The organism is Streptomyces sp. NPDC048258 (assembly GCF_043201995.1).
In the GTDB taxonomy this organism is placed as follows: Bacteria; Actinomycetota; Actinomycetes; order Streptomycetales; family Streptomycetaceae; genus Streptomyces.
This window is the reverse complement of the sequence record NZ_JBICZH010000023.1, coordinates 1-54,602: the sequence shown is the minus strand read 5'-3', so window position 1 is coordinate 54,602 and position 54,602 is coordinate 1. Positions and strand designations below refer to the sequence as shown.

Sequence of the window (54,602 nt, the reverse complement as noted above, 5' to 3'; positions counted from 1 at the left end):
CCTCGCCGAAGAGCTCCTCCGCCGCGTCGAGTACCTCGATCGGCGCCCAGACCACGTCGTCCAAGACGAGCTCTCCGTCCGGACCCGGTCGCCACTCGCCCAGACGGTTCCCGTCGGGGCCGTCACAGAGCGGCGCGTCCCAGTCAATCGCCGCGATCTCGGCCCACGTCGCGTACGAGTGGCTGTGGTTCAGTTCGTCACACTCTTTCGGCACCTCGTCGCAGGCATCCTCCGGCCACCCCCGCTGGTCGAACATTGGCCGCTCCACCCCGAGGCTCCCGCCGTAGCCGAACAGGCACTCGCGGGCGTCCCGCGCCTTCCAGAGGTCGAAGTCGAGCAGATCGACCTCCATCTCCCACACCCCGCCAGCCGTACGTGTCTCGATCAATCCGTCGATGTACGTCCCCATGGACGCCGATGCTAGGCCGCCCCGGCACACGGCCGCCTTCCCAGCGCTGCACCCCGTGGGCCACCCCTACGGGGTGAAGGAAGAACCCCTCTGCGCTCTTGCCGGACGGCGGGGCCGGGGTCTGCGTCAGCCCGCGCCGGTATGTCTTGCGTGGGTGAGGGCCGGTGCGCAGGCGCTCTGGGTGCAGTACCGCCGGGCCGCGCCAGGCAGATATTCGTTCTCGGCCGGTGAGACGCGGTCAGCGCTCGGGCGGTGGCCGCTCCGGTGCCCAAGGGGCGCCGGCCGGGGGAGCGGGGCGGCGCCGTGGGTGTCGCCGCCCCTCCTCGCGACGGCTGCTTACGGGGCGGACGCGCGTCAGGCCTCGACCGCCGGCGGGCCCGTCAGCCCTCGACCGCCGGCGGTCCCGTCAGCCCTCGACCGGCAGGGGGACGTGGCCTGCCGCCTTCTGCACCGCGGTCTCCAGATCGCCGCGGTCCAGACCGATCGTCTCCGCGTGGTCGGTCAAGGCGAGGTCCAGCTGCTCCCCGGCCTCACGCCAGTCTTCCCACGCGTCCCGCCAGGCCACGTGCTGCTCGTCCGTCCACTTCTGGGGCGCGTCGCCGAGTTCCTCCTGAAGGCGCTTCACCTCGGCGTGCGCTTCGTCGGCCGCTTCCTGCAGACCGATCAGCTCGTCCAGGTCGTCGGACAGTTCGATTGCCATTCCGGGATCTTAAGCGGCAAGACCCGCACGGCTCGCAGCGCCGCCCTTGCAGCCTCCTGGAACAGGCTGCCCTGGCAAGGCTGGGATCGCACGTTACGGAGATCCAAGGAGATCGGCCCGCTCATCAGGCCCAGGCGACGGCGTCCTCGACGGGCACGCGGGGCAGCCGAGGGAACCACGGGTCGGCACCGGGGTGACCGATGTTGACCACCAGATGCGAATGCCAGCTGGTACCGGCGAAGAACTCCTTGTCCACGCCGGCCTCGTCGAAGCCCGCCATAGGACCGGCTGCAAGCCCCGCCGCGCGCACTGCGAGCAGGAAGACCCCGGTCTGCAGTGCCGAGTTGTAGGCAGCGATGCTCTCGCGCTTCTCGACCTGGCCGGCGAACGCCGCTCGCAGCATGTCGCCGCGGGCCGGGAAGACTGTCGGCATCTGCTCGTGGAAGTCGACGTCGTACGCCAGGACCGCCACGGCCGGCGCACTGAGTGTCTTGGCCCTGTTTCCCTCGTCGAGGTGCCGGACCAGTCGCTCCTTTCCCTCGCTGGTGCGCACGAAGAGCACGCGCAGAGGCTGGCCGTTGGCGGCGCTCGGGGACCAGCGGGCGAGTTCCCAGGTCATGGCGAGCTCGTCGTCGGTAACGGCCCTTGCGGCGAAGGTGTTCGCGGTGCGGGCCTCTGTGAACAGCAGCTTTCGCCCGGCGTCGTCAAGGACATCGAGGGCCTGCGGTTCGCGGTCGGTCATGGTCATGGTCACGGTTTCTCTCCTGCTTCGGTGTGCGGATGGTGGGGTACCGGGGCGGGCTCTCCGCCCGGTACCACTCGGCGGGACAGGGCTGCCGGGCGGGGCGCGCATGCCGGGGCTGTCACCCAGGCCTGCGGGCCCCTGGCCGACGCTCATGTGCGGTGCGCTGCTCGCTTGCTCCGCGCCGCGCCCAGCCGGGCGTAGAAATCGATGAGTTCGGGGTTGTCGACCGCCGCGGGGTTGAGGATCTGCTCGGCAGGGACACCTTGGAGCAGGCGCTTGACCGGAACTTCGAGCTTCTTGCCGGTCTTCGTGTGCGGGAGGGCCGGTACGGCGAGGATCTCGTCGGGGACGTGGCGGGGTGAGGCGCCGGCGCGGATCGCGTCGCGGATCTTCTTGCGCAGGGCGTCGTCGAGGGTTACGCCGGGTGCGGGGACGACGAACAGGGGCATCCAGTAGCCGCCGTCCGGCTCTTCCGCTCCGATGACGAGGGCCTCGGTGATTTCGGAGAGGCGTTCGACGACGTCGTGGATGTCGGCGCTGCCGAGGCGTACGCCGTTGCGGTTGAGGGTGGCGTCGGAGCGGCCGTGGACGATCACGGAGCCGTGGGAGGTGAGGGTGATCCAGTCACCGTGCCGCCACACACCGGGGTAGGCGCCGAAGTAGGCGTCCTGGTAGCGGCTGCCGTCGGGGTCGTTCCAGAAGTACAGCGGCATGGACGGCATGGGCCGGGTGACGACCAGTTCGCCGACCTGGTCGAGGACCGGGGTGCCCGTCGCGTCGTAGGCGGCCAGCGCCACGCCCAGGTTGGGGGCGGAGAGCTCCCCCGCCCAGACGGGGGTCGTGGGGGCGCTGCCGGCGAAGGCGGAGACGATGTCCGTGCCGCCGCTGGTGGAGGCCAGTTGGACGCCGGCGCCCACGTGGTCGCGGACCCAGGGGTAGGCGGAGGCGGGCAGAGCGGAGCCGGTGGAGCCGATGACGCGGATGGCCGACAGGTCGTGCACGGAGGGTTCGATGCCCAGTTCGGTCATGGCCAGCAAGTACTGGGGGCTGGTGCCGAAGACGGTGACCTCGTGGCGGGCCGCCAGCTCCCACAGGACGTCCGGTCGCGCGAGCGGCGCCGGGCTGCCGTCGTAGGTACAGGTGGTAGCACCGGTCAGCAGGGTGGAGACGACCAGGTTCCACATCATCCAGTGGGTGGTGGTGTACCACAGCGGGCGGTCCCCGAGGCCCAGATCGGTGTGCAGGCCGAGAATCTTGAAGTGTTCGAGCAGGACGCCGCCGTGGCCGTGGACGATGCCCTTGGGCAGGCCGGTGGTGCCGGAGGAGAACACGACCCACAGGGGGTGGTCGAACGGTACCGGGGTGAAGGTGAGGTACTCGGTGCGGGTGGCCGCGTCCTGCCAGGGAACCGTCAGCCTCGCGTGCCGGGCCTCGGGCCAGGCAAGGCCCAGGTGGTCCACGAGGATCGTGGCCTTCAGCGTCGGCAGCGCGTCGGCCAGTTCGAGCGAAGCGGCACGGCGGTCGTGCGTGGTGCCGTTGAAGAGGTAGCCGTCCGCGGTGATGAGAACGGTGGGTCGGATCTGGGCGAAGCGGTCGGCGGCGGCCTGGGGTGCGTAGTCCTGGCCGCACACCGACCACACCGCGCCCAGGCTGGCGGTGGCGAGGAAGGCGATGACCGCGTGCGGGGTGTTGGGCAGGTAGCCCACCACCCGGTCGTCCCGTCCGACGCCCAGATCGCGCAGGGTGGCCGCGACGGAGGCGACCCGGGCTCGCAGCTGCGAGCCCGTGATCTCGTAGCCGGATCCCGTCTCGTCCAACGCGGTGATCGCGGGAACGTCCGGCCGCAGATTGCGCAGCGCGTGGTGGGCGTAGTTCAGGGTGGCGCCGGGAAACCAGCGGGCGCCCGGCATGGTCTCCTCGGCCAGTACCCGCTCGTACGGCGTCGCCGCGTCGACGGCGAAGTACTCCCACACCGCAGCCCAGAAACCTTCCAGGTCGGTGACCGACCAGCGGTACAGGGACGGGTAGTCCGTGGGGTCCTGGATGCCTTCGGCCCCCTGATGCCGGGCCGCCCATCGGGCGAAGTCCGCGATGCGGCTGCCGGCGGCCGCTTCCGGGTCGGGAGTGAAGAAGGGGTCCGGATACGGCATGGGGCGCGGGGTGCTCATCGTGTGGTGCTCCTCGGCAGGGGTGCGGGCCGGCCTTCGGCGGGGCGGCGGGCCGTGTGCAGCAGCGGTGCCCAGGCGGCGGTGCCGGTGAAGTCGTCGGTGCCGGTGTTGACCGTGTCCAACACGACGCGATCGGGACGCAGCAGGACGGCATCCGCCCGGCCGCGTGCCAGCCAGGCGGCGAGGCCGCCGTCGTCGCCCAGGTCGTCCACGCGGATCGTGCGTGCGCCGAGTGCCGTGGCCACGGCCGTCACCTGCGGGGTGGGCGGCACGGCGGTCAGGACGGCGAAGGAATCCCCGAGGACGTCATCCAGGCGCACTCGCCCGCCGTCGACGGTCACCCAGGGTTGCGGGCACAAGGTGCCGGCAAGCACGCGGCCGACCAGCCGGGGGCGGCGCCGTACCAGTGGACCGGCGGCCAGGGCGGGGCTGAGATCGCGGCCCACCGCCGCGGTCACTCCGGGGATGCGGCAGGCCGCGCCCACAACGGCCCGGCGGATCGCCGCAGCGCGGTCCTGGCCGCCGGTCATTGCCCAGCCGACGGCGACCGCAATGCGGATCATGTGGCGGACGTGCGGCTTGCGCTCACGCTCGTAGATGTCCAACAGCCTGTCGTCCGCGCCCTGTTGGAGTACGAGGGCCAGTTTCCAGGTGAGGTTGCGGGCGTCCCGCAGCCCCGCGCACAGACCCTGCCCGACGAAAGGCGGGGTGAGGTGCGCCGCGTCGCCCAGCAGGAAGACACGGCCCCGACGCCACCGGTCGGCCAGGCGGGCCCGGAAGGTGTACTGCGCCTGCCGGATCACCTCGAAGTCGTCGCCGGACGAGCCGTCGGCCGGCAGGTCCACCCAGGGGGCGACCAGCTCGCGCAGGCGATCCAGCCCTTCCGGGCCGTCCAGGGGCTCGTGGCCGGGCAGCCGGAACTCCCAGCGGTAGCGGTCCTCGCCGACGCGCATGAAGGTGGCCGGCCGGGTGGGGCAGCAGATCTGCTCCGCGCCTTCCCAGGTGCGCACCTGGCGGCTGGTGCGCACGTCGATGACTCTCCAGCTCTCCTCGAAGTGCAGGTCCTCCCATACGGCGCCGATGGTGTCGCGGGTGAGGCTGCCCGCGCCGTCGCAACCGAGGACGGCATCGGCCAGTACGTGCTCCTCCTCGTCGCTGCCGTCGCGGCGGAAGGCGACCCGGACCGGCCCCGTCGAACCGTCCGGTCCGTCGGTGTCCTGTGTGACGGACACGACCCCCACGCCGCCCCGCAGCTCGCACTCGGGGCGGCGCGCCAGAGCCTCGCGGAGCAGGCGTTCCAGCTCGGGCTGGTCGAACATGCTGGTCTGCGGATAGCCGTGGTGTCCGTGCGGGGAGCGCGGGAACTCGGCGATCACGCGGCGCCGGGCATCCAAGAGCCGCAGCCCGTGCGCCGGGCGCGCGAGGGCGGCGAACTCCTCGTGGACGCCGACACTCTGCAGGATCCGACGGACCTCGTCGTCCACGACGACGGCACGCGGCAGGGGGTACACGTCCCCGTGGCGTTCCAGGACGAGGCTGCGCACTCCGTGGCGGGCGAGCAGGAGGGCGGTCGTGACCCCCACGGGTCCCGCCCCGATGATCACCACCGGTATCCGGGATGCGGCGCTCACATCGCGTCCGTTACAGGGGTCCGCTGCACGCCGAGGTCGATGCGCCCGTCCGGCGTGGCGATCGTGGCGGTGATGAGGTCGCCCTCGCGCAGGTAATGGGGGTTCTTGGCCTGGCTGTTGAAGAACGCCTTCCATTTCAGTGCGGGCGGAAGCAGCGCCCCGATCTTCTCAACGGGCTTGGGCGGGGCCTTCAGGGCGGTGCCGCCGGGGGTACCGGTCAGCAGCAGGTCGCCCGGGTCGAGGGTCTGGAAGCGGGCGAGCAGGGTGAGCGCCTGTGCGGGCCGAACGATCATGTCGGCGAGCGTGCGGTCCTGGCGCGGTTCGCCGTTGACCGAAAGCCGCAGCCGCAGGTTGAGCAGATGGACGAAGTCCTCGGGCTCCAGCAGGGCCAGGTAGGGCCCCGTCGGTGTGAAGGTCGGGTAGGACTTGCTCTCGTAGAACTGGGTCTTGGTCAGTTGGACGTCGCGGGCGCTGACGTCGTTGGTCAGGACGAGTCCGGCGACGTACCGCGGCAGGTCCTGCTCCTCGACGACGGTGCCCACGGGCAGGGTCGCGCCCATGACGAGGCCGAGTTCCACCTCGTAGTCGAGGAACTTCACGTGCTCGGGGCGGACGATCGAGTCATGGGGGCCGCTGACCGAGCCGGACGCCTTGCGGAAGAAGGTGGGCGGGATGTCGCCGGTGAAGCCCGAATCCTTGGCGTGGCTGCGGTAGTTGACCATCTGGGCGACCACCCGGCACGGGGTGGTGACCGGAGGCAGCACCACCAGGTCGGCGACGGGTGTGCCGCTCTCGGCGGAGGCGGCGGCCTCGCGGACCGCGTCGCGGTCGGAGAGCAGTTCCGCAGTGGAGACCGCCTTGGTCTCGATGGGGACGGCGCGCTCGTCCCGGAGGACCCACCAGCCGTCGGTGGTGCGCAGAACGTTGGTGCTCATGAGCTCATCGCTTTCATCAGGCCCAGCAGGCGTGCGGGGTCGAGTTCGTTGTCGCCGCGCAGGGCCGTCATGACCTCGCGGAGCTTGGCGGGGGAGGGGCTCGTGCCCAGGAAGTCGCGTGTGACCGGCGGGCCCCATTGGGCCAGGCCGCTCGCCGACATCGGCGCCCAGCCGGGCTCGATGTCGCAGGAGAACAGGTCGCCGTCGGCGAAGTGCTCCAGCATGAAGCGGTCGGGGTCGCGCCAGTAGTCGAAGAGCTGGCTGCCCTGGATGTGCCGGCCGATGCCCCAGCTGCGCTGGTAGCCGCGCTCGGCGAGGTACTCGCCACCGCAGGCGATCGCGTCGAGGTCGGTGACCTGGTAGGCGGAGTGGACGTAGCCGGTTCCGGGCCCCAGGTGCAGGGCCAGCGTGTGGTGGTCCACGGCCAGGCCGCCCTGGTCACAGCGGATGAAGGCCATGGTCGGCCCGCGCTCGCGCTGCCCGTCCAGGAACAGGAAGTCGCTGACGATCATTCCGAGGGTGTCCAGGTACCAGTCCAGGGTGCGGGCGAACCCGCTTGTCTCCAGCACCACGTGGCCCAGCCGCTGGATTCGGGACGGTTCACGGGGCGGTCGCTGGGTGGCGTTCGTACGACGGTGCCCGGTGCCGAAGTTGAGCAGCAGGGGCTGCTGCTCGGGCAGCGCGGGCAGCTGTTCGGCACAGTGGACGACCCGGACCGGCAGGCCCGAGGGATCGAGCAGGGCGACTGCCTGCCCACCGCCCGGTACGTCGATGTCCCGGACGGTACCGCCGGTGGCGCGGGCCAGCCGGTCGAGGTCACTCCGCTCGGTCGCCCAAGAACCGCTACGAGCGGCGCCGAGCCGAGACCCGCCAAGCGCTCGTCCGTGCGGCCCGGCAGATCCTCGCGGAAACCGGGGACACCAGCGCCAGCATCCAGGCGATCGCCGAGCGCGCCGACGTGGGCTTCGGCTCCTTCTACAACCACTTCGAGTCGAAGACGGAGCTGTTCGACGCCGCGGTGACGGATGCCCTGGAGGAGTTCGGGCAGGTCATCGACGAGCGCGTACGAGGGATCGACGACCCGGCCGAGCTCGTCGCGGCGGGCTTCCGGCTGACCGCCCGGATGGCCGACTCCCACCCGGAACTCCTGCGGATCCTGCGCGATCGCGGTCTGGCCCACATCCACTCCGACCGCGGCCTCGCCCCACGAGCGCTGCGCGACCTGGAGATCGGCATCGCCTCGGGCCGCTTCACCTGCCCCAACGCGACGACCGCCCTGTCCGCCCTGGGCGGCACCCTGATGTCCCTCGTCGCGCTGCGGCTGGCCCGCCCCGATCTCGACGGCGACGAGGCCGCCTCGGACCTGGCCGGGATGGTCCTGCGCATGCTCGGCGTCCCCCCGGATGACGCCTACGAGGTCACCCGGCGTCCGCTGCCCGACCTCACCTGACCCCGGGTACGCCGTGGGCGCCGGTGGCGGGGACCACCGGCGCCCACCCACCCCTGCCCGAGGTGGCTCAGGAACGACTCTTTCAGTAGCCGTCAGGGGACCAGGATGAGACGGATCGGGTCGCCGATCTTGTTCTCCAGCCGGTTGACCGCATCGGCGGCATCCGCCAGCGGGATGTGGTCGGTGTTGGACGGCGCCAGGTCGAGGCGGCCGCCCGCGGCCAGCCGCACCAGCTCGGTGACGGACTCCGGGGTGCCGCCGTAGTGCCCGCGCACCTGCTTGCCCAGGTAGTTGAACGTCAGGCCCTCGGTGATGGTGAGCGGCTTCGGAGTGATGCCCACCAGGATCAGGGCGCCACCCGGACCGAGCACGGACGCGGCCTGCTCGCGGACGGCAGGCACGCCGGCGCAGTCGAAGGCGAAGTCCAGGCCCCGTCCGCCGGCGGCCTCCCGGACCTGGTCGGCGAATCCAGGGGCACTCGGGTCGAGGGCGAGGTCCGCGCCGAAGGCCAGGGCGCGCTCCCGGGCGCTGGGCAGCGGGTCGATGGCGATGACCGGAGCGGCGCCGACCAGGCGGGCGAGGCGCACGTTGTGCGCGCCCACACCACCCGCGCCCCAGACGCCGACTGCCTGGGCGGGGCGCACTCCGGCAGTGGCCACGACGGCGGCGTAAGGGGTGGAGACCGCATCGGGGATGATCGCGGCCTGGTCGAAGGGGAGGCTGTCGGGGATGGGAACGACGGTCTCCTCGGGGGTGACCATGTACTGGGCCCAGCCGCCGTCGTAGTCGATGCCGGCGGTACGGACCTGGGTGCACGGGAGGCGGCGTGCGCATGCGGAGCACTGGTTGCAGCTCTTGCCGGCTTCCAAGGTGACGCGGGTGCCGACGGTCAGACCGCGCTTGAGATCGGGGCCCAGGGTGTGGATCACACCGGAGACTTCGTGGCCGACGGTGACCGCGTCGGAGCGGAGGAACAGAGGGGGGAGGGATCCGTCGATCAGGTGGACGTCCGAGAGGCACACGCCCGCGGCCTTGACCTCGACGAGGACCTCGCCCGGGCCGGGTACGGGGATGGCGCGAGTTGCTGCACCGGCCGCGGCCGGGCTGCCTGAGGTGCACGGGGCGGACACGGACACGTCCGTGGTCTCGTGGGCGAACACGGGAGCCCGAGCGCATTCCGCGTGCCCGGTGGGCGACTGGTAGGAACGCGGGCGTGAGCTGGGCCCGTGCCTCTGTGACGGAGCACAGGATCAGACGAACGCCGCCTTCCCGTCCGCCGGACGTCCATCGGGGGGATCAAGTTCGGGGGCCGTTCCAGGTCGAACCATGGAGAGCAGGCTCGGGCCGCAGGTATCGGTCCCAGATCTGGGCCTTGCGATACGGGCCGGCCCCGTCGCTGTCGTACTGCGGTGCATCGAAGGTGACCCAGAACGCCAGCTCACCGACACGTGCATGAGGGCTCTCCACGAGCTCGGGCGCTCCCATGTCGTCGATCGTGCCCAGGAACTCGTTCCGCCAGGGCCCGTCCCAGTCCGGATCACGGACCACAGTGACCCGACTGCCCGCAGTCAGCGCGGGGGCCGGCCAGTCCTGACACAGAGGGCGACTCATGATCTGTTCGACGGCCCGTCGGTCACCCGTGTTCGTCGGGTCAGAGGAGGAGGAAGCAAGCATGTGCCCAGCCTCCCCGCAGTTGATCGCCAAAGCCACAGGTTAAGAGACCTGGTAGGTGATCAGCCCGCCGGGGATCGTGAGGGTGCCGCCTTTCGGGTCGAGTCCGGGTGGTCACCGGCATGGAGGTAGGTCACCTCACATACGCGCACCAGCTCGTCCGCCTTCTTTTCCACCACCACACCAGGTATGAGCAGCTCTTCACCGGTCAAGACTTCCCGCATGGCGGCCCCGTCAGTGGGCGAACAGCGGCGACACGGCGGCCTCCGAGCTGCTGTTCCAGTACGTCACGCGGGCCTTGTCGTCCACGTACACGCCGCCCTTGGGCATCTGCAGGAGCACACCCTCGCCCGTGTTGTTGTCGGGGCTCTGACCGTGCGGCGCGAGCGCCATGTTCTTCACGAGGGTGCTGACGTCCTTGTTGCTCTGGCGCAGGAGCAGACCCGCGTACGCCTCCTTGCCGGGGGCGAGGGTCACCTCCGTCTGCGGCTTGGAGTTCTCGAAGACCCCCACGAGCCGGCCGTGGCCGTCTTCCAGCCGGAGTACCGGATAGGTCCGCAGCTTGCACGGCTCGGTGCTGGTGTTGGTGACGGTCAGCAGGAGCTTCGAGTCGTCCTTCGTGGGTGGCACGGCCCACTCCACCTTGACGTCGGTGTAGTCGTCGGGGCAGTTGCCGTCGATGCCCGTGGGGTCGCCCTCGGCCTCGCCCGGACGGCCCGGCGCGGAAGAGGACGCGGAGGGCTTGGCGGAGGTCGAGGGGACGGCCGGCGCGGACGCGGAGACGGAAGGGGAGGTGGAGGATTTCGGCGGCGGGGTGGCGCCGGCCTTGTCGTCGCTCGGCTCGCAGGCCGTGGCGGCCAGGAGCGCGGCGGCGGCGAGGCCAAGGGCGCCGAGCGTCCGGGCGTGGGTGGTCTTGCGGGAAGTGCGCATCACGAGCCCCCGTGGCTGCTGACGTGCTGGGATTGGTCTGGACAGGATGCCCGCTCTGGCTTCGGATTCACGCCCCCGCAAGGACCGTTACAGCTCTCGTATGCGGCGGTGACGGTTCCGTCGTACGCGCGCGCTCCGGTCGGCGGCGTACGGCGCTTGCGGCCTTCCGCGTAGGTGTGGGCCCATGCCGTCGGCGAAGTCGTTGGTCCCGGGAGCCGTAACGAACAGAACACCGAGCGACATGCAGCTCAGCGTGATGAATTGCGGGCCGACGTATGCGCCTCAGCCGTGGCCCCGCACCGCCGCGACGCACTGGTCGCAGAGGTCTGCCAGGTCGAGTCGTCCGTCGTGTCCGGCCCAGAGTTCGGTCGCCGCTCGACGCAGGCGAAGACCGTCGCGACGATCGCCTTGGCCTGCGGGTCGGGGACCGGGCCGGGGCCGGTGCCCAGCCGTGCCCCCGGCCGATCTGGTCACAGGGGTAGGGCCTGGCGGTCAGGCGACCGGCGTGTTCGGCACCGAGTCCGTGCCGCGCAGCTCGGTCCAGGCGGCACGCAGGACGGCGATCTCGTGGTCGATGTCGTAGTCGGTGTCGTTCAGGTGCATGAGCAGCTTGCGCCGGCCATTGGTCAGGTGGGCGTATGCGATGACACGGGGTAGGAGGCTGCTGTCGGACGCTCGCAGCGGCTGGGACCTGATGTCCTGGATCTCCTCCCAGGCCACCCACCGCGTGTGGAGGATTCCTCGGATCCGGATGCCGGTGCTGTCCACCAGAGTGCCGGATCGAGGCACGCGGACGACGAAGACCACCAGGACCAGCGGCAGTACCACGCTCACTCCGAACTTCATCCAGGAGGGGGCGATCTCCTCGGTCCATACAAGGAACAACAGCAGGGCCGTCTTGGCGACGAGGAAGACCATGAGCCCGTTCTTCCTGCCCCTGCTCACCCGGTACTCGCGCGGCAGATCCTCTGCCCCCAAGACCACACGGCTCCCCCCGACCGGGGGCGGGTCTGACGAGACCGATGGCTCTGGGAACCAGGCGTCGTCCTCCACATCGCTGCGGAGCGCGGCGACCGCGGACGCCACCATCGTGGCCAGCAGGAGCAGCGCGAGGGGCCCCCAGATCGCCGGGATCGCCCACAAGGGCCAGTCGTTGTTCGCCTGCGCCCACAGCGTCAGGAGCGCGGTGAGGCCCAGGGCGACGCCGTGCCACCGCACCATGGCCGCTGCGCGCGTGTGCCGTCGGTCGTGGCGGACGATGAGGGCCCACAGTGATCCGACGAGGACGGTCAGGCCGAACGAGATGCAGGCGAGCGCGCCGCCGAGCCGGTCCGCGGGCCACCCCACCGGGCCGAACGTCGTCTGCTGTCGCCGCCCATCGGCGTCCCGCACCTCGACGATCTGCCCGCGCAAGACCACGCCGACGACCGAATCGCCCGGTTCCATCGTGGACACCACCGGATGGGCGCTGCGGAACGTCACTTCCCAGGGCTTGCCGCTCGGCAGCAGCAACACGGCCTCCGGGTCCTTCCCCCGCTCGCCCTGGTGCGTGTCGGCCTGGCGGACGGTGAATGCCTGATCCCACACACATGCCGACGTCGTCACCGGCGCGGAGGCACAGACCGGAGAGGCTCGGAACTCCCGCTCCCGCTCCAGCGCTCCGCGGACCTCCAAGGCCGAGGCCACCCCCACCAGCAGCGCCACGAGAGCGACCGCCAACCAGCCCACGACCCGTACCGTCTTCTCCACCGGCCCCCCGCCTTCCCCTCATTTTTCCGCGGGCCCCTATCCCGCCCGCCCATTGGAGCACGTACGCCGTTCACTGCACGCGGGGGGTCTGGCGCTTTGTCACGACACCTACTGACGGGCAGAGTTGCTGGACATGCATGCGTGGCGGCGGTGGAGGCATCGGAACGTGAGCGAGCGGCTTCTCGTTCTGTGGGGACGACCACGGCCTCGGGGGACATTGCGCATCGGGCAGCGGACCTGCACAGGGCCAGCCTCACCGGAACCCGCTGACGGTGATGGACCAGGAGCGGCGGGGCAGCGTCCCCGTAGTGGTCGGAGACTTCAGGTGTCACAACGCCCGGCAGTTCTATACCTAGTCGGTGTCCGTGACCGCCAGTACCGCGATCCGGCGGCGGCCGGGGGAGAGGGCGACGATCCCGTAGTCGTAGATCTCGTTGTGGAACCACTCCGTGTCGCACTCGAAACGGAACCAGGTGCTCTGCTCCGCGTGGCGTTCCACCTCCTGGGCGGTCGCGTCGAGCGGGGTCCCGCTGAGCCCGGCCAGCGACCACCACGCCGCCCGTCGGCCGTACGCCCCGTGTGCCCCGGGGCCGTACACGCCGCCCTCCGACGCGGTGCTGAAGAGCATCCGCCAGACCTCCGCGAGGCTCTGGCGCGAGATCTCGAACCGGCCTTCGGCGCCGAGCCCTTCGAGGCACGGCATGGGCAGGGTGGGCACGAGGGCGGGCACCAGCGCGGGGTCCACCGGTTCCTCCGGTGCGAAGACCCAGGCCCCGCAGGAGCCGAAGTCCCCGGCGGTCGGCGCCGCGACGATCGCCTCGTGCACCTCGGCGGTCGCCCGGTCCGGCAGCAGCGAGGGCGTCTGCGGCCGAGGCGTCGCAGGCTCCAGCCGGTCCTCACCGGTGCGCCCCGTCCACACCCCCCCCCGGCGCCGCTGCCGTCGGCCTTCCGGGTGGGGAAGGGGGCGCAGGTCTCGAACGGGCGCAGGTCGTCCGGGAGCCACGTCAGGGGGCTCCAGCCGAACAGCCCGGTGGGGCGCAGGGCCGATACGTCGGCGCCCCGCAGCAGCAACTCGTGGAACAGGCAAGCCCGCAGTTCGTCGAGTCCGTCCCGCCGCCCGTGCGCGTACAGCAACCCGGTGAGGTCGGCCGGCCGCTGTCCCTCGGCGAGGAGCGAGGCGATGAGGCGCTCGTTCATCCGGTGGTTCACGGAGGTGCCGTGCTGTTCCATGAGCCGGACCAGCTGCTCCAGGCTCGATCGCCCGGGCGTCAGGGCAAGCATCCGGATCACCCGGGAGAGACCGTCCGCGTAGGCTCGCGCCTGCTCGGAGGCAGCGTGGAACCCCTCCCACAGTCGTTCCCCGAGCTTCCCCACGTCCCCCAGGTCGCCCTCCCGCAGCCGCGTCGCGGCCTGTTCCCCCATGTGCCATACGAGCTCACGCGCATCACCACTCACGACTCGCAACCCTAAGGCCAATCCCCAACGCCCCGACTCGGCAGGGCCACAGCGCGTGAGACCTCTTCGCCGTGACCCCAGGGTGAAGGAATAGTCGGCGGTCACCGTCGAGAGCGACGTCGAGTTCACCACGGGGGCACTCGTGGTGAACTCCTGGGAAGACGGCCCACTGAAGGGTCTGTCCGCCTACGGGCCTCGCCGCCCTTTGCCTTGGGCTGGTTAAGGGCAGATCAACTGAACCTTAAGCCTGCCTGTGGTCTCCTCGGCCGCGCGTCGATCAAGACCGTTGGTGTGAGCGCCGCACACACGTCGACCCCCAGGGCATTGGGGTTGTGACCTGCTTCTTCGAACGTGCTCCATGAGCCTCGAGCCGCCGTGGCATGCCACGCAGCGCCCAAAACCCTCCTCAAGGATGGATTTGTAAGGCGGTGACAAGACTGCACTCGCTCGTGATGTCGGCCCGTATGAAGGACAGGGGGGACAGTGTCCATCGGATCGAGGAGTGTCAATGTCTCGGAAGCGGACCATGAGTTCCAAGAAGAAGATCGTGCTCTCTGTCGTCGCGGGAGCACTGGTGACCGGAGGGTTCGTCGCCACGATGGCGACCGGCAATGCCGCCGTCCCCGACGTGGTGTGTCCGGGGTCGACGGTGACGTTGTCGGGTGAGGCGGGTGCGCCGGCGGCGAGCAGTGGGACGTTCCCGGTGGGGACGAAGTTGAAGGTGACGAATCTGGACAACGGTCAGGCGACGACGGTGACGGTGAATGGTCCGTCGGGCAGTTGTGTCCTGCTGAACAACGCGGCCTTCGACAAGGTGCGGGAGCCGGGCAAGAACCTGATCCGGCGGGCGCGCATCGAGCGGGTGGCTGGCGGCGGTGGCGCCCCGGCCGGTGCGGCCGGTGCGGCGGGTGGGCAGGTGCCGCCGGCCACGGGGGAGGTGGTGTGTCCGGGGTCGACGGTGACGTTGTCGGGTGAGGCGGGTGCGCCGGCGGCGAGCAGTGGGACGTTTCCGGTGGGGACGAAGTTGAAGGTGACGAATCTGGACAACGGTCAGGCGACGACGGTGACGGTGAACGGTCCGTCGGGCAGTTGTGTCCTGCTGAACAACGCGGCCTTCGACAAGGTGCGGGAGCCGGGCAAGAATCTGATCCGGCGGGCGCGCATCGAACGCGTGCGCTGAGTTACCAGGGCCGATTCGGGGCCACCGAAGCTACGGCGTGCACAGGCAGTGAACGCCGTGCTTCCGCCGGCCGCCACCACCCGCCCGCCGGGCGCGAGCCAGAGACCGAGACTCCGAGAGCGTTCCGGCGGCGGGTCAAGTGGCTCGTGGCGGGCTCCGTACTCGCGATCGTTGCGATGAGCGTGCGGTCTCCAAGGTTTTCCGGTGGGCCTGGGGAGTGTCGGTGGCGCGTGCATAGTGCTGGGCATGACGCCCCCGCTCCCCACGCACATGCACCTGATGATCACGTTTCTGATGGTGCCGCTCGGGACGTTTCGCCGGGGTCATGCTCGGCCTCGTGTTGTCCGGCCGGCGACTGGCCCTCGTCCTCGCCGGGTCCGGCGGCCTCGGCGTGGGAATCCGGGCACTGCTCTCCCGCCACCAGATGGTCGACTTCTTCCAGGCGCGGCTCCGGCCTGCCCGGGAGCAGCAGCAGGCTGTCGCCGCGGTTTTCAACTGCCCACTCCGCCGGCCCGGCCGACCACGGCGGCCCGCCCCTACCCGGCCAAGCAGGGCGCCGGACAGCCACGCGGTGGGGGCGGCCTCGCGGCCGCCCCCACCGGTCGATCCACCAATCGGCCCCGCCCGTGTCGCTGCTGTTCCACGGGCGCCCATAGCATCGGGAACATCACACCGGGAGCACGTGGTGCCGCCTGCGCCACGGACCCGCTCCGCGAAAGGGGTCCGTGGTGAGGCCTGAGGCGCCCGACAGCGGCATATGCGTGGGTACCGGGGACACCGCGCACTCCGCGCCAGGCCACGGAGCGCAGTCCCCGCCGCGTGCGGATCGCCGCCTCCCCTGTGGGCGGCAGTGCCGTAGGCGGACGCTTCCCTCCGCACTGGGCATCGTGCTGGCCGGGATCGCCTCGTTCCTCCAGGTCGACGTCGCGCATTCCTACAGTGGACAGCACACCGAATTCCGTAGAGGTGTGGAGCCGGACACGGAGGAGTGCCCCCGCACGTTGGTAGGCGTGGCACACCAGGACGACGATCTGCTCTTCATCAATCCCGAGGTCCAGAGGTTGATCCGCCATAGGTGTTCCGCCGGCACCGTGTACCTGACCGCCGGTGATGCCGGGCGCTCCTTCCTCCGGGACTCCTACGTGCGGCGTCGGGAAGAGGGCCTGCAGGCGTCCTACGCAAAAATGGCCGGTGTACCGAACCGCTGGCGCCGCAGCGATCTCACCGTGCGATCCCGCCGGCTTGTGTCCTCCGTCCTGAGCGACCGCCCTGACGTACGGCTCGTCTTCATCCGCTTGCCCGACGGGTTCCCGACGGGCACCGGGAGCACGCGGTACTCCGAACAGAGCCTGCTGAAGCTGTTTCGCGGCCAGATCACCACCATCAAGCCGGTGGACGGAACGCAGCCCTATACCAAGGAAGAGCTGACCTCTGTGATCTCGGCAGTCGTTTCCCTCCGGAAGGCGGAACGCGTCCTGACGCTGGACTACGACAGTGCCACCTTCGGGGTCGGGCCACCGAAACCTGCCGATCACAGCGATCATGAGATAGCAGGACGGTTCTTCAGGAAAGCAGCCTTCCGCACTCCGGCCCGCCCGGCCGTCGCGCCCTACGTGGGCTACGGCCTGCCGCTGCTACCGGCGAATCTGACTCCCGCACAGCAGCACGACAAGGAGGCCGTCTACGACGCGTATCTCGCGTACGGGGGATGCTTCACATTGCCCTGCCCTGCCAGATTCACCCTCAGTCACACGTTCCGCCGCTGGATCGAGAGGGAACACCGGAGGACGCATCGGCAGCCCCGCCCCGGCGAGATCATGTCGGCGATAGGCCACACCAACTCGACCGTCACGGTCGAGCGTTGCCTCGAGAGGGACGTCCGTCGGCCCGCAGATGGGCCCGTCACGACGGGCGACTGCGACGGTAGGCCGGCCCAGCGGTGGACATTCGCGTCCGGAACCATCAGGTCCGCCGTGTCCGGGGCCTGTCTCACCGCTTCCCCGAAGGTCAGGGTGTCGCCGTGCAACGGGTCGCGCGCCCAGACGTGGTGGCGTGACGCCGACGGGAGGGTCGGATCGGGCGACCGCTGTCTCCACCAGGACGACCTGGCCATGCTGAACCCTCGGCTGGCTCTGGCACCTTGCAGCCCCTATCAGCCGGAATTGCGCTGGCATTGGTAAGGACGGGCGCACGCTTCGCGCCGGTCCGGATGTCACTAAGGGCTGTCCCGTAATCCCCGGCGGGCGCACGACGCCAGCTACGGCACCTCGCTGCGTTGTCGGAACGCCCGAATACGCCCAGTATGGGGGCGCCCCTCCGCCTTGCGATGCACCGCATCTGACGCCGTGCGCTGATCCACCGGGGATTACGGGACAGCCCTTAGCCTGGATCTTTCATGGCGGGTCGTCGGATTCTCCGGCGGCCCGTTTCGGCTTGGGCTGTCGCGGTGATCACGTGTCGGGGCAGGGCAGGCGATGCCCAGCACGTCCAGCGGGCGGGTGAACCGCTCGTATGACACTTCACGGAGGCCCGCGGCGATGTTGCTGTGCCCGGCCGCACGCACGCCGAGCGTCTGGAGATGGCCCAGCCGGCCCTGTCCCGCGCCATCGCCCGGTTCGAACGACAGCTCGGGGTCACGCTGCTGGAGCGCACCAGCCGCAAGGGCACGCTCGCCGAGGCCGGGGCCGTGCTGCTGTCCGAGGGGCGCGCGATCCTCAGCGCGGTGGCCGCAGCTGAGCGGCGTACCCAGCAGGCTGCGCAAAGGCGCCCCCGCCTCGTCCTCGCCGTCAAATCCGGCACCGCCGGTGAGTTGTTGGCCGAACTGCTCGATGCCTACCGCGCGGAGCCCGGCGCAGCCACCGTCGATCTGTTGCTCTGTGAGGCGCATCAGCAACAGAAATTGCTGCAGGATGGGCAAGCCGACGTGGCTCTGCTGCACTTGCCATTCGATTCGACGGTCGGACTCGACACCGAAACCCTGTACACCGAGGGACAGGTGGCGATCCTGCCCATCTCTCACTCACTTGTCGGCCGCTCTCAGATCCGGGGCACCGACCTGCGCCGGGATCTCGCCGCCGTGCCGGTCCTGGATGCTCCGCCCGTGACAACGGTGATCGCTTGGCCGTCGCAGAGCCGACTGCGCGCAGCCGCCGACCTGATCCGCGTGGCAACACGTCTTTGACCGGCCGTGTTTGCGGCAGGTGGTGATGACCGGTGGCCTGCTGGTTGGCGGACGCCCATCCAGCTGAAGCCCCGGTGACGAAGATGCGCCCGACGGACGGTCCCGTAGCGCGTGTGGACGACGCGGTCACTGGCACAGCGTCTTCGGAGTGAATGTTCGCAGCGGCCCGGCGTGCCGAGTGTGTAGCCGAGGATGCCGACAGGTGACGATTCGTGGAATGTGCGCCGCTCCGGCGACGCGAAGGAACGCGCAGAGGGGTCCCGTGTCCACTGAGGAGAACAAGAGGCTGGTTCGCCGCTTCTACCAGGAGATCGACGCGGGCAACCTGGATGCCATGGACGAGCTCGTGGCCGAGGACTACCAGGACCACTCCCCACCGCCGTTTCCAGGATTCGCGCCCGGTCGCGAGGGACTCAAGCAGGTCTTCCGTCTCTTCTGGGAAGCCACTCCCGGAACCCACGAGATCGAAGACCAGGTGGCGGAGGGCGACAAGGTCGTGACCCGGCTGACAGCCCGGGGAGTGCACGAGAGGGACCTCCCGGGCATCCCTGCCACCGGCAAGCCGGTCACGATGACGGCAACGGTGATTCACCGCATCGAGAATGGGCGGCTCGCCGAGAAATGGTCGGACAAGGATGCCCTCGGCTTCCTTCAGCAGCTCGGCGTGATCCCGACGCTCGGAGGAGCATCGGGATAGGTCCGGAGCGGCACTGGGATCCCGAGCGGGGACCGTCAGCGAACTGGAAGGGGACCGCCCTGCTCCTTCAAGACTGGGCTCACGCGCTGTGGCCGTTGGCCCGGCGGCCGACATGCGCCAGTGGCAGCCCAAGCTGGCGTCGTCGACCAGCAGATGCGCGTCGCTGCGCCGAAGCCCGGTGACGTAGGGCTCTTTTCGGATCCCTCGCCGACCGCGCGGAGGCGCCGCGCCTGAGGTGTGACCCGGCCTGGCGCGTTTCCTCGGACCGGCGGGGAGGTCTGCTGGGCCGTCCGGCGGCCTCCACTCGGGGTCGGTGCGAGCTGAGCAGGAGGCCCGAGGCGGTGTTGCGGCCGCCGGTGGAGCCGATGCTGGCGCAGGCTGCGCAGGCTGCGCAGTCGGTGCCAGGTCCCGGTGGGCTGGGCCCTCCGGCGTTTGAGCAGAGGTTCGACGGGTTTCGGGCGCTGCTGTTCACCCCCGGCCGGGCCCGGCCGGGGGTTGTCGCAGACACGGCGTGGATGGTTGTTCCAGGACCGGTTCCCCGATTGCGAGCGAACCTCACCTCTGGGCCGACAGAAGTACGCGGATCCGGTCGGCCGACGCCGCCTGGGACGCGCGGACGGTCAGCCAGGAGCCGTCCGCACACACGATGTCCACGCGCCGCCGCATCCGTCGCGGCCTCGGAGTGTCCCGCACACCCGCGTGCGCGCAGGAGACCGCCTCCGACGCGTCCTGCCAGGCGGCCCGCACGGCCACCCTGCCGTCCGTCACGACGAGGAGACAGTCCGCCTCCTCCGCGCGCAGCGCGTCCCTCACCCAGTACGCCGTATGCACCGCAAGGACGAGTCGTCCCGCATCACTGTCCCAGCCGCCCCGCATGCCCGGCCCGGCCCACAGCCGTACCAGGAGCCGCAAGGCCTTCCGAGCCGGCTCGAACAGCGCGGAGAACGCCGCGATGGGGTCTTCGGGCAGCGTGAGGAGGAAACGGACGAGGAAGAGCGAGCCCAGGGACCCCCACCTCTTCCGACGCGAATGCGGCGGCAAGCGCCGCACGCCTGGCCGGCGCCCGTACCACGGCAGCCCCACCCCGAACTCCATGCCTCACACCCCCACCGGTAGACCTAGGGAACCCTAAAAGTTGTCCCGCATGGGGCGGGAGTTATCCCGTGAGGGCGAGGGCCCCGCTCGGGCACGAGGCCTACGACGTGCCGGGAAGCCGGACCGTGACGACGAGACCGCCGGCGGGGCGGGGGACGAGGTCGAGGGTCCCGTCGTGGGCGCGGACGATGCTGTTCACGATGGCCAGGCCGAGGCCGACGCCGGCGTGCTCGTCGGTGCGTACGCGTTCCGTTCCGCGCCGGAAGGGTTCGGTGAGGGTCGGTACCAGTTCCGGTGGGAGCCGACGGCCCGTGTTCTCGACCCGCAGCACGCTCGTGTCGCCGTGCGCCTCGGTGTGGACCGTCACGGTGCCGCCGGCGGGGAGGTTGTGGACGATGGCGTTCTGGACGAGGTTCGTCACCATCCGCAGCAGGAGTTCCGCGGAGCCGCTGGTCCGGGCCGCCCCGCCGGTGAGGTCGAGCGTGATCCGGCGCTGTTCGGTGAGGGGAAGCAGCGTTTCGGCGGCTTCCTCGGCGATGAGGGAGAGGTCGACGCTCTCGCGGGTGAAGTCTCCGCGGTCGCCGCGGCTGAGCAGCAGGAGGGCCTCGGTGAGGTCGATCGCCCGGGTATTGACAGCGCGCAGGCGTTCGATGAGTTCGCCCCGGTCCCGCGTGGGGTCCTTGCGGGCGACGTCCAGGAGCGTCCGCGAGATCGCCAGCGGGGTGCGCAGTTCGTGGGAGGCGTTCGCGGCGAACCGCTGCTGCTCGGCGACGTGGGACTCGAGTTGTTCGAGCATCGAGTCGAACGCGTCGGAGAGTTCACGGAATTCGTCCTGGCGGCCGTTCATGCGGATCCGGTGGGACAGCGAACCGTTCCCGGCCATCCGTGCCGCATCCGTGATCTGTGTGAGTGGTGCGAGCATCCGGCCGGCGAGGATCCACCCTCCCACGAGGCCGAACACCAGCAGGAATGCCAACACTGCGGCTGCCCTCGGAGCGAAAACGTGCAGGAGGTTGGAGCGGACGGGAAAAACACCATGAGTGGGGGTGCCAGTGGAACCAGGGACGATGAGCGGGCTCTCGGGGACGTAACGCAGGAGGAACACCCACACCGCCGCGAGCAGCAGGACGCTGGCAAGCATGAGGAATCCGGCGTAGCTGAGGGTGAGCTTGAGGCGGACACTCGAACCAGGGGCCCTATCCACGGTCTCCTCCCTCGTGTCCGGCCCCTGGCTGCGTTTCGATGCGGTAGCCGACGCCGGGCACCGTGGCGATGACCCATGGTTCGCCGAGCCGTTTGCGCAGTGCGGAGACGGTGATGCGCACGGCGTTGGTGAGGGGGTCGACGTTCTCGTCCCAGGCCCGTTCCAGCAGCTCTTCGGCGCTGACGACCCCGCCCTCGGCGGCGACGAGGACTTCCAGTACGGCGAACTGTTTGCGGGTGAGCGCGACGTAGCGTCCGTCGCGGAAGACCTCCCGGCGGAAGGGGTCGAGCCGCAGGCCCGCGATCTCGCGGACCGGGGGCCGGGCGTACGCGCGTCTGCGGTCGAGCGCCCTCAGCCGCAGGACGAGCTCCCGCAGCTCGAACGGTTTGGTGAGGTAGTCGTCGGCGCCGAGCCCGAACCCGGAAGCCTTGTCGTCGATCCGGTCGGCAGCGGTGAGCATGAGGATCGGGATGCCGCTGCCGGAGGCGACGATGCGCCGGGCGACCTCGTCGCCGGAAGGGCCGGGGATGTCGCGGTCGAGGACCGCGAGGTCGTAGGAGTTGACGCTGAGCAGTTCCAGGGCGGAGTCGCCGTCGCCGGCGATGTCGGCGGCGATCGCCTCCAGCCGCAGACCGTCACGGACGGCTTCGGCCAGGTAGGGCTCGTCCTCCACGATCAGTACGCGCATGTCCGAAGCCTAAGCAGCACTACATATCGCCGTCGTATGCAAAACGTGTGCACACCGGACACGAGACTCAGCCTGCCGGTGCCGGTGCCGGTGCCGGTGCCGGTGCCGGTGCCGGCACGGGGCGAGGCTGGTCCGACGGCGCTTCCGCCGTAGCGCGCCACCAGCGGCGCGACGCCAGCGCGGCCAGCACGGCGCCGGCGGCGTTGACCAGTACGTCGTCCACGGAGGACACCCGGTCCAGCCGCAGGACGTACTGTGCCGTTTCGACCAGGACCGAGCAGCCCGCCCCGAGCGCCAGGATCCGCGGCACGGACGCCAGCGCCGCGAACCGCATCGGGGCGAAGAACCCCAGCGCCGCGAAGACCAGCAGGTTGCCGACGATCCCGAGCGGTCCCATCGTGAGCAGGTCCCGCAGCGGTACCAGGCTCACCCGGCCGGGGACGATGCCGGCCCCGGCGCCCGGCATCATGGTCATCCATACGAACGGCACCGTCCCGTGGACCATGCCCACCTCGGCCAGCGACATCCGCCACGCCCATGTGACGCCGGCGGCACGCCGACGGCACGCCAGAGCCCACACCGCCAGCGCGGCCAACGGCAGCGCGACCAATGTCATGAGCACCACACCGTTGAACGTATCGAAGCAGCCGTGCCACCGCCCGGCCATGCACCTCGGAGCGGACATCATGAGCGGCCCCCGCACGACGAACAAGGCGCTCGCCATGGCGAGGACCGCCAGGCTGAGGAGCACGATCCTGCGCGTGCGGCGGGGCGGTGCTGACAGGGATGCGGTGTGGTTCATGCCCCCATTGGAGACGGAGGGCCGTTGCGGTGGCGTATGCGATTTTCGATACGCCCGCGATACACGGAATCCCCGGCATCAGGGAACTGGCGCAAGCTGGCATGGAGATGGTCCCGCCGCTGGTGATCGCGCCGGCCCAGCTACCGCGGGTGCTGGACGACTCGTCCGTGAACATCGCACTGCCGAGCATCCAGGACGAGCTCGCCGTCACGTTCGCACATCTGCCCTGGTCTGAGGATCGTTGCAGCTGGGCTGAACCGCCACCGTGATCAATATGAGCGCCTCACCACTCGCACCCGACTCCCTTCCGTGGTGCGAGAGTGAGCGTGGAGTTGCCAGAGGGGCCATCTATGACACTCAGCCACACCAGGTGTGACTTGGAGACGCTCTCATGTGGTGCCAGTCAGGTCCCTTGACACGAGTAGGGCGAGCTGGTGCAACCGCTGGTAGTACTGGGTTCCTGCAGGGTCGTTGATCTCAGGGACGAATTGATCCAGGTCCTCGATGCAGCTCTGCAGGATGCGGCTGTTCTCCGGGTCGAGAGTGCCGCCGTTGTTCAGCCACGCAACAACGCAGCCAGCGGTGTACAAGTCAAGCAACCACACGTCTGTGCCTCCGCCCTTGGCACGCCGTAGGCCGGCGGGAAAGGGCGCATAGCGGTGCTCATGCCAGAGACGGGCTGCGTTCTGCATCTGTTCAGATGATGTGCTCACCTGCACCATGTTGCCGCAGACGATGTGCCGAGCTGGTGTTCACGTCTTCAGGCGGCGGTAGCAAATGAGGTTGCAGGCGATGGCGGTGAAGGCGAGGAAGTGTTCGGCCTTGCGTTCGCAGCGGCGGTGTAGGCGGCGACAGCCGGCGAGCCAGGACATGGTGCGCTCGACGGCCCAGCGGTGCCGGCCCAGTCGGGTGGAGGATTCGATGCCTCTGCGGGCGATGCATGAACTTGTCCGCCGTTTGACACTCACGCCAAGCGCCTCAGCCGGCGTTGTACGAAGCCGTCCGGCGCCCGCGGTCTGAGTACGGCGCCCGCCCGCGAGGTGAGTATCCGGACGGCTGTGCGCGGCTCGCTGTACGCGTTGGATAGGGGCATGAACACACCTGCTCCGTCTGCAACGTCCCCGGTGCGGGTGGCTCGAGACAAGGACCGCTCCCGGTTCTGGTCGGGCCTGTCCGCCGCCTTGTTCCCGGGAGCGGTCCTGGCGGCCGTCGTGCTGCTCCTGTCCTCCGTGCGGGTGTCGGGCTGTGTGACGTACGGGGTGCAGTGCACCAGGGGGCTTCCCGGGTGGTTGTTCGTCTGGAGTGCCGGCCTCGGCGCCGTGGCGTTCGTGGTTGCCCTGGCCGCTCCGGCCCTGCGCGTGCGGCAGGCGGCGCTCGGCGTCCAGCTCCTCGCGGAATGCACGGCGCTGCTGGTGATCCTCAGCTACTACGCATGACCTGCCGCGCCTCGGCGACGGCGCCGCCGGGCAGCCGCAACGGAGGCGGCGCATCCGGCCCGGAACGGGGCGAGTGCGCCCCCCCTGTACCGGCACGGCGGCCGACGTGCCGTCACAAACCCTTGTGCGCCCCCTGCTGAGGAAAACGCCCGTGAGGGAACCCCCTCTTCTTGCCCCCTGTCATCCGGGAAGCATCACTGGATAGACATGCATATACATCTCATTCACGGCATGCGTGCGACCTATATTGCGTCGTGTGATCCAGTTACGTGGGCTTACCAAGCGGTACGGGGACAAGACCGCAGTCGACCACCTGACGTTCACCGTGCGCCCCGGCGCGGTGACCGGCTTCCTGGGCCCGAACGGCGCGGGCAAGACGACGACCATGCGCATGATGCTGGACCTGGACCGGCCGACCGGTGGCAGCGTCAGCATCGGCGGGAAGCGCTACAGCGATCTGCGCGAGCCGATGAAGCAGATCGGCGCACTGCTGGACGCGAAGGCCCTGCACCCCGCCCGCACCGCCTACCACCATCTGCTGTGGCTGGCGCGGTCCAACAGGATCCCGGACCGCAGGGTCGGAGAGATCCTGGAGACAGTCGGACTCACCGACGTGGCACATCAGCGTGCGGGTGCCTTCTCGCTCGGTATGGGTCAGCGGCTCGGCATCGCCGCCGCGCTGCTCGGTGACCCCGAGACGCTCGTGCTCGACGAGCCCGTCAACGGACTCGACCCCGACGGCATCCTCTGGATCCGCAATCTGATGAAGCAACTGGCGGCCCAGGGTCGTACGGTCTTCGTTTCCAGCCACCTCATGAGCGAGATGGCGTTGACGGCCGACCACCTGATCGTCATCGGCCGCGGTCGGCTGCTGGCCGACACGTCCACGGCGGACTTCATCGAGAACAACTCCCGTTCCGTCGTACGGCTGCGCACCACCCAGCCAGAGCGGCTGCTCGACGTCCTCGCCGGCGAGGGGATCGCGCCGGTCCTCACCGGGGACGGGGCCTTCGAGATCCAGGACGGCAACGTTGAGGCGCTCGGCGAACTCGCCGCCGCCCACCGGATCGCGCTGCTCGAGATCGGCTCGCAGCGCGCCTCGCTGGAGGAGGCGTTCATGCGGCTCACCGCGGGTTCGCTCGAGTACCAGGCCGGCGGCACCGTGGACGCCGACCTCGCCGTCTCCAGGACCCCGTCCCCGGAACAGGCGCCGGCCCTGATCCGCTCCCGCACCGGGAAGGAGTCATGACCATGGCCGCAACCACTGCCGTCCTCTGGGCGGAGTGGACGAAGATCCGGACCGTCAGTTCATCGATGTGGACGCTGACGGCCGCGTTCTTCTCGACCATCGGCCTCGGTGCGCTCCTGAGCGTCATCCTGGGCGGCGAGTTCGACACCCTCGGCGCCGCGGAGCAGGCCGCCTTCGACCCGGTGATGACCAGCTTCATCGGCATGGGCCTCGGTCAGCTCGCGATGATCACCTTCGGCGTCCTGGTGGTCACCAGCGAGTACGGCACGGGGATGATCCGCACCACGCTCGCCGCCGTGCCGCAGCGCGGCCTGCTGTACTGCGCCAAGGCCGCGGCCGCCGCCGTACCGGGCCTGGCCGTGGGCATGGCCACCAGCGTCGCGACGTTCTTTGTCGGCCAGGTGCTCCTCGGTGACCACGGCGCCTCCCTCGGCGACCCCGGCGTGCTGCGGGCGGTCACCGGAGCCGGGGTGTACCTGACGCTCATGCTGCTGTTCGCAGTCGGCGTCGCCACGATGCTGCGCAAGGCGGTGCTCTCCCTCAGCGTCCTGATGGCCTACTTCTTCATGATCGCGCCGATCTTCAACTTCGTGCCCGCGACCAGGAAGGTCGGCTACTTCTTTCCCGACCAGGCGGGCACGAGCGTCATGCAGGTGGTGCAGCAGGCGGACGGGCCGCCGTACGGCCCGTGGGCAGGGCTCGGCATCATGGCGCTGTGGGCCGCGGCCTCCCTGGCCGGCGGCTACTTCGCGCTCAAGCGCAACGACGCCTGACGACCGAAGACCGCCCGACCAGCGCCAGCGCAGGTCGGAGGGCCTTCGGTCGGCCGCGGTCTCCTCGGGGGCGGCGGCGGGCAGCGTGGCCGGGTGGGTGGTGTGAGGGGAGATGGCCGGCCCCGCCTGTGAACTCCCCGGCCCGGTAAAGCGTCATCCGCCTCCAGCGGTTCGCGACGTCGGGCTCGGTGTAGCGCACCACCCATCCACGCCGGCACCGCAAACCGATGGGCTCAGTTCGCCGGCAACAGTTGGTCCGACGGTTCTGGGGGCCGGTGCGGTCTCCGTAGGGGATGCGGTCGAGTTGGGCAGTCGTTGTCCCACCGGAAGAGGGTGTCCGCTCCGGCTCCACAGGCGTGCTCCCACTCGTCGGAGCTCCGGTCGACCCGGAGGCTGACATGCGCGCAGCCTGCCTGGAACCCCTTGTGCCCCCGCCCCGTTCTGGCAGCGGCAGGTGGCGTCGGGCGCGCGGCGGCGAGGGGACTCGCCGAGTGCGTCGTACGTGGCGCGGGAGTCACACCCCGGCTCGCAGACATTACGGGCGGGTTCGGTGGTGGCGACGAACAGCCTCGTGCGCTCAAGGCTTCCCGAGAGGTCATCGAGCCAGTCAAGGGAGGAGCGCACGGGCACCACCCTGAACTGCGTGTCCGGGAGGATCTGCGCCCACACGTAGTCTTCGGGCCTCAGACGGATACAGACCAGCTGATGGCCTGAGGGGCGATCACCTGCCTGACCTCTTCGAGATGGGCATGTACCGAGGGCCTGAACTGGAACAACTGGCCGAACAGCGCCCTGAATGGCGCGTAGTGGCTGGTGTGGTACTTGAAGTAGCCGACGAGGTTGAGCTGATCCGCGGGAGGCCTCGCCCTAACATTGGCCCATGTCCAATGTGCCGTCACGGGTCGAACTGTGCCCGCTCACCCTCGCCGACCAGGATGAGTTCTGCTCGCTCGTGAGGGCCAGCACCGAGCTCCATTTTCCGTGGATGCAGCTGCCCGCGACCGCGGAGGAGTTCCAGGTCTGGATGCGCCGCTTCAGCGACGGCACCAACCGGGGCTTTGTGATCCGCGTTCAGGAGACCGGTGCAGCTGCCGGCATGGTCAACATCAACTCGATCATCCGGGGCCGTTACCAGGGCGCCTCCCTCGGCTATGCGGCTTTCGTCCCGTCTGCGGGGCGGGGTTACATGGCCGAAGGGCTCACCGTCGCCCTGCAGCACGCCTTCGACGACCTGCGGCTCCACCGGCTGGAGGCGAACATTCAGCCGGCAAACAAGGCGTCCTTGGCCTTGGTCCAGCGCCTGGGCTTTCGTTACGAAGGTCTGTCGCCCGCCTATCTCTATATCGACGGGGCCTGGCGCGACCACGAACGTTGGGCCATCGCCGCACCATCTCCCTGGACGCCCGATCCTTCCCTTCCCGAGGTCTAGGCATTTCTTCCCGCCCCTACCTCCGCAGGCGCGGCATCACCTGCACGATCCCGGAGAGGACCGACCAGATCCGCCACCGCCAGAACCGGGCCAGCCGAGGCGGGCGGCCACCCAAGTTCTGCAAGATCGACTACCGCGGTTGGCACGAGAGCCGTAGGCCTTGCCGGCCCGGACCCATCGGGCTCGGTACGCGGTGATTCATGCGGGGTCGGTGTAGCGGATCGAGGCCAGGGGCCCGGTCACGTTCACGGGACGGCGGCACTATCGGTGGCGAGGCATCTACGGACCGCTGCTGGTCCCGTCTGGGGGGTGCCGGGATTGGCCCGAGCCAGGCGGTTCCAGGCTTGATGGGTGCGGCTCTGCGGCGTGCCGCGGGCGGGGATGCAGACCGGGACCGGGGCCGAGGGGCGGGCCGGCCAGGGGGGTGGGTGAGAGGTCGGCAGGCTCTTCACCCGGCTCCAGGAGTGTGTCGGCGGCGCCGACGATGAGGGGGTCGGGGCCGCCAACCGCCGCTTCGTCCTTCCGGTCGTAGTCGATGCGCCACAAAAGGCTGCGCATCGCCTCCAGCCGGCCGCGCCGCTTGTCGTTGCTCTTGACCACCGTCCATGGCGCGGCGCCGGTGTCGGTCGCACGGAACATCGCGACCTTCGCGCTGGTGTACGCGTCCCACAGGTCCAACGAGGCCACGTCCGTGGGCGACAGCTTCCACTGCCGCACCGGATCGACCTGGCGGATCGCGAAGCGGGTGCGCTGCTCGGCGCGGGAGACCGAGAACCAGAACTTCACCAGCAGGATCCCGTCCTCCACGAGCATCGCTTCGAAGGCCGGACACTGCCGCAGGAACAGCTCGTACTGCTCCTGGGAGCAAAAACCCATGACCTTCTCGACGCCGGCGCGGTTGTACCAGGAACGGTCGAAGAAAACGATCTCACCGGCTGCCGGCAGATGTGCGACGTACCGCTGGAAGTACCACTGTCCTGCCTCCCGCTCGGTCGGCTTGTCCAGAGCGACGATCCGTGCCCCACGGGGGTTGAGCCGCTCGGTGAACCGCTGGATCGTGCCGCCCTTGCCCGCCGCGTCCCTGCCCTCGCAGATCACCACCAGCCGGGCTCTGGTGTCCTTGGCCCAGCGTTGCAGCTTCAAAAGCTCGATCTGCAGGATCCGCTTGGTGCGTTCGTACTCCGCCCGCCTGATCTTGCGGTCGTACGGGTAATTCTCCTGCCACGTGCGGATCGGAGCGCCGGACGAGTCCAGCAGCACGGGCTGCTCCGGCCGGCGGTCATCCACACTCAGTCCCGCCAGCAGAGCCGCGGCCTCTGCCCGTGGGGCCTCCTCGCCTTTCATGCCGCGCCCCTACCCATGTCACACGCCCGGATGCCCGCGACCGCCATGGCAGGGTGTGGGGCCATGCCGCGGATTCCATGGCCCGGCGCGGTCTTCCCGGCAGGCGGCGACCGAGAGGGAGGACCCAGGGCGACGCGGGCCGCCGAGCAGGGCCGTGTCCGTCTACGCAAGGGACCGACAGACGTACGGGTCAGATCGCGGTGCCCGTTTCATCGGCCAGTGCTTGCAGCAGGCGGTCCTGGAACGCTTGGTCGTGGACCGCTCGATGCGGTTGCTGCTGCTGGCGGTGATACCAGTACCCACCGGTCGTCAGGGCCTGGGGATCGTCGCTCGTCGCCAGCCACTCCTGCGTCAGGTGGCCGAGTTCGAGATCGTCCGGCGCGTTCGGGCCTCCCATTTTCGTCGGTACCCAGCCGGGATCCACGGCGTTGCTCAGCACCCCGGGGCGCAGGCGGGCCACGGCGGCCGCGAGCGCCGTGACGAACAGCTTGCTGTCCGCGTACGAGCCGGCGTGCTCGCCCCGCCAGTCGATGCCGGCAAGAGAGGGGTGGGGGTGTCCGCCGAAATGTGAGCCGCTGCTCAGGTACACCAGGCGGCGGGGTTCGAGCAGCAGGGCCGTGAGCAGGTACGGCGCGATGATGTTGACCGGCATGACCGCTGGGCCGCTCCACACGCCGGCGTTGTGAATGACCGCGTCGAGCGGCTTCGCGTCGTTCAGCTCCTCGGCGATGCGCCGTACGGCGTCGCGGTCCGTGAAGTCGCCCACCACGATGCCTGCTCCTCGGTCCAGCAATGGGCCGAGGCTCGCCGCGCGCTCCGGGTTCCGGGCGTGCACCACCACCTCGTGTCCCGCGGACAGCAGCGAGTGCGCTGCGGCGCGTCCCAGGCCGTCGGCGGAACCCGTCACCAGAATCCTGCTGGTCGTGTGATTCACGAGGTCTCCTCATCGAGGCAGGAGGTGTCACTACGTGCGACGTGCGACGTGCGACGTGGGGCGGATGTGGCGGATGTGCAGTCCGCATCCTGGCACGAGCCGGACAGCCGCGCGTCGCACGGACCAGGGAGTCGTATCTGTTCTGCCCGAGGGGGGCAGGTCTCCAGGCGACGGACACCGGGATCTGTCAGGAACCCCTGCGGGGTCTTCCGGGCGCGGGAGGCGTGGAGGCCGGTGGGCGGGGTAGCCGGCCGATGCTCTGCCTGCTCTACATGGGTTGTCGAGGTGCGGGGACTGGTACTCGGGGTGGTAAGTGGTGCTCGGGGCACAAGGGCAGGGCGGGTACTGGAGCGGGCCTGTCCGGTGCGGGGCCGCGTCGGCGGCAGGCTCATACTCGATGATCGTTGCGAGGTACTCAGCTGGTGGCCGTTGTGCAGGTGCGCTGGAGAAGGTCGGAAGGGTTGATGGGGGATATGAGCGAAGCGGATCAGGCGGGGATGCCGGAGGTGGTGGACAGCCCCGCTCTGCGGGCTCAGCCGTCCGGCGGGCTGGCGCAGTGGATGCTGCGCCACCGGGTGCAGCCGGTGGGGCCGGCTGCAGACGAGGGGCACGCCGAGCCGCACGCGTGGTGGAAGGTGATGTGCCTGACCGGCGTCGACTACTTCTCCAGCCTCGCCTACGTCCCGGCGATCGCCGCCCTGGCCGCCGGGGCGGTCTCGCCGTTGGCGACGCTGCTGATCGTGGCGCTGACCCTGCTGGGGATGCTGCCGATGTACCGGCGGGTGGCGAAGGAGAGCCCGCACGGCGCCGGGTCGGTGGCGATGCTCGAGGACCTGCTGCCGTTCTGGTGGGGCAAGCTGTTCGTGCTGGTCCTGCTCGGCTTCGTGGCCACCTCGTGGATCATCACGATCACCCTCTCCACCGCGGACGCCTCCGTCCACGTGGTGGAGAACCCCTTCTTCCCCGCCGCCCTGCACGGCCACGAGGTCGCCCTCACGGTTGCGCTGCTGCTGGTACTCGGAGGGGTATTCCTGCTCGGGTTCAGCGAAGCTGTCAGCGTGGCCATCCCCCTGGTCGCCGTCTTCCTCGCACTCAACGCGGTCGTCATCGGCATCGGCCTCGTCCACGTCTTCACCACCCCGGGAGCCTGGTCGGCGTGGACCGACGCCCTCGCCGAGGGCGGAGGCGGCTTCGGCGACCTGATGGGCCCGGCGCTGCTGGCCTTCCCCCTGCTGGTGCTGGGCCTTTCGGGCTTCGAGACCGGCGTGAGCATGATGCCGCTCGTCGCCGCCGAGGGCGCCGACGCGGAGCAGCGGCTGCGCTCGCGGATCCGCAACACCCGAAGGCTGCTGACCACCGCCGCTCTCATCATGAGCGTGTACCTGCTGTCCGCGAGTTTCGTCACCACCCTCCTCATTCCCCACGAGGAGTTCGAACCCGGCGGCGCGGCCAACGGCCGCGCGCTGGCGTGGCTGGCCCACGAGCACGTGGGAGAGGCGTTCGGCACTGTCTACGACATCAGCACGATCCTGATCCTGTGGTTCGCCGGCGCGTCCGCCATGGCGGGACTGGTCAACATCGTCCCCCGCTACCTGCCCGACTACGGCATGGCCCCCGAATGGGGACGCGCCGTCCGCCCGGTCGTCATCGTTTACACCGCCCTGTGCATCCTGATCACGATCGCCTTCGACGCCGACGTTGACGCACAGGCCGGCGCCTACGCCACCGGCATCCTGGCCATGATGGTCTCCGGCGCCTTCGCCGTCACCGTCTCCGTCGCACGCCACCGCAAGCGCGCCACCACCGTCGGATTCGCCGCGCTCACCGCGGTCTTGCTCTACGCCCTGGTAGCGAACATCATCGACAAGCCCGACGGCATCGTCATCTCCGGGTTCTTCATCGCCGGGATCATCCTCGTATCGCTCATTTCCCGCGTCTCACGCACCACCGAACTGCGCGCCGACCGCATCGTCTTCGACAGCGACGCCCGCCGATTCATCAACGAAACCCTCGCCCACGACAACGCAATCAACATCATCGCCAACCGCCGCCAGGCCGGCGACGTCGACGAGTACAGCGCCAAAGAACGCGAACAGCGCGGCGTCAACCCGGTGCCAGGACCTGCCGATGTGCTGTTCCTCGAGATCGACGTGGTCGACCCCTCGGACTTCAGCGACACCCTCGCCGTCCACGGCGTCGAGGTGGACGGCTACCGGATCCTACGCGCCGACGCGCCGGCCGCACCGAACGCCATCGCCGCCATCCTGCTGGCCATGCGCGACGCCACCGGCGTCCAGCCTCACTGCTACTTCGCCTGGGCCGAAGGCAGTCCGCTGGTGCACATGGTCCGCTACTTCCTCCTGGGCCGCGGTGACACCGCGCCGGTCACCCGCGAGATCATCCGCAGCCACGAACCCGACCCTGCCCGCCGCCCCGGCATCCACGTCGGCGGCTGACACTGCGGCCGTAGGCAGTCACTTCCGAGGATGCTGGGAGGGGAAGACGGAGAGGGGGCGATCGGGAGGAGGACCCGGGGTGACGTTGCGGCCGCCGGTGGAGCCGGTGCCGGCGCAGGCTGTGGCGTCGGTGCCGGGCCCCGGCGGGCTGGCGTATTTGAGCAGAAGTTCGACGGCTACCGGGCGCTCCTGTTCACCCCCACCGGGCTGGCGGCCAGCTGCTGGTGCAGACCCGGCGGGGCTCGATGGTTCAGGACCGCTTCCCCGCTGCCGCCGGCGGCCGCAGCGCGCGTGGGCTCGCAACGTCCCTGCCCGCGTTCTTCATCGCCTTCGACATCCTGCAGCAGGACATGACCGAGCTGCTGAACTGCCCCTACCGCAACGTGACCGCGGTCGATCCCGGACACCCATGGACGGGCCTGCGGCTCGCATCGTCCTGGACGTGACCCTTGTTCGCCCCGAGCTCGCCGCGGAGAGCAGCGCCGACACCGCCGTCGACCAGGGAGGCGTCCACCGCCACCCGGTCCGCTTCACACGGCTGCGCTTGGACGCGGGCGTGGATGACGTCCCAGGTTCGGGGCGGGCCCGGCCGCAGCGGCGGGTTGCGTACCGCCAGGGCCGGAACAACAACGCCCGCCACCCCGACGTTCTCGCAGCCCAACGTCGGGAACGCGCCCGCAGCCCGCAGCGAGAGACACATCCGCTGGGGGGCCGCCCCGGCACCGCCCCAGCACCGCCGCAGATTGAAGCGGCCTGCGGCGGCCTGCCAGGCAGCCGGGAACCGATCCGGCGATCAGCTGACGTGGGCGGCGATGGTTCGCGCACACAGCAGGGACTCGGTATGCGTCGTGTCCACCTCCAGGTCGTAGAGCACCCCCTCGTGCACCACATCCGCCTGCGACGCGGCCATCCCCGGGATGCGATCTCCCCGTGCGACCTCACGGCCTGCGGCGACCGCACTCTCACACCTGACGCCGACCCACAGCACGGCCGATCCACCAAGAGCCTTCTGCCAGCGCTGCTGGGACGCCGCCCCGCCGAGGAAGACGTCATCGATGATGACCCTGGCGCCAGCACGGGCCATCGCCACGACGCCTTCCATCCAGGCTGTCTCCAGCGCCCGGAAGTCCGCGCCGACGCTCACCCCGCCGTCCGTGTCGAACTCGATCCCCTCGTCCGACGTCTGCATCTTCGCGGGCATCGCGTCGATGAGCGCATCGACCCCGAACGCCAGCCACGGATCCGGCAGTACGGCCTGCAGACACCGCACGATCCCGGACTTCCCCGAACTGGAACCACCGTTGAGAATGATCATCTGAGTCGTCACCGCGCCACGGTAGGGCGCTTCCCGCATGGGGCGAAACGATTTTCGGCACACGCTGCTCTGCTGCCACAACCAGGTGTACGGTCCCGGTGGACTTCGGCCTCCTCTTGGCAATCACGAACGAGCCGCCTGGCGCCTTGGACGCTGCCGAGACCCGAACCGGATCCGTGCGCGAACGCTGGTGAACCAGTCCATGGCAGACGACGAGTACCCGCGACTACGTACTGGCCGACCGCCTCGCCATGACACCTGATGACCAGCCGTGGCCCACTGCGCAGCCGTCCTGATCGCGGCTTCACGGAATGCCGGGCATGGCGGGCGGACTGCAGGCGGTCGCGAACCACATGAACTCGGCGATCCTCCAGTGCTGTGACCGGGAAGGTTCGCCGGGTCGGCGGCGGCAGTGCTCGGACGGCCTGGAGTCGGTAGTACGGAAGGAATTGAGCGGTGGCGGAACCGGTCAAAGCACTAGGCTCCCGGCATGTCTGGTCCGACGCTGGTGATCGAGTTGGCGGAGCCCGTCCCCCCGGCCGCACTGCGGGAGCTCCGCGCGCTGATGACGGGGCTCTCCTCCCACTTCGAGGAGAAGCGTCCCGGGTACTTCGACGTCAACGTGCCCGCTGAGCGACTGGGCGTCGAGGACCGGCGAGAGGAGGACTGGCGAAAGCCGTTCCCGCTTCCCCTCCTTGGCAACACCCCAGTGGATGAGGATCTCGCGGCTCTGGTGGGATTCAATCCGCAGCGCGAGGACTGGCGTCGGCCCTTCCTGGTCTACCTGATGGGCCCGGGTGTCGGTGACGAGGACATCTTCGAGGCCGAGCACGAGGACGAGCCCGAGGTGGAGGCCGTCCTCGGCTTCAGGCCGACCCATGCCGTCAACGTCAGCGCCTGCTGCAATGGTGGGATCGACCACGTGGCCACAGCGTTGCTGACCGCCGCCGTCATGGACGTCATCGGAGGTGTGGCCAAGGCCGAGCTGCTGGACGGACAGGCGTCGGCCGTCGCTGGCCTTCGGGGAGTGCTGGGGATCACGGACGACGGCTGGCCGATGGTGCTGGGCACGGCGGAGTTCCTGCGGGCCTGGGTCGGGCAGCCCGGCTTCCGGCTGGTCAAGTAGCGCAGGCGGATCCGCGGCGGGAGTGATGCTGTGACCGGGAGCGTTCGCCAGGTTGCCTGATCATGCGGCGAGAGCGGGCCGACTGTGCAGTGGTTGGCGACACTCGTCTGCACTGGACTCGAATGCCATCGTTCCTGGTCGGAAGGGCCGCTGCTGGCGGGGTTAGGCTGATCGCATGACTGTGCTCGTGTACGAAGACTTCGGTACCGGACGCCACCGCGAGGCCTCCCTGATCCGGCATGCTCTCGGCAGCATCCACGACGAGGAGCTCGTTGCCGGCCTGGCCGGGGGGATCGGCTTCATGTACTTCGTCTTCGAGTACAAGGGCCGACTGCCCATCGTCACGATTGTGGCCCAGGCCCATCCCGAGCCTTGGGTGCAGGTCGCGCTCGGCCGCCTGGGGATTCCGTACGACGCCACGCGCGCGACGAAGCCCCGCTGGGGCCGGGTCCGTGCCGCGCTCGACGAGGGGCAGCCCGCCTTCTGCGTGGTCGACCGCTCCGCTCTGCCCTGGCATGAGGCCGACCCGGACGCCGAGATGACCGGCGCCGACGCGTACACCGTTGTCATCGCCGGGTACGACGGCGACGACCTGCTGATCGAGGACGGTGCCGATACCCCCTACCGGATCGACCGCGAGGAGTTCGGTGCTGCCTGGACCGCACACCGCAAGGGCCGCCACCAGCTGATCGTGCCCACCGGGCCGGCCGAGGGGGAGCCGGACGTGGCAGGGGCGATCGCCTCCACCGTCATGCACCTCACCGGGCCGGTTCTGGGGAACAAGTTCGACGTGAACTTCGGCTTCACCGGGATGGAGAAGCTCGCCGCACAGCTGCGAGACAGCACCACCAAGGCGGGTTGGGAGCGACGGTTCGGCAGCTCGCCCGAGGCCTTCCAGGCCGGCACAGGGCGGCTGCATGCCTGCCTGGAGGAGGAGTGGACCGCGCCGGGCGCGACCCGGCCGCTGTACGCGGACTTCCTCGACCTCGTCGGGCGCCCGGAGGCCGCCGGACTCTTCAGAGAGTCCGCCCGGCACTGGTCGGAGCTGGCCGTGCTCGCCCGGGACACCGCCCCGGATGCCGGTGCCCAGGAGCGGCGAGCGCTCTTCGACGGGTGTGCGGAGCGTGTGGACCGCTGCCTGGACCTGGAGCGGCAGGCGGTGCGGGCGCTGCAGAATTAGTGCCCGCCGCGTGGTCCTACCGGGCGCCGTCCTCCCCGAACGTGCGGTGAGCGAGGTTTCTCAGCGTATGGGCAGCTGGTCGACCTGGTCGACCTGGTCGGCGAAAGGGCAGTTGTCAGAGGTGGTGGCGTTCGCGTGACACCATCCGTGCATGCGATGGATGGCGGATGGGGTCACGCCAGTGCCTCGGATGGTGCTGGTGCACGATGTTGAGACGGAGGACGGTTATGCCTTCGTGCTCGACGCACCGCTCTTCCTGATGGCTGGCGAGCGGCTCGGCATCCAGCACCAGCAGCTCGTTGTAGAGCGACAGAGCGGGGAGCGGGCTCATCCTGGCGGATCTTGGGAGACACGCTGCGGGACGGTCGGCATGCCAGGTCGTTGAGCACCTTCACCCTCAGCCCGCGTCGAATCGGAGACTGTCTGCCACAGGGGTACGCCTGTGCGGTACATCCACAGGCTGGAGTCGAGCTGTTGGCGCTCATGCACCACGTCGGGCGGGTACGTGAGTCCCAGAACGGAGACCACGCTGACGACTGCCAGACGGATTCACTTCCCCGGTTCGGCCCGTCATCCACTACTCCTACACTCCCCGGTCCTCCATTCTCGCCTGCTGCCACCGGCACCGAACGCTCCAACAGGCGGAGTAGACCAACGAAGTGCTCTCCATCAGGTCGTAGTTCCTGGCTCACAAGGTGAGCACAGGCCGGGTCGAAAAGTCCTCGCAGAGGTCCTCTCCGTCCGGGCCGTAGACGAACTCGACCATCGAGGGATTGCGGTTGGCCGTGGCCAGGGGCAGCCACGCCAGCATGTGGCCGTAGCCGCCGCACACCGACTCGCCGCCGTCGCCGCCGTGGATCGCGGTGGTGTCGCTCGTCAACTCCGTGCGGTAGGTGTCGTAGGCGATGCGCAGGCCAAAGGCGTTCAGCTGGTTCTGGGGGCCGGTGCGGTCTCCGTAGGGGATGCGGTCGAGTGGGCAGTCGTTGCCCCACCGGAAGAGGGTGTCCGCTCCGGCTCCACAGGCGTGCTCCCACTCGTCGGAGCTCGGTATCCGCAGGCCACGAGCCGCGAGAGCAGCCGGCATGTCAGCAGGAAGTTCGGTCAGGTTCTCGTCCTCCACCGCCATGAGTACAGTCGCCAGGACGACGCTCCGGCGCGGGCTGAGCACCTCTGCGAGGTGCGCCCGCAGGTCAGGACCGTAGCCGAAGCCTTGCTCCAGGCTCTCGGCGTAGTCGGCGGTCTGCTCGGGCGTCGGCTGCCAGGTGTCGAGGTCGAAGCCCAGGGACACTGGGCCTCCGGGTATCAGAGCAAATTCCTGCCCGTCCCGCTCGATCCGGACGCGGTGCAGCGGGGCACCCAGGTGATCGACGGTCTCGACGTCGGTCACACGGCCATGCACCAGGGCGGCGGCTTCATGGGCGAGGCGATGTGCAGTCGTCGACTCGAAGGACCGCCACTGGTCGAGCGTGAGATCAGCAAGGGACATGGCCGCAGTGTTGCACGCGGGTCTGACACAGCCTGGGCCCACCGAGCTTCGGACACCGGGCATCTCGACACACCGGCGCGGGACCTCACACGCCGCAAGCCGCACCCACGGTTCGGGGCGGGGCCGGCAGTGGCGGGGGAGGCCTGAGTAGGCGCCGTGCCTCAGGTCCTCCCGATGGGGATCGCGGTGACCGCGCTCCCGCTCGCGGTCGAGGACCGCGCCGGGTACCAGCGCATGAGCTTCAAGCACTGGAACGCGGGCGCGAACCCGTCGGACGGCTGCAACACCCGGCCTATCTCTATGCTTCGTGCCATGGCTGACCTGTTCTGGCAACGTACGTGGGGGACGTTGACTGTGCGTGCTGAGAGGCGCATGAGTCACAGGGACGGTGTGTACGCACGCTGGACCATGCCGACGGTCGGCGCCTGAGCCGCCTCCGCTTAGGATGTCGGCGAACGCGGCACGCTCAAGATGTCGCGGCACTTTGGAAGAAGCACCCATGGACGACGTCGTCGCCCACATTCACGCGAAGCTGTCGGCAGCATGCTCGGAGCCGGTCCCTCGTCCACGGAGCTTCGTGCGAGCACCTGGCGGCCGACGGCTGGGCCCCCCGCTCAGCGAACAGCGCGTGGCCGCCTTTGAGTCCGTGCACGGCATCCGCCTTCCCTCCGCGTATCGCACCTTCCTGCGCGAGGTCGGCAACGGCGGTATAGGTCCCGACTACGGCCTTCTGCCGCTGACGCGCTGGAAAGTGCGCGACATTCCCGACGCCCGCCAGCAACTGGGGCGGACTTTCCCGCTGGATCCGACCGGCTGTGTACCTGAGGAGTGGGCGCGTCTCCGTGCTGATCAGGCTGATCCGTACGCGGGCACCCATGCTGTCGTCCACCGGGGCTGCCTGGAGATGACATTGCTGGTCATGACCGGGCCCGCCCGAGGCCGACTCCTGGACGCCGACCTCGGAGACGTGGCCACGCCACCGACGTTCCTCCCTCAGCCGGACTTCCTCAGCTGGTACGAGCACTGGCTCGACGGTCTGCCGGAGTGCGGGCTTGCCCCCGATTTCCGCGGCCAACACCAAGGCAGCCATGAGGAGCTCATCGACCACCTGACAGGCTCGGACTCCGCCTGCGAGAGAGGTACTGCCGCCTACACCCTGGGCGGTCGTCATCCACTTTCCAGTCGTGCCCGAGACGCGCTGCTCGCGGCCCTCGCCGACGATCCCGACCGTGGAGTCCGTATGGACGCAGCGAAGACTCTGGCGGATCTGTACAGCGGGGCAGCCGAAGCACTTGCGCAGGCACTGAGAGATCCGGATCACTGGGTCAGACGACGAGCCATGGTCTATCTGCTGCAGGTCACCGACGACGAGCCTGCCTACGGCTCCGCAGCCCGCGCGCTCCTGAACGACGAGAACCTGAACGTCAGGCTGGCAGCGGCCGACCTCCTCGGCCGTGCCGGATGGGCCTCATAGAGGTCGATGCGGGGGCACGGCCGGATGGGAGGGCGATGCCCGGCGGCTGGCAACGTGACAGCCCTGGACCTCTCCGTATTCCCCGCGCGCTACCACCCTGCTACCTTCGCAGTATGAGTAGCTCGAAGAAGCAGACACAGCTTCGGCTGGAGCCCGACGTACTGGCCGCTGGGAAGGACGCGGCGGCTGCCCGGGGTCTGGACTTCAACCAGTACGTACAGCGACTGATCACCGAGGACACCACCGGCGCCCGGGCAGCCGGTATGGCAGCCGCCCAGCGGCTCCTCGACGCGCACGGCGGTTTCCTGGCGGACCTGGAGGACGAGCTCGACGCCCGGCACGTCCCCGCGACGCGCAACGGCAGGGGCGCCGCTGCGTGAGCATGTCCCTGCACGTCGACCTCACCTGGATCCTGGAAGTCGCCGAACGCGCCGGCCACCGCGATCCCGCCCCCGAAGATCTGGGCGTCCCCATCGCCGCCGTCGCCCGGCACCGGGCTGAACTCCTGGAGCAGCCCGTCTACGGCGGCCCCTACGCCCGTGCCGCCGCTCTCGTCCACACGCTGGGTCGTTGCCGCTGGCTGGAGCGCTCGAACCTCACCGTCGCCTGCGCGGCCGCGGTGATGTACCTGACCGCCAGTGGCATTCCCGTCGATCCCACACGCGACCAGCTCACCGCTCTCGCCCACGAGCTGTACGACCCCCGCGTGACGGTCAGCCGGATCGCGGAGCTTCTGCGGACCTGGGCGTAGAGACGCGCTCGCAGCGCCCCGTGGGCCGCGCCCGTTGCTGTCTCCAACGGCCGCAGCCCTACCGTCACACCCACTCCACGCCCAGCTCGGCGAGGGCGGCCCGCTGCTCATGGGCGAGTCTGGCGCGGCGGGTTTTGGCGTTGGTGGTCCACACGCCGAGCTTCACCGGCACGGGAGCGGCTTCGCCCTCCACGGGGACCTCCTCTGCGTGTCCGCGGAGGACGCGGTGGTGACCTTCGCGGGCGATGTGCTACGCGAGGGCTGCTACTCACGAGACCGCGTCGACTGGCTCGGGGTGGTTCGACTTGACCTGCGCCACGGCAACAGACATGAACCCGGCGACGGTATCGGCCTCTGCCTGGGTCAGCGTGAAGACGCTGCTGATGACGACGAGCGAACTCCCCGCGCGTACAACAGTCGCGTCAGCGCGTTGCGAGGTACCCGTGGTGCTCGTCGTCACCATCGCCTGGATGACGAGGCTCTCATCTCCGAGCCGGGGACCTTCGGCGACGGCGAAACTGGAGGTCTCGGCGGGCTCCCATGACGCGTGTGGCAGGTCCACGCTCCGGCACCGACCTACCAGGTTTCGCATGTCCTGCATCGCCTGGTGCGCGCCGTCGCCCGGGAACGAGTAGAGCGTCTCCAGGCCGGTGATGACGCCGTTCCCAACGGAGTGTCCGCCGCTGAACATGGCTGTTGCGGACGCCGACCATGCCGTCGTACTCGCGTCCACAACAGTCTGCCCGTCGAGAAGGCCCGCGCAGGACGGCGGTGTTGTTGACGCGCCCGAGGCTCCCTTCGGCTTCTCATCCTTGGGGTCCGCCACGGAGGTCCAGCCGCCCGGCAAGACTGCGGGCAGGAGGTGTGTTCGCAGCTCAGCAGCCGACAGCGGTTGCAGCTCAGCAGCCGGCATCGGTTGTTGAGGCTTTGTCGAGCCTCCGCAAGCTGTGACCGACGCGAGCATTACAAGTCCAGCCACGCACCGGATCCCGGAGTTGGTCACCTCAGCGCACCTCCCACCCCAAGTGATCAAATCGCCCGAAGCTAGCAGGGTGCCGCCGCTTCGGCAAACGTGTTGGCAGCCGGGAGGCTTCCCGGGCTGTTCACGAATGCGCCTGACCAGGGAGCGTCGAGTGCGATCGGAGAGCGGTTCCCGTGGGCAGGGCGCTTGGGCCGGAGACAGGTTCAGGAACTCGCGATCAGTCGAACTCCATGCCGAAGTACGGATCGGGTTCGCCCGTGTAGGGGTCGATGCCGGACTCCCAGCGTCGTTGTTCCTCGCGCCAGTGGACGAAGTGCGGAGCGCGCTCGCCCCAGAGGGACGCATCGCTGAGCGGGCACTTGTCGAAGCCCTCGACGAACAGGCGGCGGAGAAACTCCACCATTCCGCAGTCGTAGATCTTCCAGTGGGGTCGGCCGTGGCGTTCCCACACGATGACCGGCCAGTTGTCGGGGTCCTCATCGACGGCGACCTAGCCGAGGATGTCGGCTCCGCAGCTGACACCCCAAGCAATGACGGAATCAGGGCTGGCAGTGAGTCCGTCGGGGCCTCCTTCGGTCGCCCATATGTGCCGCATGATGGCGGTCTCGCCCGCCATGCTCCCGAATCCCGCGGCGTCTGGCGGCTGCGCAGTCGCTTCGGGAGTGAGAACACTGAACGCGTCGTCGATGCCGCCAGCTCCGTACGCGGCCATGAAGGCTCTGTAGTCGGAAGGGAATCCGACTCGCCAAGCCTGTCGCAGTTCATCCCAGTCCACCTGCTCATCCGCACCGTCATGGGCCGGCATGACGGGCAGAAGCGCGGCGAGATGTGTCTCTCCAGACGGCATGGCCCCTCCAGCACTGTGCTCGTTTGGGCGCAACATATCCGGCGTCACCGACATCAGGTCCTCAGCGGCGTGGGACGAAGCGGGTCAGCCGCAGCTTCTGGTGGTGGCCGCCTCGTGGCACCGCGCGCAGGAGTACCGGGCGCAGGCCAAGGCGGCCTCGGAACTGAACCGTTCGCCGAAGCGCTCGGCGAAGCGGCGCAGACCGCGGCGATGGCCTTCCGCCTGGTGATGGCCGTAACGGACGCGGCCCGCCGCGCCACCCGGAAGACGCCTGACGGGCTAGGAGGCGGAGCTCCGCGAGGACGCCGAGAAGACGGCTCCGGGCTGGTCGGCGGACCAGCTGCGCGGCGTGCTCGGCGAGGAAGAAGGCGGCTGCCGCCGATGTCCAGGGCCGCTCGGGCATGACGCGCGACGACCTCATGACCGGGGGCATCGCGGCGCGGCCACCGTGGTGCACGCCGACCGCGCCGCCCTGCCCCGGGGGGTGATCAGCCCCCGATGGGGCGGAAGATCCCGCCCGGAATGACCACCGGACGGTCGATCGCCTTGAAGCGGTATTCCATGCTCACGTCGTCGATCAGGAACGGCATCCGGTTCGCCGCGTCCTCGATCGCCATGAAGCTGATGTTCACCTTCTGCGGCGACGAGCTGTAGAAGGCGTCGGGCAGCGTGACCGTCACCTTCTCGTAAGAACCGTTGGTCCCGCCCTTGTTCATGCGGTCGTGCAACTCATGGGCCGTGCCGTCCTCCGCCGTGGCCTCCACGATCAGCTGGCGGAAGCCGAAGCCGCTCGCCCCGGCGTGGACCACGTCGCTGCGCACCCAGAACGACAGCACCGGAACCCGGTACGCCGGGACCGTGACCTGCTGCGAGATGCGGCTCATGCCCGTCAGGCCCTGGCCGCCCAGCTCCGCCTTGCCGGTGCCCGAGTGAGCCGGCCACGCGGAGGAGTTGTTGATGGGGTGCCCTGCGAACGGGGTCACCTTCTCGTTCCAGGACGCGTTGCCGCTCTCGAAGCCGGGGTTCGCGATCTCGGACGTGCCCGCGCTGGCGTTCGGTGCGGCTATGAGCATGCCTGTGGCCGCGACGGCCGTGGCGGCGGCGAGAATGCTCGCTCTCCGCGCTCTCTTTCTCATGGTTCTCCTGGCTGTTTATCGGTTTCCGAACGAGGCGCGCCGCAACAGCCCGGCGGCCGCCCTCGTCCCCCCTGACAGCATGTCAAGAGGGTGCCGCGGCGGGCCCTGCCCCAGGAGTACGGTGGTCAGCCGTCTCAACCGCAGCGCACACAGTAACGCCTCGGTATGACAATCCCACCAGAGAAGATGATGTCGGTCTGGTGGACGGACGGCACGGGGTGGCCCCACTCGCCGGCCGTGCCTGGCAGGTAGCGGTGGCTGGAGACGGGGACCAGCTGCGGTACGGCCGCCAACTCGGACCGGGCGAGCTGCAGCGCGGCGGATGTCTCTGTGGGCCTCGGGCTCCAGGCGGGGTGCCGGAAGCGCTTGTGCTCCACGTCGAAGAGCGCCCCCTCCACCGGTTGGGAGAGCCGCGAAGCCAAGTCCTCGGGGTCGCCATGCCGCCAGTGGGGCCGGCTTCGCGAACCGTGCGGGAGCCCGGCGGCGGGGAAGACCCTGTGGTCCGCCGAGGAGGTGAAGCCGAACCGTGCCTCGGTCGCGTCGCAGTCGCCCCCGCCGCTGACCCTGGAAGCCGCCGCCGTCGAGGCCCTGCACCAGCCGGACGTGCTGCCCTTCGTCCGTCTTGCAGAACCCGCCCGGGACGGTTGAGCCAGCTGAGTCGGGCCGGCCCGTGGCGTGACGTAGGGTGATCGGCGCAGCGGTACCGCAGTACCGCACGACGGATAGCACCAGGGACGGGACCCACCACGATGAAGCTCGGCGAAGCACTGGCGGAGCGCGCGGAGGCGGCTCGCCGCGTCGAACAGCTGAGGGCCCGCATCGTGGCCAACGCCCGCCACCAAGAGGGCGAGACCCCTGCCGAGGACCCCGCCGGGCTGCTCGCCGAGGTCACCGAGACCCTCGACGCCCTGGAGTCCCTGATCCGGCGCATCAACCGGACCAACGCCGCCGTCGACATGGGCGCCGACGGCACCCTCACCGACGCCCTCGCCCGCCGCGACACCCTGCGCCTGCGCCACTCCGTGCTCACCTCGGCTGCCGACGCCGCCGCTGGCAGCGGGGACCGCGGCTACGGCCGCCAGCTGCGTTCCGAGCTGATGGTGCTCCCGGCGCTGCCCGTCGCCGAGCTGCGCGCCCGCGCCGACGACGCCGCCCGCGAGATCCGCGAGATCGACGTACGCATCCAGCGCACCAACTGGGAGGCCGACCTCCTGGACTGAGACCCGCGATGTGGAGCAGGTAGTCGCTCCGGAGGCGTGCACAACCGAGGGCCGGCGGTTACCGGCCCGGCTGGCGCGCGGAGAGCAGTGCATCGGGTTCGACTCCCGAGACGACAGTGCAGCTCAGCAGCGTGACGAGTCACAGCGCATCGCGCACATTTCATCACCACGTGCAGATCCGGTCGTGACGAGGGCGGGTTCGGGGCATCCGCATCGCAGGACGGCGCCCGGACCAGGAGCTCACGCTCCCGGTCCGGGCGCCGTGTCGTGCGCGGGCAGTCGAAGAAGGGTCGGAGGCGGGAGCCTCTTATTCGGTCACATGTTCGATTCACTCGCCTAGTGACCCGCCAGGCCCTGCGCCCCTCCTCCGCCGTTGTCCTGTGCCGGCGCAGGTTGATCAGTGACGGCAAAGTTTGAGTGGCGCGGGCCATGGGGGCGCTCATCGACTGTGGAGCGGGAGGGTCAGGGCAGCCGACTCTGCCCGTCAGGGCGCTATGCCCTAATTACACAGATATTCTGTGAAGTGTGATCGAGTCTGGACGGCCGCGGCTCCGTCGGCGCTACGGCCGGGGGAGGCTTGTAAGGCTGTCGCCGGTCATTCTGACCGTCGTGATCGCCAGCCTGGCCTACACCACTCCACCGGAAATGGCCTTCAGCCGCCTCCTGCCCGCAGCGCCAGCCCTGGCCGCCGCCATGTGGCCCGTCCTCCCCACCGTCCTGCTCGGGACGGTCTGCCTCATCCTGATGATCGGCCTCAGCCTCGTCTTCCCCGATCTGGGAACGTGGTGGACGGCCGCGGGGATCATCGCGGTCACCGTGGCCGCCGCGTACGGAAGCCATGTCCGGCTCCAGCGGGAGCGCACCCTCTTCCAGGTACGGCTCGTCGCCGACGCGGCGCAACAGGTGGTGCTGAGCCCTATGCCCCGCCGCTTCGGGAACGTCGAGATCGAGTCGCTGTACCTCGCGGCCGCGGCGGAGGCCCGCATCGGCGGGGACTTCTACGAGGTGGTCGACACGCCATTCGGGCTCAGGCTGCTCATCGGTGACGTGCGGGGCAAGGGCCTGCCGGCAGTGGGGGCCGCCGCGGCGATCGTCAACGCCTTCCGGGAGGCGGCCTACGGCGAGACCGAGATGGTCAACGTCGCACGCAGGCTGGACGCCAGCAGCACCCGTTACAACGCCGCCTTTCCCCCCGACGGGCCGATGGAGCGCTTCGCCACCGCCCTTCTCGTCGAGATCCCGCACGAGGGCAGACGTATCGACATCCTCAACTGCGGACACCCCCCGCCGCTGCTCCTGAACCGCGGGAAACTCCGTGTCCTCGAGTCCGCCACCCCCTCGCCACTGCTCAGCCTCGCGGAGCTCATCGGCGATCACTACAACGTCGACACCTTCGACTTCGCCCCCGGCGACCTGCTGCTCCTCTATACCGACGGGATCGCCGAGGCCCGCGCCCGCGACGGAGAGTTCTTCCCGCTGGCAGCTTGGATGCGTCTACAGCCCCCGACACCGCCCCGCGAACTGCTCACGGCTCTTCACCGCGACCTCCTCCGCTACAGCAGAGGACGCCTTGACGACGACATCGCCGCCCTCGCCATACGCCTAAGTGAGCCCTGAGGCACGGAGTCCTCCGCCAAGCCGCACACCCGCGCGGAGGCGAGGCTGACTGTGGGGGCCGACCGAGGCGTGAAGGAGGGGCCCAGGTGGTGCTGCGGCCTCCGGTCGAGCCGATGCCGGCGCAGGGTGACGAGTCCGTGCCGGGCCCCGGCACGGCGGGCGCGCCGACCTCAGAGGGCCGGGTCTTGATCATGGCGAAGACCTCCGGTGTGGTGGAGGCGTCTGGGCAGCGCGTAGCCGGTGCGGCGCCGCTGGTCCCCTTCGACCGCGACGACGATACCGATCACCCCCTGGTACTGCTCGTCCCACACGGGCGCCCCGCTGAAGCCGCCGGCCAGGGGGAAGGGGGCCCGCTCGTCGCACGTGAGCTGCCACCATCCGGTTCCCTCGCGGCCCTCGATGGTGCCGCGGGTCCAGATGCCGGCGTCCTTGCCGCCGTCCGGACCCGAATACCTCGGGAAGCCGAAGGCCCTCCAGCGGTGTCCGGCGAGGTCGTCGGCTTCCAGGATCCGCATCGGTACGGCGTCGGGCGGCGGTGGGCCGGCCAGCTGGAGTACGGCGACGTCACCGCTGTTGTCGGAGGCCACCGGCACGCTGAAGTGCACGGTGGCCTCCGCCGCAGGGCGGCCGGGCAGGAGCGGGAAGTCGAGGGTCACTGGGAAGCGCGCGGGCAGGGGGCGGTCGTCCGGGAGCCCCGCGAGGGTGGAGATGACGTGGGCGCACGTCAGCAGGAGCTGGCCGGGGATCAGGAACGCCACCCCGACCGGCCGTCCGTCGTGCAGTATGCGTGCCGTCCCGCGCTCCCAGGCGAGTTCGCCCGGCCCACCCGGGGAGGTCACTCATCACCCTGCGGGCGGGTCCACTCCAGTTCCAGCTCGAAATGAGCGTCACCGGACCCCTTGGCGACGACCAGCCCCGCCTCGGCCGTGATTCTGATGCCGAACGTGGCGCGGATGTGGTCGGGGCTGCGGGGCAGGTCCGTCAGCCGGTGCAGCATGGCCTCGGCCACGCGCCGGACCCGCCCCAGGCCTGCTTCGAAGGTCTCGGCCGACGACTCGACGAGTGCTTCGCCACGGCTCGCCCGGATGACTCCGGAGTCCTGCCCTTCGGGCAGTTCGACGACCATGGTCTCGCCGTTCTCGAAAGGCACCCTCAGGTACATGCGACAGTCCCCCTGACTGATCATCAAGTCGCTTGTGGCAGAAGCACGTTACCTCGATCACTGCGGCGCGGGCAGGTGTAGCCAGGACTCCGCCGGACCGGGGTCGCAGCCGGGGACGGGAGCTGTCCCCGGCTGCGACACCGCGGGTGATTGCCACTGGGCTGCTGCGGTAGTCGGCATTGCGGGACGGTCGTGGCTCTTGCTGGTCAGAGGTTGATCTGGCCCTGGTGGTGACATGTTGATGCGTTGTATTCGGTGTTATCGGTGTCATCGGTGTGCGTTGTCGCCGGACAGCGGGGTGCGAGGTGGCCGTGGGCGCGCCGGTAGGAGCGCAGGAGGGCGAGTTTGGTCTCCCGGGCTTCCTCGCCGGGCTCCCACACCATCCCTTCGGAGTCGAGCTGTTCTTTGCGGTGGTCTTCCAGTTCGCCGGCACGCAGGGCTTTGCGCTGCTGGTGGACCCACCGGCCGAGCGGGAACGTCTTGGTGACGCCGACCTCGGTCTCGCTGTCGTATGGGACGGCGTACAGCCCGGTGATGCCGTTCTCGGCGCGCCACCGGCGCAGGGCCTGGAAGCCCTCCAGCCACACGAGGGACTCGGGCCGGTAGACGCGGGTGCGGAGGAATGCGGCGATGGTGGCGGCGTCGCGTGGGGCTGGAGAAGTGCAGCAGCGCCGATTCCGCCCCAGCCTGGGTCTCGTCTTCCTGGTCAGGGCCGTCGCCCTCGCCGTCGGACCTGACGATGATCGTCGTCGTGTTCTGCCTCGTGCTGCTGCGACCAGCACCATCGGAGATCTTCGTGGAGCCGGTGGGGCGGGGGAGGGGGACGAGGTTGTCTTCCAGCAGAAGGCTCTCGCGACCGGGCCGCGCTGTTCACCGGGGTGCTGACATACGAATCGCTGCGCGCGGTGGACGTCGGCACCTCCGTGGAAATCTCTGCCGCCCTCGCCGGCCGCGAGGCCGACCTCCCCGACCCGGACGCGTCGCCCGCTGGCCCCGACCCGCTCCAGATGTTCGCGAGTTTTTGACAGCACCAGGCGTGTCGTTGGGCTTCGCCAGCGCCGTCTAGGGTGTGGGAACTATGCGACTGGTCGAGATGGAGATAGCCCGGCAGGACTGGAAGAGCATGCTGTGCGGGTGCGGCGGCTCGGCAGAGCACCTGGCCCGGGATCTGCTGCAGCTTGCGGGTGGGGGATCCCGGCAGGAACCGATCGATCTGAGCCTCGAAGAGCATGCCTGGTCTCCGGTGGTCCTGTGGGAGCCGGCTCCGGCAGTGACATCCGTCGCTCTGGCGGCCCTCGCAGACGATGTTGCACTGGCAGCTCGCGAGTGGTTCCTCGACCTCCTGCACTTCATGGTGGCCGGCGAGGGCACGGATGAGGAGTCCGCTCGACGAGGACTCGATCTCCCAGAGTTGTGCCAAGGCCTTGCCCTGCAAGGCCTCTGGCTGCTCTATGAGGAGGTGATGTCGAATCGGTCGCTCGGGGCTGCTGGTGCTGCCTTCGAGATCCTCACGGTGCTGGAGCCCGACAGGGCTCGCCTGCAGCGTGTTCGGGAGATCGCGGCCGACTGGTTGCCCGTGTGCTGCCGGACCGGCCTGTGCGACGACGACCTGCCTGTCCTCGACAGGTGACTTCGTTTGCACCGTGCGTACCCCCAGCGACGTCAAAACTCGGGTTCTGGCTCAACTTCTGAGGTGCATCCACGCTCCGTGACTGTTGATCTTCGTCGCGTCGCTCGCGAGATCGTCTTGAATCCGCCTGGGGCTGCCGTGCTGTGCTCGAGAGTTCGGGGCCGTGAACGAAGTGTTGTTGCGGCTGGAGGAACTCTGTTCTTGTCGGAACCCGAGCTCGTGGTGATGTCGGCGGAGGACGACGCGAGGCAATCTGGATCGGTGTCACGCGCAGGACTGCTGGTGCCGAGTGCCCGGGCTGCGGAAGGTGGTCGAACCGGATTCATGGGTTCCTACCTGCGGTTTCCTGCTGACCTGCCCAGCGCAGGGCGGCGGTGGTACTGCGTCTGCAGGTCCACCGGTGCACCTGTGATGACACCTCGTGCCGACGGCGGACTTTCGTTGAGCAGATCCCCGGACTGACCCGCCGTCACGCTCAGCGGCTGACCGGCTGCGTTCGGCCTTGACCGAGGTGGGCCTCGCTTTGGCCGGCCGCGCCGGAGCCCGCCTTGCTGACGTCTTCGGCATCTCGGTCAGCCGCAGCACGGTGCTGCGGCTGGTCGATGCGATACCTGGCCCTCAACCGTCGGCTCCGCGGGTGGTGGGCATCGACGAGTACGCGATGCGCAAGGGCCGTGTCTAAGGGACCGCGCTGGTCGATGTCGAAACCCGCGGGCCCGTGGACCTGCTGCCCGACCGCGAGGCGGCCACCGTCGCCTCCTGGCGTGCTGAGTGTCCCGGGACCGAGGTCGTCTGCCGCGACCGTGCCCCGTTCTTCGCCGAAGGAGTCAGCACCGGAGCACCCACTGCGGTGCAGGTCGCAGACCGTTTCCACCTCTGGCGCAACCTCGGTGAGGCTGCCGAGCGATGCGTATCGCGCCATCGGTACGCCGACACGTCAACCATGACGAAGCTGTACTGCCCGGTGCATCCTCATGCGGCAACAGCCAAGGGCGGGCGGGGATGGCAGGGTGTATCGGCTGGGTGGTGGGGTGTCACAGTCCCAGGGAGATGGCGATGCGGGTCATCTCGGCGGTGGTGTGGACGTTGAGCTTGGCGCGGATGCGGCGGAGGTAGACGTCGACGGTGTGCTTGGAGAGTCCCATGTGGCGGGCGGTCTGCAGGTAGGTGCGGCCTGCGGCGATGTGGCGCAGTGCTTCCTGCTCGCGCGGGGCCAGTGTGGCTGCGGGGGCCTGGGTGTGCGGCTTGGTGAGGGTGAGGCTCATGGGATTTCCTCCGCCGGATCGGCTCGGTCATCACTGCTCACGTCCGCGGAAGCAGCGGGCTAAATGCCCGTTTTGTCTCTTGTTAAGAGACTGGCCGAGCACCTTCGCGAGAGTGTCCGCCGACTGTCACAGGCGTGTGACAGGGCACGTCTGTACGCGCGAGACGGTGCGGTTGGTAACCGTCTGACTGCGCCCCGTGAGGGCATGTCGTCCTGGCCGTGGCGGAAGGATCGGCAGGAGTAGATCGGCGGCGTCGCGCGCGGTGCCCGCCGCCGTGCCCGCCGCCGTGCCCGGTCACTCCAGGTATCGAGTGTGTCCCGGCGGCCTGGGCCCCTCCTGCCGTGAACCCCGTGCCGGGAGGGGGCGGCTCACTCTCGACTCCTCGGACCTTCTTGTATGCAGTCGAAGGCCGGGTCCGGGGCCGGATGCTGCAGGCTCGGACGGCTTGCACCGCTCACGCCGATACGGCGGCAGCTTTTACCAAGATCGGTTCTGGATGTCCAGCCACGTATTCGAGTGGCGTGACGCTCGTCCTCCGGCGGGGTTTATTTGAAGCACGTCCTCACCGGGGAATTCCCGGAGAATATGAGGCCGAAAAATTGTCCCAGGCCTGTTTTGCTGGACAGCTTTCAAACCTCTTAAATTCCGAATGGAGAATTCCCATGTTCGAGCGTTTCTCGACTCGTCGTGTTGTTCTGGCCGGAGCTTCCCTGGCGCTGGTGGGTGGCGGTATCGCACTGCCGGCGACCGCGATGGCCGCGCCGGCCGCCGTCCCGCAGCACGCCGTCACCCTCGCCCCCACCGACAGCGCCGACGGCATCGGTACCGGCGGTGACGCCAACGCCGAGAACACCACGGTCGGTGGTGAGGCCACCGGTGGCGACGCCAACTCCGGTGTCGGTATCTGCAAGGGCAAGTGCACGATCACGACCGGTGCGGCCACCGGCGGCAACGCCAGTGCCGACGCCGTCAACACCGGCGACGCCACGTCTGTGGGCGGTGACGGCACGGGTAAGGGCGGCACCGTGAGCAAGGTCGACAAGCAGGTGATCAAGAACCAGGTCAAGAACGACCTGAAGGCGAAGCTCGGCAAGTGAGGGCCGACAGCCCCACAGCCCCACAGCCCCACAGCCCCGGGAGTAGATCCCGGCGAGCCCGCCCCACCACACAGCAGACGCCGGAGAGGCCCACAGTCTCTCCGGCGTCTGCATGCTGGGCGATGGTCCTCGCGGCGTCGAGACGCACCGCGGCCTCCCGGCGAGAGGGCCAGGCAGTCTCTGCCGGATCTTGCCTAGGCGTTTGCCAGGTTGCGTCCCGGGTCGCCTCGCGGTGTGCCGGAACGCAGGATGGAGCAGGTGATGACGGTTTTGGTGGTTGGCGTGCCCGATGACGAGCAGTTGGAGCTGCTGCGCTCGGGTATTCAGCGCAACCCACATTTCCGGGTTGTCTCGCATGCTCACGATTCCGCCGTCGCTCTGGCGCACGCCCGCGTCCTTCTGCCCGATATCACTGTCCTGTCCCTGCGTGCCGGGCTGGACAGCCTCGACGCGGACCCGGAACTCTTCCGCGTGTTCCACGGGGTGCGGGCCCTGGATCCCCCGAGCGGGGTGGTGCTGCGGACTGCCGCGGCCCGCGTGCCCCGTGCGCTGTCGGACCTCGCGGTCGAGGGAGCCGTCCACGTCGTACGCGAGGGAGACTCCGAAGCCCTGATGCGGGCCCTGCGCACGATCGGGCTGCGCCGGGCCAGCTGCGACCCCGACGAGATGCCCTGACCCGGACCAGCCGCAGGGCACAGCGGGCCGTGTCTCTGGAGTCCCGGCTGTGAAGTGCCCTGGAGTCCCGGCTGAAGTGCCATGGGCGTCAGCCGGCGCATCGGGCGCGCCCCCGCACAGGGCGGCCCGGGGCGGATGCGGCTGCTCCACGGCCTGGGCGGAGTCTCCCCAGGGGCAGCCGTGGCTTTGAGTCCCCTGGGGACGCGATCTGGGCCGGCCCTGAGCGTGTACTTGGCCGGACTGGTCGAGCGCGCAGCCGCCGCGCCCCTCCGTCAGCCCCTGCGAGGGAAGGGGCAGCCGGCCGCCGCGGCCAGGAGCACGTCCACGAGCCTGTCCGCGGCGTCCGGCCGCCCATACGCACGAGCCCGGTCCGCCATCGCCGCCCGCCGGGCGGGATCGGTCAGGAGCGGGCCGACGGCGTTCTGCAGGGTCTGCGGGGTGACCTCGCCGAGCGGCGCGACCGCGGCCCCGCGTCGGCCAGGTACTGGGCGTTGTGCGCCTGCTCGTTCCCGGCCGAGGTGGCGAGCGGCACGAACACGGCGGGCTTGCCCAGCGCGGTCAGCTCGTCCGGCGTGCCTCCTCCGCTCCGGGACACCACGACATCGGCCAGCGCCAGGACGTCGGGCAGTCCCGCCCCGACGAAGTGACCGAGGGCCTGGACGTGCCGAAGGACCTCGACCTCGCGGACCGGTCCCGGGCCCTGGAACAGTTCGGGGTCAGCCCGGCTGCTCATCCCCGGATCGTCGGTGTCGTCAAGGACGCCTTGGCCGACGAGCCGGCGTCTCTGCTTTTGAGTTCCCGCCAGGGCTCCTGCTGGCGGTCCGTATGGCGCGGCTGGACAAGGACCCGTCGTGGGAGTCCGGTCCGGCGTCCGAACTCGCGTGCCGTCGATCGGCTCGGACCCTTTGTGGCCGGGCAGGATCAGGGGCGGCCGGTGCTCAGGGGGAGGCTCACTCCGGCGCGTACGGAATGGATGACCGCGTCATGCAGGGCGCGGCTCGCCTCCTCGCTGGGGCACGGGACGGGGCTTCCGGCGAGGGGGAGCCAGTCGGACCCCCCGCTGTACTGCACCGTGACGTGCGCCAGGCCATCGGCCTCGGTCCACGTGGTGTGAATATCGAGCTCACCCGTGAGGACGGGGCCTGCCTCACCGGTCTGTACTCCGTCCCGTCCTGCGAAAACCCCGCGGGTGGTCCATGATGCCCAGCTCATCCCGCCTCCCAGCTGCGCTAGTCGTCCTGCCAGTGTGAACGAGCCGGCCCTGCCGCGCCCTGCGGGCCGGGGATATCGGTCCGGATCACGTGAGGAGGTACGTAGCACCCTCACGTTCTGCTTCACCGACCGCGGAATGTGGACGGGCCTGCGGTTCGCCTCGGCCTGTGGCAGCCGAGACGTCCTGGACGTGACCCTGGTCCGCCCAGACCTAAGGGCTGTCCCGTAATCCCCGGCGGGCGCACGACGCCAGCTACGGCACCTCGCTGCGTTGTCGGAACGATCGAGATCATCACGGCACGAGGCGAGACACGGACCCCAGTTCCCAAACACGGCTTTGCCGTCCGCCATGGCCTTCGCCGGTACGCCTTCTGGCCACGGCTCGGATCGGGACCCGGCCGTGTCAAGAGCATTGACAGAAGATGAACACCACCGGACGCTGGGAGCGCTCTCAGGCTTCAATACATCTATCCCTTTCCCGCCACCTCCCTCGGCAGGTTCCCCCCACGCAAGGAGGAAGAGAATGTTCCGCTTATCGAAAGTGCTCGTATTCGGGGTCTCGGCGACGGTGGCCGCCGCCGGTCTGATGTTCATCGGGCCGTCACCGTCCGCAGAGGCCGTACCGGCGACCATCCCGCTCACGATCAAGAACACCTCGGGCCGCAGCGAGCCGGTCTACATCTACAACCTGGGCACCCTGCTCGCGACGGGCCAGCAGGGCTGGGCCGACGCCAACGGCACGTTCCACCCCTGGCCCGTGGGGGGCAACCCGCCGGCCCCCGCGCCCGACGCGTCGATCGCGGGTCCGGCCAACGGGCAGACCAAGACGATACGGATGCCCAAGTTCTCCGGACGCGTCTACTTCTCCATCGGCCAGAAGATCGTCTTCAAGGTCAGCACCGGCGGCCTGGTGCAGCCTGCCGTACAGAATCCCTCCGACCCCAACCGGGGCATCCTGTTCAACTGGTCCGAGTACACGCTCAATGACGCCGGACTGTGGATCAACAGCACCCAGGTCGATATGTTCTCCGCTCCCTATGCGGTGGGCGTGAAGGCGGCCAACGGCACGGTCAGAAACACGGGTCGGCTCAAGCCGGGCGGATACAACGCCGTCTTCAGCCAGCTGCGTTCGGCTGGCTGGGGCGGATTGATCCAGAGCCGCCCCGACGGCACGCCGGTGCGAGCGCTCTCGCCCGGTCACGGCATCGAGGCGGGCGGAATCCCGGCCGGCGTCATGAACGACTACATCAACCGGGTCTGGAGCAAGTACAGCACTTCCACGCTCACCGTGACGCCCTTCGTGAACGAACCGAACACCAAGTACTACGGCCGGGTCTCGGGCAACGTCATGAACTTCACCAACGGCTCGGGAGCCGTGGTCACCAGCTTCCAGAAGCCGGACTCCGACAGCGTCTTCGGCTGCTACAAACTCCTGGACGCACCCAACGATACTGTCCGCGGGCCGATCTCCCGCACCTTGTGCGCAGGCCTCAACCGGTCGACGCTCCTGACGAACCCAAGCCAACCCGACGCGAACGGCACCAACTTCTACCGCGACGCCGTCTCCAACCACTACTCCCGCATCATCCACGAGCAGATGGCCGACGGTAAGGCGTACGGCTTCGCCTTCGACGACGTGGGTGCCCACGAGTCACTGGTGCACGACGGTAACCCGCAAGAAGCTTTCATGACGCTGGAACCGTTCAACTAGGACTTGTCCGGGCTGCCCCCGCCCGTCCGTGTCGTAGCCGGGGCCCATGTCGGGTCTATCGGTGAACGGCGAGGACGGGCGGGGGCGGACGGCATGGCGCGATGGAGGTTTTGGCCCGTGTGCCGGTCTTTGAGGAGGATCGAGTCAGGGCCGGAGCGGAAGCAGCCGCTGGCCGTCCCCTTCAGGTGGGGTGGGGACGCGGCGTATGGACCGCTACGGCTGCTGCTCTAGGGGGCGTTCGCAAAGGCAGGTGGGGAGCCATAGTCGCAGGCGGGCGAGGGTGACCAGGGCTTTTTAGTGGCGGGCTCGTTTGATGCCCCTATGGATGTCAAGCAGCGACGCAGGCGGGTCCTGACTGGTCAGCCGGAGTGTTCGCTGGGACGAGAAGTCGGTAGATCTCTCGTG

The 54,602-nt window shown here is 69.3% G+C and carries 56 protein-coding genes and 7 pseudogenes (1 of these 63 running past the window's edge); 27 read left to right on the top strand and 36 right to left on the bottom strand.

What is annotated here, in order from left to right; translation table 11 throughout:
* From ACGFYQ_RS35245 to ACGFYQ_RS35215, 7 genes and pseudogenes are all read right to left on the bottom strand, one after another.
* On the bottom strand, positions 1–409 hold the 5' portion of the coding sequence (locus ACGFYQ_RS35245; protein ID WP_393750283.1) for a hypothetical protein. 191 nt of this gene lie to the left of the window's left edge; the window shows 409 of its 600 coding nt (coding positions 1–409); the start codon lies at positions 407–409; the stop codon falls past the left edge of the window.
* 406 nt (positions 410–815) lie between these two features.
* On the bottom strand, positions 816–1,109 hold the full coding sequence (locus ACGFYQ_RS35240; RefSeq protein WP_393750282.1) for a WXG100 family type VII secretion target: 294 nt from the start codon (positions 1,107–1,109) through the stop codon (positions 816–818).
* Between the two features lie 124 nt (positions 1,110–1,233).
* A complete protein-coding gene (locus ACGFYQ_RS35235) occupies positions 1,234–1,851 on the bottom strand; it encodes a malonic semialdehyde reductase (RefSeq protein ID WP_393750340.1) in 618 nt (205 codons plus the stop codon).
* Between the two features lie 152 nt (positions 1,852–2,003).
* Positions 2,004–4,022, bottom strand: coding sequence for an acetoacetate--CoA ligase (locus ACGFYQ_RS35230; protein WP_393750281.1), 2,019 nt, complete (start codon positions 4,020–4,022; stop codon positions 2,004–2,006).
* A complete protein-coding gene (locus ACGFYQ_RS35225) occupies positions 4,019–5,653 on the bottom strand; it encodes a bifunctional 3-(3-hydroxy-phenyl)propionate/3-hydroxycinnamic acid hydroxylase (protein ID WP_393750280.1) in 1,635 nt (544 codons plus the stop codon). The genes ACGFYQ_RS35230 and ACGFYQ_RS35225 overlap by 4 nt, the downstream gene beginning before the upstream one ends.
* Entirely contained in the window at positions 5,650–6,588 is a 939-nt protein-coding gene (locus ACGFYQ_RS35220) for a fumarylacetoacetate hydrolase family protein (RefSeq protein ID WP_393750279.1), read from the bottom strand. Before ACGFYQ_RS35220 ends, ACGFYQ_RS35225 begins: the two co-directional genes overlap by 4 nt.
* Positions 6,585–7,421: pseudogene (locus tag ACGFYQ_RS35215) on the bottom strand (VOC family protein); the annotation flags it as partial. The pseudogene ACGFYQ_RS35215 and the gene ACGFYQ_RS35220, both read right to left, overlap by 4 nt.
* Between ACGFYQ_RS35215 and ACGFYQ_RS35210 the strand changes: the two are divergent.
* A pseudogene (locus ACGFYQ_RS35210) lies at positions 7,421–8,038 on the top strand (TetR/AcrR family transcriptional regulator); the annotation flags it as partial. The pseudogenes ACGFYQ_RS35215 and ACGFYQ_RS35210 sit on opposite strands and share 1 nt — an antisense overlap.
* A 92-nt stretch (positions 8,039–8,130) precedes the next feature.
* On the opposite strand, the gene ACGFYQ_RS35205 reads toward ACGFYQ_RS35210, so the two are convergent.
* From ACGFYQ_RS35205 to ACGFYQ_RS35180, 6 genes and pseudogenes are all read right to left on the bottom strand, one after another.
* The gene (locus ACGFYQ_RS35205; RefSeq protein ID WP_393750339.1) at positions 8,131–9,168 is read right to left on the bottom strand and encodes a zinc-binding dehydrogenase; all 1,038 of its coding nucleotides are present in this window, start codon (positions 9,166–9,168) and stop codon (positions 8,131–8,133) included.
* A gap of 166 nt (positions 9,169–9,334) precedes the next feature.
* A complete protein-coding gene (locus ACGFYQ_RS35200; protein WP_393750278.1) occupies positions 9,335–9,712 on the bottom strand; it encodes a ferrous iron transport protein A in 378 nt (125 codons plus the stop codon).
* Positions 9,713–9,943: 231 nt separating this feature from the next.
* On the bottom strand, positions 9,944–10,639 hold the full coding sequence (locus ACGFYQ_RS35195; protein ID WP_393750277.1) for a DUF4232 domain-containing protein: 696 nt from the start codon (positions 10,637–10,639) through the stop codon (positions 9,944–9,946).
* Between the two features lie 492 nt (positions 10,640–11,131).
* Positions 11,132–12,388 carry a PH domain-containing protein gene (locus tag ACGFYQ_RS35190; protein WP_393750276.1) on the bottom strand — a complete coding sequence of 419 codons (1,257 nt, stop codon included), beginning with the start codon at positions 12,386–12,388 and terminating at the stop codon, positions 11,132–11,134.
* Positions 12,389–12,740: 352 nt separating this feature from the next.
* On the bottom strand, positions 12,741–13,307 hold the full coding sequence (locus tag ACGFYQ_RS35185; protein ID WP_393750275.1) for a DUF6183 family protein: 567 nt from the start codon (positions 13,305–13,307) through the stop codon (positions 12,741–12,743).
* Between the two features lie 26 nt (positions 13,308–13,333).
* A pseudogene (locus ACGFYQ_RS35180) lies at positions 13,334–13,810 on the bottom strand (DUF6183 family protein); the annotation flags it as partial.
* A 559-nt stretch (positions 13,811–14,369) separates the two neighbouring features.
* On the opposite strand from ACGFYQ_RS35180, the gene ACGFYQ_RS35175 reads away from it, so the two are divergent.
* The 4 genes from ACGFYQ_RS35175 (at position 14,370) to ACGFYQ_RS35160 (ending at position 18,901) form a co-directional block, all read left to right on the top strand.
* Entirely contained in the window at positions 14,370–15,023 is a 654-nt protein-coding gene (locus ACGFYQ_RS35175) for a hypothetical protein (protein WP_393750274.1), read from the top strand.
* An 887-nt stretch (positions 15,024–15,910) separates the two neighbouring features.
* Entirely contained in the window at positions 15,911–17,203 is a 1,293-nt protein-coding gene (locus tag ACGFYQ_RS35170) for a ricin-type beta-trefoil lectin domain protein (protein WP_393750273.1), read from the top strand.
* Between the two features lie 365 nt (positions 17,204–17,568).
* Positions 17,569–18,204 (top strand): LysR family transcriptional regulator, encoded by a 636-nt coding sequence (locus ACGFYQ_RS35165; protein WP_393750272.1) that lies wholly within the window; start codon positions 17,569–17,571, stop codon positions 18,202–18,204.
* A gap of 262 nt (positions 18,205–18,466) precedes the next feature.
* Positions 18,467–18,901 carry an ester cyclase gene (locus ACGFYQ_RS35160; RefSeq protein ID WP_393750271.1) on the top strand — a complete coding sequence of 145 codons (435 nt, stop codon included), beginning with the start codon at positions 18,467–18,469 and terminating at the stop codon, positions 18,899–18,901.
* A gap of 555 nt (positions 18,902–19,456) precedes the next feature.
* Here ACGFYQ_RS35160 and ACGFYQ_RS35155 read toward each other — a convergent pair.
* From ACGFYQ_RS35155 to ACGFYQ_RS35140, 4 genes are all read right to left on the bottom strand, one after another.
* Positions 19,457–19,942 carry a hypothetical protein gene (locus ACGFYQ_RS35155; protein ID WP_393750270.1) on the bottom strand — a complete coding sequence of 162 codons (486 nt, stop codon included), beginning with the start codon at positions 19,940–19,942 and terminating at the stop codon, positions 19,457–19,459.
* A 154-nt stretch (positions 19,943–20,096) separates the two neighbouring features.
* Positions 20,097–21,200 carry a sensor histidine kinase gene (locus tag ACGFYQ_RS35150; RefSeq protein WP_393750269.1) on the bottom strand — a complete coding sequence of 368 codons (1,104 nt, stop codon included), beginning with the start codon at positions 21,198–21,200 and terminating at the stop codon, positions 20,097–20,099.
* Positions 21,193–21,888 (bottom strand): response regulator transcription factor, encoded by a 696-nt coding sequence (locus ACGFYQ_RS35145; RefSeq protein WP_393750268.1) that lies wholly within the window; start codon positions 21,886–21,888, stop codon positions 21,193–21,195. Before ACGFYQ_RS35145 ends, ACGFYQ_RS35150 begins: the two co-directional genes overlap by 8 nt.
* A 67-nt stretch (positions 21,889–21,955) precedes the next feature.
* A complete protein-coding gene (locus ACGFYQ_RS35140) occupies positions 21,956–22,690 on the bottom strand; it encodes a VanZ family protein (RefSeq protein WP_393750267.1) in 735 nt (244 codons plus the stop codon).
* Positions 22,691–22,719: 29 nt separating this feature from the next.
* Here ACGFYQ_RS35140 and ACGFYQ_RS35135 point away from each other — a divergent pair, with 29 nt between their 5' ends.
* On the top strand, positions 22,720–22,959 hold the full coding sequence (locus ACGFYQ_RS35135; RefSeq protein WP_393750266.1) for a hypothetical protein: 240 nt from the start codon (positions 22,720–22,722) through the stop codon (positions 22,957–22,959).
* 120 nt (positions 22,960–23,079) lie between these two features.
* Here the strand turns inward: ACGFYQ_RS35135 and ACGFYQ_RS35130 are convergent, their stop codons facing one another.
* Both ACGFYQ_RS35130 and ACGFYQ_RS35125 read right to left on the bottom strand, forming a co-directional pair.
* Positions 23,080–23,403: a hypothetical protein gene (locus ACGFYQ_RS35130; protein WP_393750265.1), complete on the bottom strand. Its 324-nt coding sequence runs from the start codon at positions 23,401–23,403 to the stop codon at positions 23,080–23,082.
* Positions 23,404–23,442: 39 nt separating this feature from the next.
* Positions 23,443–23,628 (bottom strand): annotated as a pseudogene (locus ACGFYQ_RS35125) (transposase); the annotation flags it as partial.
* Between the two features lie 186 nt (positions 23,629–23,814).
* Between ACGFYQ_RS35125 and ACGFYQ_RS35120 the strand changes: the two are divergent.
* From ACGFYQ_RS35120 to ACGFYQ_RS35110, 3 genes are all read left to right on the top strand, one after another.
* Positions 23,815–24,126, top strand: a complete 312-nt coding sequence (locus tag ACGFYQ_RS35120) for a hypothetical protein (protein WP_393750264.1) — start codon at positions 23,815–23,817, stop codon at positions 24,124–24,126.
* A gap of 256 nt (positions 24,127–24,382) precedes the next feature.
* On the top strand, positions 24,383–25,375 hold the full coding sequence (locus ACGFYQ_RS35115) for an ATP-binding cassette domain-containing protein (protein WP_393750263.1): 993 nt from the start codon (positions 24,383–24,385) through the stop codon (positions 25,373–25,375).
* Positions 25,372–26,148, top strand: a complete 777-nt coding sequence (locus ACGFYQ_RS35110) for an ABC transporter permease (protein ID WP_393750262.1) — start codon at positions 25,372–25,374, stop codon at positions 26,146–26,148. The genes ACGFYQ_RS35115 and ACGFYQ_RS35110 overlap by 4 nt, the downstream gene beginning before the upstream one ends.
* Here ACGFYQ_RS35110 and ACGFYQ_RS35105 read toward each other — a convergent pair.
* Positions 26,129–26,525, bottom strand: a pseudogene (locus tag ACGFYQ_RS35105) (hypothetical protein); the annotation flags it as partial. The gene ACGFYQ_RS35110 and the pseudogene ACGFYQ_RS35105 overlap by 20 nt on opposite strands.
* Before the next feature lie 503 nt (positions 26,526–27,028).
* Between ACGFYQ_RS35105 and ACGFYQ_RS35100 the strand changes: the two are divergent.
* Positions 27,029–27,577 (top strand): GNAT family N-acetyltransferase, encoded by a 549-nt coding sequence (locus ACGFYQ_RS35100; protein ID WP_393750261.1) that lies wholly within the window; start codon positions 27,029–27,031, stop codon positions 27,575–27,577.
* Between the two features lie 279 nt (positions 27,578–27,856).
* Here the strand turns inward: ACGFYQ_RS35100 and ppk2 are convergent, their stop codons facing one another.
* Together ppk2 and ACGFYQ_RS35090 are read right to left on the bottom strand one after the other, a co-directional pair.
* Complete coding sequence (ppk2, locus tag ACGFYQ_RS35095; protein WP_393750260.1) at positions 27,857–28,921, bottom strand: polyphosphate kinase 2; 1,065 nt, start codon at positions 28,919–28,921, stop codon at positions 27,857–27,859.
* Between the two features lie 190 nt (positions 28,922–29,111).
* Positions 29,112–29,855, bottom strand: coding sequence for an SDR family NAD(P)-dependent oxidoreductase (locus ACGFYQ_RS35090; protein WP_393750259.1), 744 nt, complete (start codon positions 29,853–29,855; stop codon positions 29,112–29,114).
* A 497-nt stretch (positions 29,856–30,352) separates the two neighbouring features.
* On the opposite strand from ACGFYQ_RS35090, the gene ACGFYQ_RS35085 reads away from it, so the two are divergent.
* Both ACGFYQ_RS35085 and ACGFYQ_RS35080 read left to right on the top strand, forming a co-directional pair.
* Complete coding sequence (locus tag ACGFYQ_RS35085; protein WP_393750338.1) at positions 30,353–32,311, top strand: amino acid transporter; 1,959 nt, start codon at positions 30,353–30,355, stop codon at positions 32,309–32,311.
* A gap of 245 nt (positions 32,312–32,556) precedes the next feature.
* On the top strand, positions 32,557–32,757 hold the full coding sequence (locus tag ACGFYQ_RS35080; protein ID WP_393750258.1) for a hypothetical protein: 201 nt from the start codon (positions 32,557–32,559) through the stop codon (positions 32,755–32,757).
* Positions 32,758–33,104: 347 nt separating this feature from the next.
* Here the strand turns inward: ACGFYQ_RS35080 and cpt are convergent, their stop codons facing one another.
* Positions 33,105–33,626, bottom strand: a complete 522-nt coding sequence (gene cpt, locus ACGFYQ_RS35075; RefSeq protein ID WP_393750337.1) for a chloramphenicol phosphotransferase CPT — start codon at positions 33,624–33,626, stop codon at positions 33,105–33,107.
* Between the two features lie 490 nt (positions 33,627–34,116).
* Here cpt and ACGFYQ_RS35070 point away from each other — a divergent pair, with 490 nt between their 5' ends.
* Together ACGFYQ_RS35070 and ACGFYQ_RS35065 are read left to right on the top strand one after the other, a co-directional pair.
* Positions 34,117–34,752 carry a DUF6368 family protein gene (locus ACGFYQ_RS35070; protein ID WP_393750257.1) on the top strand — a complete coding sequence of 212 codons (636 nt, stop codon included), beginning with the start codon at positions 34,117–34,119 and terminating at the stop codon, positions 34,750–34,752.
* 175 nt (positions 34,753–34,927) lie between these two features.
* Positions 34,928–35,932, top strand: a complete 1,005-nt coding sequence (locus ACGFYQ_RS35065) for a BtrH N-terminal domain-containing protein (RefSeq protein ID WP_393750256.1) — start codon at positions 34,928–34,930, stop codon at positions 35,930–35,932.
* Between the two features lie 115 nt (positions 35,933–36,047).
* Here ACGFYQ_RS35065 and ACGFYQ_RS35060 read toward each other — a convergent pair whose 3' ends face one another.
* Both ACGFYQ_RS35060 and ACGFYQ_RS35055 read right to left on the bottom strand, forming a co-directional pair.
* A complete protein-coding gene (locus ACGFYQ_RS35060) occupies positions 36,048–36,263 on the bottom strand; it encodes a hypothetical protein (protein WP_393750255.1) in 216 nt (71 codons plus the stop codon).
* A 357-nt stretch (positions 36,264–36,620) separates the two neighbouring features.
* Positions 36,621–37,418: a hypothetical protein gene (locus ACGFYQ_RS35055; protein ID WP_393750254.1), complete on the bottom strand. Its 798-nt coding sequence runs from the start codon at positions 37,416–37,418 to the stop codon at positions 36,621–36,623.
* Between the two features lie 499 nt (positions 37,419–37,917).
* Here ACGFYQ_RS35055 and ACGFYQ_RS35050 point away from each other — a divergent pair, with 499 nt between their 5' ends.
* The 3 genes from ACGFYQ_RS35050 (at position 37,918) to ACGFYQ_RS35040 (ending at position 39,643) form a co-directional block, all read left to right on the top strand.
* Positions 37,918–38,892 (top strand): HEAT repeat domain-containing protein, encoded by a 975-nt coding sequence (locus ACGFYQ_RS35050; RefSeq protein ID WP_393750253.1) that lies wholly within the window; start codon positions 37,918–37,920, stop codon positions 38,890–38,892.
* 113 nt (positions 38,893–39,005) lie between these two features.
* Positions 39,006–39,272, top strand: a complete 267-nt coding sequence (locus tag ACGFYQ_RS35045) for a hypothetical protein (protein ID WP_393750252.1) — start codon at positions 39,006–39,008, stop codon at positions 39,270–39,272.
* 2 nt (positions 39,273–39,274) lie between these two features.
* Positions 39,275–39,643 (top strand): fic family toxin-antitoxin system, toxin component, encoded by a 369-nt coding sequence (locus ACGFYQ_RS35040; protein ID WP_393750336.1) that lies wholly within the window; start codon positions 39,275–39,277, stop codon positions 39,641–39,643.
* 64 nt (positions 39,644–39,707) lie between these two features.
* On the opposite strand, the gene ACGFYQ_RS35035 is transcribed toward ACGFYQ_RS35040, so the two are convergent.
* From ACGFYQ_RS35035 to ACGFYQ_RS35015, 5 genes are all read right to left on the bottom strand, one after another.
* Complete coding sequence (locus tag ACGFYQ_RS35035; RefSeq protein ID WP_393750251.1) at positions 39,708–39,836, bottom strand: hypothetical protein; 129 nt, start codon at positions 39,834–39,836, stop codon at positions 39,708–39,710.
* Positions 39,837–39,911: 75 nt separating this feature from the next.
* Complete coding sequence (locus tag ACGFYQ_RS35030; RefSeq protein ID WP_393750250.1) at positions 39,912–40,556, bottom strand: hypothetical protein; 645 nt, start codon at positions 40,554–40,556, stop codon at positions 39,912–39,914.
* Positions 40,557–40,842: 286 nt separating this feature from the next.
* Positions 40,843–41,028 (bottom strand): hypothetical protein, encoded by a 186-nt coding sequence (locus ACGFYQ_RS35025; protein ID WP_393750249.1) that lies wholly within the window; start codon positions 41,026–41,028, stop codon positions 40,843–40,845.
* Between the two features lie 87 nt (positions 41,029–41,115).
* A complete protein-coding gene (locus ACGFYQ_RS35020; RefSeq protein WP_393750248.1) occupies positions 41,116–41,472 on the bottom strand; it encodes a hypothetical protein in 357 nt (118 codons plus the stop codon).
* 488 nt (positions 41,473–41,960) lie between these two features.
* Positions 41,961–42,608 (bottom strand): hypothetical protein, encoded by a 648-nt coding sequence (locus ACGFYQ_RS35015; RefSeq protein ID WP_393750247.1) that lies wholly within the window; start codon positions 42,606–42,608, stop codon positions 41,961–41,963.
* 513 nt (positions 42,609–43,121) lie between these two features.
* Between ACGFYQ_RS35015 and ACGFYQ_RS35010 the strand changes: the two genes are divergently transcribed.
* The 3 genes from ACGFYQ_RS35010 to ACGFYQ_RS35000 all read left to right on the top strand — a co-directional run bounded on the left by ACGFYQ_RS35010 (position 43,122) and on the right by ACGFYQ_RS35000 (position 45,445).
* The gene (locus ACGFYQ_RS35010) at positions 43,122–43,256 is read left to right on the top strand and encodes a hypothetical protein (RefSeq protein WP_393750246.1); all 135 of its coding nucleotides are present in this window, start codon (positions 43,122–43,124) and stop codon (positions 43,254–43,256) included.
* A 101-nt stretch (positions 43,257–43,357) separates the two neighbouring features.
* Positions 43,358–43,828, top strand: coding sequence for a DIP1984 family protein (locus ACGFYQ_RS35005; protein WP_393750245.1), 471 nt, complete (start codon positions 43,358–43,360; stop codon positions 43,826–43,828).
* A 525-nt stretch (positions 43,829–44,353) separates the two neighbouring features.
* Positions 44,354–45,445 (top strand): PP2C family protein-serine/threonine phosphatase, encoded by a 1,092-nt coding sequence (locus tag ACGFYQ_RS35000; protein ID WP_393750244.1) that lies wholly within the window; start codon positions 44,354–44,356, stop codon positions 45,443–45,445.
* A gap of 170 nt (positions 45,446–45,615) precedes the next feature.
* Here the strand turns inward: ACGFYQ_RS35000 and ACGFYQ_RS34995 are convergent, their stop codons facing one another.
* The 3 genes and pseudogenes from ACGFYQ_RS34995 to ACGFYQ_RS34985 form a co-directional block, all read right to left on the bottom strand.
* Positions 45,616–46,284 (bottom strand): trypsin-like serine peptidase, encoded by a 669-nt coding sequence (locus ACGFYQ_RS34995; RefSeq protein WP_393750243.1) that lies wholly within the window; start codon positions 46,282–46,284, stop codon positions 45,616–45,618.
* Complete coding sequence (locus ACGFYQ_RS34990) at positions 46,281–46,607, bottom strand: CU044_2847 family protein (protein WP_393750242.1); 327 nt, start codon at positions 46,605–46,607, stop codon at positions 46,281–46,283. The genes ACGFYQ_RS34995 and ACGFYQ_RS34990 overlap by 4 nt, the downstream gene beginning before the upstream one ends.
* 293 nt (positions 46,608–46,900) lie before the next feature.
* Positions 46,901–47,348, bottom strand: a pseudogene (locus tag ACGFYQ_RS34985) (helicase associated domain-containing protein); the annotation flags it as partial.
* Between the two features lie 137 nt (positions 47,349–47,485).
* Here ACGFYQ_RS34985 and ACGFYQ_RS34980 point away from each other — a divergent pair.
* The 4 genes from ACGFYQ_RS34980 (at position 47,486) to ACGFYQ_RS34965 (ending at position 49,327) form a co-directional block, all read left to right on the top strand.
* Complete coding sequence (locus tag ACGFYQ_RS34980; RefSeq protein ID WP_393750241.1) at positions 47,486–47,632, top strand: hypothetical protein; 147 nt, start codon at positions 47,486–47,488, stop codon at positions 47,630–47,632.
* 53 nt (positions 47,633–47,685) lie between these two features.
* The gene (locus tag ACGFYQ_RS34975; protein WP_393750240.1) at positions 47,686–48,237 is read left to right on the top strand and encodes a hypothetical protein; all 552 of its coding nucleotides are present in this window, start codon (positions 47,686–47,688) and stop codon (positions 48,235–48,237) included.
* Between the two features lie 511 nt (positions 48,238–48,748).
* Entirely contained in the window at positions 48,749–48,919 is a 171-nt protein-coding gene (locus tag ACGFYQ_RS34970; protein ID WP_393750239.1) for a hypothetical protein, read from the top strand.
* A 36-nt stretch (positions 48,920–48,955) separates the two neighbouring features.
* Complete coding sequence (locus tag ACGFYQ_RS34965; protein ID WP_393750238.1) at positions 48,956–49,327, top strand: transposase; 372 nt, start codon at positions 48,956–48,958, stop codon at positions 49,325–49,327.
* Here the strand turns inward: ACGFYQ_RS34965 and ACGFYQ_RS34960 are convergent.
* Positions 49,272–49,502 (bottom strand): response regulator transcription factor, encoded by a 231-nt coding sequence (locus ACGFYQ_RS34960; protein WP_393750237.1) that lies wholly within the window; start codon positions 49,500–49,502, stop codon positions 49,272–49,274. The two genes, ACGFYQ_RS34965 and ACGFYQ_RS34960, sit on opposite strands and share 56 nt — an antisense overlap.
* Positions 49,503–50,164: 662 nt before the next feature.
* Between ACGFYQ_RS34960 and ACGFYQ_RS34955 the strand changes: the two genes are divergently transcribed.
* Positions 50,165–50,599, top strand: a complete 435-nt coding sequence (locus ACGFYQ_RS34955; protein WP_393750236.1) for a hypothetical protein — start codon at positions 50,165–50,167, stop codon at positions 50,597–50,599.
* 249 nt (positions 50,600–50,848) lie between these two features.
* Entirely contained in the window at positions 50,849–51,274 is a 426-nt protein-coding gene (locus ACGFYQ_RS34950; RefSeq protein ID WP_393750235.1) for a hypothetical protein, read from the top strand.
* Positions 51,275–51,546: 272 nt separating this feature from the next.
* Here the strand turns inward: ACGFYQ_RS34950 and ACGFYQ_RS34945 are convergent.
* Both ACGFYQ_RS34945 and ACGFYQ_RS34940 read right to left on the bottom strand, forming a co-directional pair.
* Positions 51,547–51,917 (bottom strand): annotated as a pseudogene (locus tag ACGFYQ_RS34945) (glycosyltransferase); the annotation flags it as partial.
* Between the two features lie 278 nt (positions 51,918–52,195).
* The gene (locus tag ACGFYQ_RS34940) at positions 52,196–52,486 is read right to left on the bottom strand and encodes a hypothetical protein (RefSeq protein ID WP_393750234.1); all 291 of its coding nucleotides are present in this window, start codon (positions 52,484–52,486) and stop codon (positions 52,196–52,198) included.
* Between the two features lie 586 nt (positions 52,487–53,072).
* On the opposite strand from ACGFYQ_RS34940, the gene ACGFYQ_RS34935 reads away from it, so the two are divergent.
* Complete coding sequence (locus ACGFYQ_RS34935; protein ID WP_393750335.1) at positions 53,073–54,197, top strand: glycoside hydrolase family 64 protein; 1,125 nt, start codon at positions 53,073–53,075, stop codon at positions 54,195–54,197.
* Positions 54,198–54,602 lie beyond the last annotated feature (405 nt).

Coding starts and splice junctions, on each gene's coding strand:
- ACGFYQ_RS35240 (WP_393750282.1), bottom strand. CDS start 1,109: ATGGCAATCGAACTGTCCGACGACCTGGACGAGCTGATCGGTCTGCAG.
- ACGFYQ_RS35235 (WP_393750340.1), bottom strand. CDS start 1,851: ATGACCGACCGCGAACCGCAGGCCCTCGATGTCCTTGACGACGCCGGG.
- ACGFYQ_RS35230 (WP_393750281.1), bottom strand. CDS start 4,022: ATGAGCACCCCGCGCCCCATGCCGTATCCGGACCCCTTCTTCACTCCC.
- ACGFYQ_RS35220 (WP_393750279.1), bottom strand. CDS start 6,588: ATGAGCACCAACGTTCTGCGCACCACCGACGGCTGGTGGGTCCTCCGG.
- ACGFYQ_RS35200 (WP_393750278.1), bottom strand. CDS start 9,712: ATGCTTGCTTCCTCCTCCTCTGACCCGACGAACACGGGTGACCGACGG.
- ACGFYQ_RS35195 (WP_393750277.1), bottom strand. CDS start 10,639: ATGCGCACTTCCCGCAAGACCACCCACGCCCGGACGCTCGGCGCCCTT.
- ACGFYQ_RS35175 (WP_393750274.1), top strand. CDS start 14,370: ATGAGTTCCAAGAAGAAGATCGTGCTCTCTGTCGTCGCGGGAGCACTG.
- ACGFYQ_RS35145 (WP_393750268.1), bottom strand. CDS start 21,888: ATGCGCGTACTGATCGTGGAGGACGAGCCCTACCTGGCCGAAGCCGTC.
- ACGFYQ_RS35140 (WP_393750267.1), bottom strand. CDS start 22,690: ATGAACCACACCGCATCCCTGTCAGCACCGCCCCGCCGCACGCGCAGG.
- ACGFYQ_RS35110 (WP_393750262.1), top strand. CDS start 25,372: ATGACCATGGCCGCAACCACTGCCGTCCTCTGGGCGGAGTGGACGAAG.
- ACGFYQ_RS35100 (WP_393750261.1), top strand. CDS start 27,029: ATGTCCAATGTGCCGTCACGGGTCGAACTGTGCCCGCTCACCCTCGCC.
- ppk2 (WP_393750260.1), bottom strand. CDS start 28,921: ATGAAAGGCGAGGAGGCCCCACGGGCAGAGGCCGCGGCTCTGCTGGCG.
- ACGFYQ_RS35085 (WP_393750338.1), top strand. CDS start 30,353: ATGCCGGAGGTGGTGGACAGCCCCGCTCTGCGGGCTCAGCCGTCCGGC.
- ACGFYQ_RS35080 (WP_393750258.1), top strand. CDS start 32,557: ATGGTTCAGGACCGCTTCCCCGCTGCCGCCGGCGGCCGCAGCGCGCGT.
- cpt (WP_393750337.1), bottom strand. CDS start 33,626: ATGATCATTCTCAACGGTGGTTCCAGTTCGGGGAAGTCCGGGATCGTG.
- ACGFYQ_RS35070 (WP_393750257.1), top strand. CDS start 34,117: ATGTCTGGTCCGACGCTGGTGATCGAGTTGGCGGAGCCCGTCCCCCCG.
- ACGFYQ_RS35065 (WP_393750256.1), top strand. CDS start 34,928: ATGACTGTGCTCGTGTACGAAGACTTCGGTACCGGACGCCACCGCGAG.
- ACGFYQ_RS35060 (WP_393750255.1), bottom strand. CDS start 36,263: ATGAGCCCGCTCCCCGCTCTGTCGCTCTACAACGAGCTGCTGGTGCTG.
- ACGFYQ_RS35055 (WP_393750254.1), bottom strand. CDS start 37,418: ATGTCCCTTGCTGATCTCACGCTCGACCAGTGGCGGTCCTTCGAGTCG.
- ACGFYQ_RS35050 (WP_393750253.1), top strand. CDS start 37,918: ATGGACGACGTCGTCGCCCACATTCACGCGAAGCTGTCGGCAGCATGC.
- ACGFYQ_RS35045 (WP_393750252.1), top strand. CDS start 39,006: ATGAGTAGCTCGAAGAAGCAGACACAGCTTCGGCTGGAGCCCGACGTA.
- ACGFYQ_RS35040 (WP_393750336.1), top strand. CDS start 39,275: ATGTCCCTGCACGTCGACCTCACCTGGATCCTGGAAGTCGCCGAACGC.
- ACGFYQ_RS35030 (WP_393750250.1), bottom strand. CDS start 40,556: ATGCCGGCTGCTGAGCTGCAACCGCTGTCGGCTGCTGAGCTGCGAACA.
- ACGFYQ_RS35025 (WP_393750249.1), bottom strand. CDS start 41,028: ATGGTGGAGTTTCTCCGCCGCCTGTTCGTCGAGGGCTTCGACAAGTGC.
- ACGFYQ_RS35020 (WP_393750248.1), bottom strand. CDS start 41,472: ATGCCGTCTGGAGAGACACATCTCGCCGCGCTTCTGCCCGTCATGCCG.
- ACGFYQ_RS35015 (WP_393750247.1), bottom strand. CDS start 42,608: ATGAGAAAGAGAGCGCGGAGAGCGAGCATTCTCGCCGCCGCCACGGCC.
- ACGFYQ_RS35005 (WP_393750245.1), top strand. CDS start 43,358: ATGAAGCTCGGCGAAGCACTGGCGGAGCGCGCGGAGGCGGCTCGCCGC.
- ACGFYQ_RS34990 (WP_393750242.1), bottom strand. CDS start 46,607: ATGTACCTGAGGGTGCCTTTCGAGAACGGCGAGACCATGGTCGTCGAA.
- ACGFYQ_RS34975 (WP_393750240.1), top strand. CDS start 47,686: ATGCGACTGGTCGAGATGGAGATAGCCCGGCAGGACTGGAAGAGCATG.
- ACGFYQ_RS34960 (WP_393750237.1), bottom strand. CDS start 49,502: ATGAGCCTCACCCTCACCAAGCCGCACACCCAGGCCCCCGCAGCCACA.
- ACGFYQ_RS34955 (WP_393750236.1), top strand. CDS start 50,165: ATGTTCGAGCGTTTCTCGACTCGTCGTGTTGTTCTGGCCGGAGCTTCC.
- ACGFYQ_RS34950 (WP_393750235.1), top strand. CDS start 50,849: ATGGAGCAGGTGATGACGGTTTTGGTGGTTGGCGTGCCCGATGACGAG.
- ACGFYQ_RS34940 (WP_393750234.1), bottom strand. CDS start 52,486: ATGAGCTGGGCATCATGGACCACCCGCGGGGTTTTCGCAGGACGGGAC.
- ACGFYQ_RS34935 (WP_393750335.1), top strand. CDS start 53,073: ATGTTCATCGGGCCGTCACCGTCCGCAGAGGCCGTACCGGCGACCATC.